We start from the raw sequence: 54,145 nt of genomic DNA on the forward strand, positions 1-54,145 counted from the left end.
CCCTCCCCGATCCGCGTCGCCCTGGTCGACGACCACTCCCTGGTCCGCGACGGCATCAAGGCCCTGCTGTCCGTCATGGCCAACCTGGAAGTCGTCGGTGAAGCCGAAAACGGCGCAGACGCCATCGACATGATCGGACGCTGCCAACCCGACCTGGTACTGGTCGACATCGGCCTCAAGGACATGAACGGCCTGGAACTCACCCGGCTGCTGCGCAACCGCTACCCGGCGCTCAAAGTGCTGGTGCTGAGCATGTACGACAATCACGAATACGTCAGCGAATCCGTGCGCGCAGGGGCCAGCGGCTACGTCCTGAAAAACTCACCCTCCCGGGAAATCATCGCCGCCATCGACGCCATCACCAACGGCGGCTCCTTCTACAGCGCCGAAATCGCCCAGCGCCTGATCACCGACAAAAACACCGACAACGAACTGACGCCCCGGGAAAGCCAGGTGCTGTACAAAATGGCCCAAGGGCTGAACAACAAGGAAATGGCGCGGGAACTGGATATCAGCGTGCGGACTGTTGAGACGCATCGATTGAGTATTCGTCGCAAGTTGAATATCGATAAGCCGGCGGCGTTGGTGAAGTACGCGATTGATCATGGGATTATTTCGCGGTAGGCGTTCCGACGGACGAGGGCATCGCCCACCGTTCGTGGTGCAACGCAAAACGTGTCTGTAGAGCGAACATCCGCCGCCTCAAGTACCGAGCTGTACAACAGCACCTCTTTACGCGGCAGTGGGCAGCGAGCCCCGCGCTATTCCACCTCCGAGATGGCGCCGTCGAAGCCAACCGAAGTATTTGTCAATAAATTTGCCCCTGCTACAGAATTGAGCGGCGCGATCCAGCGCACCGGCGAAGCATTCCAGTACCTGCCCCTAGCCGTGCCGAATGGGGACATTCCCGGACGCTACCTGTTCACCGAAGAAGGTTTGCAGCAGTACGCCGCACTGGAGCATGCCTTTGCCGAGTTTAAAATCGAATTGACCGGCGGCGAATCGCCGACACTGCGGCGACTCAAGGAACAGATGGGAGAGCAGAAGAAAAGCGATTTGAAGCCTGACTGATATCAGTGCGAGCACCGGCGGCCTCGGATTCTGAAACGAGGCTGCGATCTTTTGACTGTGTTTTTTAACGACAAGATCAACAGATCGCAGCCTCGTTTCACTCGACAGCTCCTACGCGGCTCCTCCGCTGCTAACAAAGCTTGCTCGCGATAACGCACGTCCAGTCACGATATCCATCATCTGCCCCCTTCCTGCAATCCCCGCTAATCCCCTCTTTCAAACCATCCGACCAGAAACTCGCTCCCGGGACTTGTGCTTCCAGTATTATGGTATACCATCAGACGCACAGACACTCTCACCCTATTACGGAGCAGCTCATGAGTTTCGAAATCCGCAAGATCGTCAGCTACGTCGAAGAAACTTTCATCGAAGGCGGCAAGGCCACCGACAAACCCGTGACCATGGTCGGCCTGGCCGTCGTCATGAAGAATCCCTGGGTGGGCAATGGCTTCGTCGAGGACCTGAAACCGCAGATCCGAGAGAACTGCTCCGACCTCGGCGCGCTGATGGTCGAGCGCCTGGTGGGCATCATCGGCGGTGCCGACAAGATCGAAGCATACGGCAAGGCCGCTGTAGTCGGCGCCGATGGCGAGATCGAGCACGCCTCCGCCGTCATCCACACCCTGCGCTTCGGCAATCACTACCGCGAAGCCGTGAAAGCCAAGAGCTACCTGAGCTTCACCAACAAGCGCGGTGGCCCGGGCACTTCGATCCAGATTCCGATGATGCACAAGGATGACGAAGGCCTGCGTTCGCACTACATCACCCTGGAAATGCAGATCGAAGATGCACCGCGCGCCGATGAAATCGTCGTGGTCCTGGGCTGCGCCGACGGCGGCCGCCTGCACCCGCGCATTGGTAACCGCTACATCGATCTTGAAGAACTGGCCGCTGAAAACGCCCAGTAATCGCACAGGGCAACTACAACAAAAAGGCATGCAGGAGCGCTCCATGATTCGGCTCACCGCTGAACGCACCCCGGCTGGCACCAGTTACCTGGCGACCGGCCAAGGCCAGCCCGTGGTTTTGATCCACGGCGTGGGCCTGAATAAAGAAATGTGGGGCGGCCAGGTCGTTGGCCTCGCCACCCAATACCGCGTGATTGCCTACGACATGCTCGGCCACGGCGCCAGCCCGCGCCCGGCAAGCGGCACGCCGCTGCTCGGATATGCCGATCAGTTGCTGGAGTTGCTCGACCACCTGCAATTGCCCAAGGCGACGGTGATCGGCTTCTCCATGGGCGGACTGGTAGCGCGGGCGTTTGCCCTGCACTACCCGGAGCGCCTGGAGGGCATGGTGGTGCTCAACAGCGTGTTCAACCGCAGCCCCGAGCAGCGCGCCGGCGTCATTGCCCGCACCGCGCAAGCGGCCGAGCACGGCCCGGATGCCAACGCCGAAGCTGCCCTGTCGCGCTGGTTCAGCCGCGAGTACCAGGCGGCCAACCCGGCGCAGATCGCGGCCTTGCGCCAGACCCTGGCGAACAATGATCCCCAGGGCTACCTGACCACCTATGAACTGTTCGCCACCCAGGACATGTACCGCGCCGACGACCTGGGCAGCATCCAGGTGCCGACGCTGATCGCCACCGGTGAGCTGGACCCCGGTTCCACCCCGGAAATGGCCGAGCAACTGGCGCGGCGAATTCCCGGTGCGACCGTTGCCGTGCTCGCCGAACAACGGCATATGATGCCCGTAGAATCGCCGCGCCTGGTCAACCAGCTGTTGCTGGAGTTTCTCGACACGGCGCACTCCCGACAAAATCAAATAAAGGGGATCGTTGCATGACACTCGCACGCTTCCAGATGTGCATCGGCGGTGAATGGGTCGATGCCCTGTCCGGCAAGACCTTCGAAAGCCTCAACCCGGCGCTGGCCCAGGCCTGGGCCGAATTGCCCGATGCCGACGAAGCCGATGTCGAACGCGCCGTCCAAGCTGCACAGACCGCCTTCGACAGCCCGGCCTGGCGTGGCCTGACCGCCACCGCCCGGGGCAAGTTGCTGCGCCGCCTGGGTGACCTGATCGCCGAGAACAAGGAACAACTGGCGCAGCTGGAGAGCCGCGACAACGGCAAGCTGATCCGCGAAACCCGCGGCCAGGTCAGCTACCTGCCGGAGTTCTTCCACTACACCGCAGGCCTGGCCGACAAGCTCGAAGGCGGCACCCTGCCGCTGGACAAGCCCGACCTGTTTGCCTACACCGTGCACGAAGCCATGGGTGTGGTGGCGGCGATCATTCCGTGGAACAGCCCGCTGTACCTGACCGCCATCAAGCTGGCCCCGGCCCTGGCCGCCGGCAACACGATCGTGATCAAACCGTCGGAACACGCCTCGGCGACCATCCTCGAACTGGCGCGCCTGGCCCTCGAAGCCGGCATTCCACCGGGCGTGGTCAACGTCGTCACCGGCTATGGCCCAAGCACCGGCGCAGCGCTGACCCGCCATCCGCTGGTGCGCAAGATCGCCTTCACCGGCGGCGCGGCCACGGCCCGTCACGTGGTGCGCAGCAGTGCCGAGAACTTCGCCAAACTGTCCCTGGAACTGGGTGGCAAGTCGCCGAACATCATTTTCGCCGACGCCGACCTCGACAGCGCGATCAATGGCGCGATTGCCGGGATCTACGCCGCCTCCGGGCAGAGCTGCGTGTCGGGCTCGCGCCTGCTGGTGCAGGACGACATCTACGACGAGTTCGTCGAGCGCCTGATCGAGCGCGCCAAGCGCATTCGCATCGGTAACCCCCAGGAAGACAGCAGCGAGATGGGCCCGATGGCCACCGCGCAGCAACTGGCGGTGGTCGAAGGCCTGGTGGCTGACGCCATTGCCGAAGGTGCCCGCCTGCGCCTGGGCGGCAAGCGCCCGCAGAACCTGGGCGACGGCTGGTTCTACGAGCCGACCCTGTTCGAATGCGACGCCAACTCGATGAAGATCATGCAGGAAGAAGTCTTCGGCCCGGTGGCTTCGGTCATTCGCTTCAAGGACGAAGCCGAGGCGTTGGCGATAGCCAACGACTCGCAGTTCGGCCTCGCCGCCGGCATCTGGACCCGCGACCTGGGTCGTGCCCATCGTCTCGCCCGGGATGTGCGTTCAGGGATCATCTGGGTTAACACCTACCGCGCAGTGTCGGCTATGGCGCCGATCGGCGGCTTCAAGAACAGCGGCTATGGACGCGAGAGCGGCATCGATTCGGTGCTGGCCTACACCGAGCTGAAAACGGTGTGGATCAACCTCTCCCAGGCTCCGATGCCTGATCCTTTCGTGATGCGCTAAGAGACCACAGACATGATCGAACCCGGCATTTACAAAGACGTCATGAGCTCATTCCCGTCCGGCGTCACGGTGGTCACCACCCTGGACCCGGATGGCGGCATCGTCGGCATCACCGCCAGCGCCTTCAGTGCGCTGTCGATCGACCCGGCCCTGGTGCTGTTCTGCCCCAACTATGCCTCGGACACCTACCCGATCCTGCGTGACAGCAAGCAGTTCGCGATTCACTTGCTGTCCGCCGACCAGACGGCCGAAGCCTATGCCTTTGCCAGCAAGGGCAAGGAAAAGGCCAAGGGTATCGAGTGGCACTTGAGCGAGCTGGGCAACCCCTTGCTGGGCAAGGCGACGGCCATCATCGAGTGCGAGTTGTGGCGCGAGTACGACGGCGGTGATCACGCGATCATCGTCGGCGCGGTGAAGAACCTGATCCTGCCCGAGCAGCCGGTCACGCCGATGATCTACCACAAAGGCAAGCTGGGCCCGCTGCCCACCCTGGCCTGACATTTTTCCCGCACTCAGATCCACCTGTGGGAACGAGCCTGCTCGCTCCCACAGGGCGAAGACTGTTCTCGCTCCTACAGTTGATTTACTCATTTTTTCAGGAGTCGGCATGAGCCCAGCATCCTCCCCCCTGTTCCGCCAACAGGCCTACATCGACGGCCAGTGGCTCGATGCGCCAGATGGCGCCGTTCAGGAAATCTTCAATCCGGCGAACGGCGAATTGATCGGCCAGGTGCCCAACCTCGGCGCCGCCCAGGCTCGCCAGGCGATTGAAGCCGCCCACAAGGCCTGGCCGGCCTGGCGTGCACTGACCGCCAAAGAGCGCAGCAATATTCTCAAGCGCTGGCACGGGCTGATGATCGAAAACGCCGACGCCCTGGCCCACATCCTCACCCTCGAACAGGGCAAACCCCTGGCCGAAGCCAAGGGCGAAATCCTCTACGCCGCCAGTTTCATCGAATGGTTCGCCGAGGAAGCCAAGCGCATCTACGGCGACACTATTCCAAGCCATAAAGGCGACGCACGCATCGTCGTCAGCAAGGAACCGATCGGCGTTGTCGCGGCCATTACCCCGTGGAACTTCCCAGCCGCGATGATCACCCGAAAAGCCGGCCCGGCGCTGGCGGCGGGTTGCCCGTGCATCGTCAAGCCCGCCCCGGAAACCCCATTCTCGGCCCTGGCCATGGCCGCGCTGGCTGAACAGGCGGGCATTCCACCGGGCATCTTCAATGTGATCACTGGCGACGCTGTCGCCATCGGCGCCGAACTCACCGCCAGCCCGCTGGTGCGCAAACTGTCGTTCACCGGCTCCACCGGGATTGGCAAACTGCTGATGGCGCAATGCGCGCCGACCCTGAAAAAAGTCTCGCTGGAACTGGGCGGCAATGCACCGTTCATCGTCTTCGACGATGCCGACCTGGAGCGTGCGGTGGAAGGCGCATTGATCGCCAAGTTCCGCAACGCCGGGCAGACGTGCGTGTGCGTCAACCGCTTCCTGGTGCAGGCCGGCATCCACGAGGCCTTCGTCGCCCGGCTGGCCGAGCGCGTGGCGCAGTTGAAGGTCGGCAGCGGTTTCGACAGCGGCATCACCCAGGGCCCGCTGATCAACGAACGCGCCGTGGCCAAGGTAGAAGACCATGTGCAGGACGCCCTAGCCCACGGTGCACAGTTGCTCTGCGGCGGCGAACGGCATGCCCTCGGCCACGGCTTTTTCCAGCCCACCGTGCTGGCCGGCATCACGGGTACGATGAAAGTCGCCCGGGAAGAAACCTTCGGCCCGCTGGCGGCGGTATTCCGTTTCGATACCGAAGCCGAGGCGATCCACCTCGCCAACGACACCGAGTTCGGCCTGGCCGCCTACTGCTACACCCGCGACCTGGGCCGCGCCTGGCGCATGAGCGAGGCGCTGGAGTACGGCATGGTCGGGATCAATGAAGGACTGATCTCCACCGAGGTTGCACCGTTTGGCGGTATCAAGTCGTCGGGGCTGGGCCGCGAGGGCTCCAAATACGGCATCGAAGATTACCTGGAACTCAAATACACCCTGATGGGCGGCCTTTGAATCAAGCCCTGTAGGAGCTGTCGAGCGAAACGAGGCTGCGATCTTTTGATCTTGCTGTTCAAAAGCAAGATCGCAGCCCGCGGCAGCGCCTGCAGGGGTAACGCTGGAGACAAGTGAAATGAGCAACGTAAAGTACGAAAAAGGCCTGAAAATCCGCACCCAGGTGCTGGGCGAGGCCTATGTGCAGCGTTCCATCGAGAACGCCGACGACTTCACCCGTCCGCTGCAGGAGATGGTCACCGAGTATTGCTGGGGCCACGTCTGGGGGCGTGAGGGCTTGTCGCTTAAAGAACGCAGCATGATAAACTTGGCGATGATTTCGGCGCTCAACCGGCCGCACGAACTCAAGCTGCATGTGCGCGGTGCCTTGCGTAACGGGCTGAGTCGTGAACAAATACGCGAAATTCTGCTTCAGGTCGGTATTTATTGCGGCGTTCCTGCTGCCGTAGACAGTTTCCGGCTCGCCCGTGAAGCCTTCGCCGAAGCCGATGCCGAGGCCTCCAGTTAACCCTTGGCTGTTTGATCTGACCGGAGCACCGATGATCGTCATGATCGCAGTGCTCCTTTTGCATGGACAGCCACACTCAGAGCGGACCCCATGAAACGCCTGCCACTCGACGACAGCTTCAAGGTCAATCGCAACCCCGTTACCCTGCGCGAAATCGTGCTGGATAAACTGCGAAGCGCCATCATGAACTTCCAGCTCCTGCCGGGAGACCGTCTGGTTGAGCGCGACCTGTGCGACCGCCTGGGCGTGAGCCGCACCTCCGTTCGCGAAGCCTTGCGTCACCTCGAATCCGAAGGCCTGGTGGAATTCGCCGATGCCAAGGGCCCGCGGGTTGCCATCATCACCCTGTCCGATGCGGGAGACATCTACGAGCTGCGTTGCGTGCTCGAAGGCCTGATCGTCCAGCTGTTTACCCTGCGCGCCAAGGCCAAGAACATCAAGGCACTGGAAAAAGCCCTGGAGGAAAACCGCAAGGCCCTCAAGGATGGCGAACTGCAACAGGTCATCGATTCAGTGCAAGGGTTCTACGACGTCTTGCTCGAAGGTTCGGGCAACCATGTCGCGGCCACCCAACTGCGCCAGTTGCAGGCACGTATCAGCTACTTGCGGGCGACCTCGGTGTCCCAGCAGAACCGCCGCGGCGCGAGCAACCAGGAAATGGAACGCATGGTCGAGGCGATCAAGAGCGGCGATCCACTGGCCGCGCACCAGGCCTGCGTCGACCACGTTCGCGCAGCCGCCGCCGTGGCGCTCGATTACCTCAAGCGCAAGCAGGAAGAAACCGGTGAAATCCCGGTCATTACCCTGCCGATCGCCCTCAAAGAACCTCGCATAGGTCGCTAATCATGTTCAGCCCGAGCTATTGCCCAAAGTGTGGTGCCAGTGATCTCAAGTCGCAGCTACCGCCGGGTGATACGCACGAGCGCCTGATGTGCTGTGGTTGCGGCTACATCCATTACGTCAATCCGAAGATCATCGCCGGCTGCATTATCGAGCAGGACGGCAAGTACCTGTTGTGCCAGCGCGCCATCCCGCCCCGTCCTGGCACCTGGACACTGCCAGCGGGTTTCATGGAAGGAGGCGAGACCACCGAGCAGGCTGCGTTGCGCGAGGTCTGGGAAGAAAGCGGGGTGCGTGCCGAGATTCTGTCGCCCTACTCGATTTTCAGCGTGCCAAAGATCAGTGAGGTGTACATCATCTTCCGCGCCATTGCCCTGGACATTACCGGGCAGTACGGGCCCGAGACCCTCGACTACAAGTTCTTTGCGCCTGAGGATATTCCTTGGGAGAGCATCTACTATCCGGCGATCCGGCAGATTCTCGAGCGCTATATCGAGGAGCGTCAGGCTGGGGTATACGGAATCTACATCGGTAACGACGATACCGGGAAGATTCACTTCATCCGCTGATAGTTTTTTAACGACCAGACACAAGCCCCCGGCATAACCCGGGTCATGCCGGGGGGATTCCTTCGACGATGATCACATCTGCCTCTGCTACGCCCTCACGATGGGCCCGCGCCTGCTGATATTCCTCTGACCGATAGCACGCCACTGCCTGCTCATACGAATCGAATTCGATGACGACGCTGCGTTGGGGGGTCGGTCGACCTTCCATCGCTTCATTGCGTCCTCCCCGGGCCAATATTCGCCCCCCATACAACGCAAACGCCGCCGGCGCCCGCTGGGTGTATTGGCCGTATTGAGCGGGATCTGTAACGTTTACGTGTGCAATCCAGTACGCCTTCATGGTGACCTCTCAATAGTTATGTATTATGGTATACCACATCCCATTAACCATTGAGAATCCCCCATGGCCTTCAACAGCATCGAAGAAATCATCGAAGACTACCGCCTCGGCAAGATGGTGCTGCTGGTCGACGACGAGGACCGGGAAAACGAAGGTGACCTGTTGCTCGCCGCCGATTGCTGCACCCCCGAAGCTATCAGCTTCATGGCCCGGGAAGCTCGCGGGCTGATCTGCCTGACGCTGACCGACGAGCATTGCCAGCGCCTGGGTCTTGAACAAATGGTGCCCAGTAATGGCAGCGTATTCAGCACCGCGTTCACTGTTTCGATCGAAGCCGCCGTCGGCGTTACCACCGGTATTTCCGCGGCAGACCGGGCCCGTACCGTCGCCGCTGCGGTGGCGAAAAATGCCGTGGCGACGGATGTGGTGCAACCCGGCCACATCTTTCCGCTGCGAGCCAAGGAAGGCGGCGTGCTGACCCGCGCCGGCCATACCGAAGCCGGCTGCGACCTGGCGCGCCTGGCCGGTTTCACGCCCGCATCGGTGATCGTCGAAGTGATGAACGACGACGGCACCATGGCCCGCCGGCCGGACCTTGAAGTGTTCGCCCGCAAGCACGGGATCAAGATCGGCACCATCGCCGACCTGATCCACTACCGCCTGAGCACCGAACACACCGTAGTGCGCATTGGCGAGCGGGAATTGCCCACGGTGCATGGCACCTTCCGCCTGATCACCTTCGAGGACCGTATCGAAGGCGGCGTGCACATGGCCATGGTAATGGGCAAGTTGCAGCGCGATGAGCCCACGCTGGTCCGTGTGCATGTAATCGATCCCCTGCGTGACCTGGTGGGCGCCGAGTACAGCGGCCCTTCCAACTGGACGCTGTGGGCGGCGCTGCAGCGAGTGGCCGAAGAAGGTTGCGGCGTGGTGGTGGTGCTGGCCAATCATGAATCTTCCCAGGCCTTGCTCGAACGCATTCCGCAACTGACCCAGGCACCACGCCAGTTCAACCGATCGCAATCGCGGATCTATTCTGAAGTAGGCACCGGCGCGCAGATCCTGCAGGACCTGGGCGTGGGCAAATTGCGCCACCTGGGGCCGCCGCTGAAGTATGCAGGGTTGACCGGCTACGACCTGGAGGTGGTGGAGAGCATTCCTTATATCGAGTGAGCGCGCTCTGCCTGAATGGCGCTGCGCTCCCGGCAGATAGCCGGTAAGGCAAAGTGCTTGCACAAAGTTTGGAATACCATAATATGATATTCCATAGACCGGACGATCTTACAGGCTCGACGGACCTACTGCTCCCGATAGGCGGGCACTGCAAAGCCCCGCTCATAAACACAACAATGAGGGCGTAAAAATGGTGTTGAACAAACGTGCAACCGCAATTCTTTTTGCGGGACTGCTGAGCGCCACCAGCCAGGCGTTGCTGGCGGCTGAAAGCGTCAACTTCGTCAGCTGGGGCGGTAGCACCCAGGATGCGCAGAAGCAGGCCTGGGCCGATCCGTTCAGCAAGGCCAGCGGCATCACCGTGGTCCAGGACGGCCCGACCGACTATGGCAAACTCAAAGCCATGGTCGAAAGCGGCAACGTGCAATGGGACGTGGTCGATGTCGAAGCCGACTTCGCCCTGCGCGCCGCCGCCGAAGGCCTGCTCGAACCCCTCGACTTCAAGGTCATCCAGCGCGACAAGATCGACCCGCGGTTCGTCTCCGACCACGGCGTCGGCTCGTTCTTCTTCTCCTTCGTGCTCGGCTACAACGAAGGCAAACTGGGAGCCAGCAAGCCCCAGGACTGGTCCGCGCTGTTCGACACCAAGACTTACCCCGGCAAGCGCGCCCTCTACAAATGGCCAAGCCCCGGCGTGCTGGAACTGGCATTGCTCGCTGATGGCGTCGCCGCCGACAAGCTGTACCCGCTGGACCTGGACCGCGCCTTCAAAAAACTCGACACCATCAAGAAAGACATCGTCTGGTGGGGCGGCGGAGCCCAGTCGCAGCAGTTGCTGGCCTCCGGTGAAGCGAGCATGGGGCAGTTCTGGAACGGCCGCATTCATGCCCTGCAGGAAGATGGTGCACCGGTGGGCGTGAGCTGGAAACAGAACCTGGTCATGGCCGACATTCTGGTCATTCCCAAAGGCTCGAAGAACAAGGACGCGGCCATGAAGTTCCTGGCCAACGCCAGCAGTGCCAAAGGCCAGGCCGACTTCTCCAACCTGACGGCCTATGCGCCGGTCAACGTCGACAGCGTGGCGCGCCTGGATTCGGCGCTGGCACCTAATCTGCCGACTGCCTATGCCAAGGATCAGATCACTCTCGACTTCGCGTACTGGGCCAAGAATGGTCCGGCGATCGCGACACGGTGGAACGAATGGCTGGTCAAATGAAAATGACGGCAAGCGCATCCCGCTCGTCTGCGCCAGTCGGCAGCGCCATGAGCGCTGCCGCCAAGGCCGCCGCGATGACGCAAACCCCGACGCTGGCGCAGCGTTGGCGTGGCGCCAGTAACCTGGTGCCCGCCCTGCTGTTCCTCGGTCTGTTCTTCCTGGCTCCGCTGATCGGCCTGTTGCTGCGCGGCGTGCTGGAACCAACCCCGGGCCTGGGCAACTATGAACAACTGTTCGCCAACTCGGCCTATGCCCGAGTGCTGCTCAACACCTTCTCGGTGGCGGGCCTGGTGACCCTGTTCAGCCTGTTGCTGGGCTTCCCGCTGGCTTGGGCGATCACCCTGGTGCCCCGTGGCTGGGGGCGCTGGATTCTCAACATCGTGCTGCTGTCGATGTGGACCAGCCTCCTCGCCCGCACCTACTCCTGGCTGGTGCTGCTGCAAGCATCCGGGGTGATCAACAAGGCGTTGATGGCGATGGGCATCATCGATCAGCCACTGGAAATGGTGCACAACCTGACCGGCGTGGTGATCGGCATGAGCTACATCATGATCCCGTTCATCGTGCTGCCGCTGCAGGCGACCATGCAGGCCATTGATCCGATGATCCTGCAGGCCGGGTCGATCTGCGGTGCCAGTCCGTGGACCAACTTCTTCCGGGTGTTCCTGCCGCTGTGCCGGCCAGGGCTGTTCTCGGGCGGGCTAATGGTGTTCGTGATGTCCCTCGGTTACTACGTCACCCCGGCATTGCTGGGCGGTGCGCAGAACATGATGTTGCCCGAGTTCATCATCCAGCAGGTGCAATCCTTCCTCAACTGGGGCCTGGCGAGCGCCGGCGCCGCGTTGCTGATCGTCATTACGCTGGTGCTGTTCTACTTCTACCTGAAGCTCCAGCCGGAATCCCCGGTTGGCGCCAGCAACGCGAGGTAAGCCGTCATGCTGCTGACTCCCAATGCGATGAGCCGACGCATGCGTTTCGGCCTGTATTTCACCACGGGTGTGATCGCGCTGTTCCTGCTGCTGCCGATTGTGTTCATCGTGCTGCTGTCGTTCGGCTCCTCCCAGTGGCTGGTGTTCCCGCCACCGGGCTGGACGCTGAAATGGTACGGCCAGTTCTTCTCCAACCCCGATTGGATGAACGCGGCGCTGGCCAGCCTCAAGGTCGCGGTGCTCACCACCTTCTTCGCCGTGGCGCTGGGCCTGCCCACTGCTTTTGCCCTGGTGCGCGGACGCTTCCCGGGCCGGGAAATGCTCTATGGCCTGTTCACCCTGCCGATGATCGTGCCGCTGGTGATCATCGCGGTGGCGGTGTACGCGCTGTTTCTCAAGCTGGGCTACACCGGGACGATGTTCGCGTTCGTGGTCAGCCATGTGATCGTGGCGCTGCCGTTCACCATCATCTCGATCATCAACTCGCTGAAGCTGTTCGACCAGTCGATCGAAGACGCGGCGGTGATCTGTGGTGCCTCACGCCTGCAGGCGGTATTCAAAGTGACGTTCCCGGCGATCCGTCCGGGCATGGTCGCCGGCGCCCTGTTTGCGTTCCTGGTGTCCTGGGATGAAGTGGTGCTGAGCGTGATGATGGCCAGCCCGACCCTGCAAACCCTTCCCGTGAAAATGTGGACCACCCTGCGCCAGGACCTGACGCCCGTGATCGCCGTCGCCTCGACGCTGCTGATCGGCCTCTCGGTGCTGGTCATGGTGATCGCCGCCGCCGTTCGCCGGCGTAATGAAATCAGCGCCTGAGCGCGAGGAGTACGACATGAGTGCCGTGATCAAAGACAGCGCCCAGCACACCGACAAGACCTTGGTGAGCCTGCGTAACCTGAACAAATACTACGGTGATTTTGCCGCCGTTGACGACATTTCGCTGGACATCAAGGACGGCGAATTCCTCACCTTCCTGGGCTCCAGCGGCTCTGGCAAAAGCACCACGCTGTCTATGCTCGCCGGCTTCGAAACGCCGAGCAGCGGGGAAATCCTGGTGGAAGGCCAATCGCTGGTCAATGTGCCGCCGCACAAGCGTGACATCGGCATGGTGTTCCAGCGTTACTCGCTGTTCCCGCATCTGTCGGTGCGCGACAACATTGCCTTCCCCCTGGCCATTCGCAAGCTGGCCAGCGCCGAACGCGAGCGTCGGGTCGATGCCATGCTCAAGCTGGTGCAGCTGGAACAATTCGCCCATCGCCGCCCTTCGCAACTGTCTGGCGGTCAGCAGCAGCGCGTCGCCATCGCCCGGGCGCTGGTCTACGAGCCACGAATTCTGTTGATGGACGAGCCGTTGGGGGCCCTGGACAAGAAGCTGCGTGAAGACTTGCAGGATGAACTGCGTCAGCTGCATCGGCGCTTGGGCATCACAATCGTTTACGTGACGCACGATCAGGAAGAGGCGATGCGGCTGTCCCAGCGCATTGCGATTTTCAGTCATGGCAAGATTGTCGGGCTGGGCAGTGGTTACGATCTTTATCAGAATCCGCCGAATGCGTTTGTGGCGTCGTTTCTGGGTAATTCGAATTTCCTCAAGCTCAAGGCGCAGGGTAACGCGGTCGCCACGTTTGAGGGCCAGGCGCTGTCGATTCGGCTGACGGCCGGGTTGCAGACGGATCAGGATGTGTTGTTGATGGTCCGTCCGGAGAAGGCACTGGCATTGAGTGTCGATGAGGCTATCCGCGAGCCGTTGGCGGCGGGTTGGAATGAGGTGTCGGCGAAGGTGGTTGAGGTGTTGTTCCTGGGTGAGAGCCAGACTTGCAGTGTGGTGACCGCTGGCGGGACTTCGATGACTGTGAAGGCGCTGTCGGCTGCGGGCATGCCCCTCAAGGCCGGTGATCCGGTGCAGGTGCGCTGGGCTACTGCGGATGCTTGTGTTTATACGGAGTGGGCTGAGAGTGATTTGAACAAGGCCGCTGGGGCACATTGATGGTTTTTTGATGTTGGTTGGGTGTGTGTATTTGGTAATCAAGGTCACCCTCGGGGTCGCCGCAACGTCGGGTTGCGGCGGCCCTTTTTTTGGGTTCTGTTTTCTGGATCTGGACTGTGAAAACGGACGCCCCGTTAACCACGCTGGCCGAACGCAGGCGTTGCGCAGCGGGGAAACCGGCAAGGATGCCGGAGTGAGGGCACACCGAGCCTGGGCGAGGTGCCGAGTGGTGGGGCAAGAGCGCTTTGGTTACTTTTCGCCGGGCCGCGCAGGCTCTTCGAAAGTGACCCGCCGTAAGGGCGGAAGCATAAGAAGCCGTGACCGCAGCAATGGATATGTACACAAAGCGAGGCAGCGCCTACGGGATAATCGATCATGTCCGATCGCGCCGGCCAAAAAAATGCCCGGCAACAACCAGGCATTTCCAGACAAACTTCTAACCAGAAATCAATCGGTAAAGCCCAAACGCCCCGCCTTCACCGCCTGAGCCTGCCCCCGAGTCGCCAGGCAGTAATACAGCGGACAAGTCACCACCAACCCCACCAGCCAAGACAAATCCGCACCCTCCACCAGATTGGCATAAGGCCCGACATACAACGACGTATTGGCGAACGGCAACTGCACGATAATCCCGATGAAATAAGCCACGATCGCATGCACATTAAACTTCCCATACACCCCGCCATCGGCCCGGAATATGGAAGCAATGTCGTAGCACCCCCGCTTGATCAGGTAGAAATCAATCAGGTTGATCGAAGCCCAGGGCACCAACACCAGCAACAGCGCCAGAATCAGCCCGATAAACTGCGAAATGAAATCCGCCGAAGCCCCCAGCGCCACCATGCAGCAACCCGCCAGCACCACGCTCGACAACACCACTCGCACCTTGATACTCGGCGTCCACTGACTGGCGAAGGTCTGGATCGAAGTAATGATCGAAAGCACTGCGCCATACAGGTTCAACGCATTGTGGCTGATGATATTGAGCAGGAAGAGCACCATCAGGATCGGCCCCAACCACCCGGTTGACTGCTTCACCGCCGTCATCGCTTCAGTGCCTTCCGGGGTGGCCAGTACTGCCACGGCGCCGAAGGAGAAGGACAGGATAGTGCCCAGCGTCGCCCCCAGGTAGGTCGCCAGGAAAGGCCGGGCGATGCCGATGTCTGCTGGCAGATAGCGGGAGTAGTCCGACACATAGGGCGAGAAGCTGATCTGCCAGATGATCCCCAACGATACCGTCGCCAACCAGCCGGACAGGTTGAAACTGCCGCGAGTGAAGAAATCCGCCGGCAGGTCATGGGCGAAGATGTAGAGGAAACCGGCGAGCAAGGCGCCGCCCATGACCCAAGTGCCGATGCGGTTGAGGGTGTGAATGAATCGGTAGCCGATAACCCCGATAGCCGTGGCACCCAACGCCCCGATCAGGATGCTGAGCGGTGCCGGAACCGCCGGCGCAATGCCGACGATCGACTTGCCTGCCAGCACGATGTTGGAGATGAAAAAGCCGATATAGATGATCGCCGCAAAGAACACGATCAGCAGCGCGCCGTAGCGGCCGAACTGGCCGCGGCTCTGGACCATCTGCGGGATGCCCATGCGCGGCCCTTGGGCCGAGGCCAGGGCAATCACCAGGCCGCCGATCATGTGCCCCAGGGCAATGGCCAGCAGCCCCCAGAATAGGTCGAGATGGAATACCTGGACCACCATGGCGCCGGTGACAATGGGCAGTGGCGCAATGTTGGTGCTGAACCACAGGGTGAACAGGTCGCGGGCCTTCCCGTGGCGTTCCGCGAGTGGGACATAGTCGACCGTGTGATTCTCGATCAGGGGGTCTTGCCGGGACATCTGGGACATATTCATGAACTCGAGTTTGTCTGATCTTATATTTGTATGAAGCCAAACCGGGGGCACTCGGTGGCAGCCCCTCAGATGCAGGCCATATTATGGTATTCCAACATTTACACAAGACTGATCCGCTGTTTAAAAGCCTGTCTGATGCGGTCCAATGCGCCCCTCGCACTGGTTTAAAATGCCTGGTAACCCAGTATTTGCTGGGTTAAACGGTACAGATGTACGTTTATCGGGTGATGCAAAAAGCGCTTGCAAAGGATGTATTACGGTATACCATCAGACCTATAAACCCATAAAATCCAGCTCCACCGCCAGAGGACCGTCCCATGATCGATGCCGCCATCTACAAACAAGTGATGGGTTCGTTTCCGTCCGGGGTCACTGTGATCACCACCCTGGATGACGACGGGCAAATCGTCGGCCTGACCGCCAGCGCATTCAGCTCGCTGTCCATCGACCCGGCCCTGGTGCTGTTCTGCCCCAACTACAGTTCCGACTCCTACCCGGTACTGATCAAGAACAAACGCTTTGCCATTCACGTCCTGTCGGGCGGTCAGCAAAGCGAAGCCTACGCGTTCGCCCGCAAAGGCAAGGACAAGGCGCAGGGTATCGAGTGGACGTTGAGCGAGTTGGGTAATCCGATCCTGGCGAACGCCACGGCGGTCATCGAATGCGAGTTGTGGCGCGAATATGAAGGGGGCGACCACGCCATCATGGTTGGCGCAGTGAAGAACCTGATCGTGCCTCAGCCAAACGCCGGTCCGCTGGTGTATTGCCACGGCAAGATGGGTGCACTGCCGGTTCTCGCGTAAATCGACAGAAAAAATGATCAAAAGATCGCAGCCTGCGACAGCTCCTACGGCGTGGTTTAAAAAAACTGAACCACTACACCGCAGGCTGCGATCTTTGCGTCTGGAACCCTAAATATTTTGCACTAACTACGTATTATGGTATACCAATAATCATCAGGCCCGCAGTCGACAGGCCGACAACAATAGATCCGAGGTAAGCGTCATGAAGTTTTCCCTTTTCGTGCACATGGAACGTTGGGACGAAAGTGTCAGCCACCGCCAATTGTTCGAAGACTTGACCGAACTGACCCTGATGGCCGAGGCCGGGGGCTTCAGCACCGTGTGGATCGGCGAACACCACGCAATGGAATACACCATCTCGCCCAGCCCGATGCCGCTGCTGGCCTACCTGGCCGCCAAAACCACGACCATCCATCTCGGCGCCGGCACTATCATCGCGCCGTTCTGGCACCCGTTGCGGGTGGCTGGCGAATGCGCCTTGCTCGACGTGATCAGTAACGGGCGCATGGAAGTCGGCCTGGCGCGCGGCGCTTACCAGGTCGAGTTCGACCGCATGGCCGGCGGCATGCCGGCCTCCTCCGGTGGCCAGGCCCTGCGGGAAATGGTGCCGGTGGTGCGCGCCCTGTGGCAAGGCGACTACGCCCACGATGGCGACATCTGGAAATTCCCCACGTCCACCAGCGTACCGAAGCCGATCCAGAAGCCGAACCCACCGATGTGGATCGCCGCCCGCGACCCCGATTCGCACAACTTTGCCGTGGCCAACGGCTGCAACGTCATGGTCACCCCGCTGATGAAAGGCGACGAGGAAGTCCTGGACCTGAAAAACAAGTTCCAGGCGGCCCTGGACAACAACCCGGACGTGCCGCGCCCACAACTGATGGTGCTGCGTCATACCCACGTACACGCCGCCGACGACCCGGATGGCTGGAAAGTCGGTGCCAAGGCGATCTCGCGTTTCTACCGAACGTTCGACGCCTGGTTCGGCAACAAGACCGTGCCGGTCAACGGCTTCCTCGAGCCGAGCCCTGAAGAAAAATTCATCGGCCGCCCGGAGTTCGAACTGGAAAGCCTGCACAAGACCGCGATGATCGGCACCGCCGAAGAGATCATTCCGCGCATCAAGTATTACCAGGAACTGGGCGTCGACGAGTTCAGTTTCTGGTGCGATAACAGCCTGCCCCACGCGGAAAAGAAAAAGTCCCTGGAGTTGTTCATCAAACAGGTCGTGCCGGCGTTTCGCTGAGTTCGCCACCCTGCCCCTCGGACGCGAAGCCCAGGGGCATTCCTGATGCGCAGGTCGATTTTGATGATCACTGATCGCCTCCCGTTTGCTTCCCCCACCTCCGGCGCCGAGCAGGCTTACCTGCGCGGCGAATGGACGGCTTCGCATATCCGCATCAAACGCCTGCGCGCCAGCGTCTCGGCCAAGCAGAATGGCTTCTGGCAAATAGTTCACTGAGCTCACCCGAACAGCCCTTCACCACCCACTGCCTTGCTTAAGCCAGGCGCGTGCGGTGCATTGTGATTTGCCCATGATCAGGTTTGCCCAATGAACAATAACAACGCGCTGTTGATCATCGACATGCAGCAAGAGGACGGTTTTGTCCTGGAACACTTCGACTCGACGGTGAATAACATCGCCGCCCTGCTCGACACCGCCCGCCAGCAGCGGGTGCCGGTCATCTACACCCGCCACATTAACCAGGCCGACGGCAGTGACATGCCCCGCGGCGAACCCCGGGCGGCCGATGGCGGGCCGAGCAGTTACCGCGCCGGCACCCGTCAGGTGGAAATCCTTGAACGCCTGGCGCCCCGCGCCGACGAACTGATCGTAGACAAAGGACGCTACAGCGCTTTCCACCGCACCGACCTGGATGCCAGGCTAAAGGCGCTGGGGGTCGAAACCTTGATCGTCAGTGGCGTGCTGACCGATGTCTGCGTGCTCAGCAGCGTGCTGGACGCTTTCGCCCTGGGCTATCACGTCCGGCTGGTCAGCGACGCCTGTACCACGACCACCCTGGCGGGGCATTATTCGTCGCTGCTGATCATGGCCAACTGGGTGTATGCGCTGGAAATCCTCACCTGCGCCCAATGCCTGCGCGCCCTGTGCGACCGCGCTTACGTGAGCCTGGTGCCACAGCAGCCGGACCAGTTCGCGCACCAGCCCCATGAGCTGGAAAACACCATCGCCCGCCTCCACAGCCACCTCGTCCGGACCCAGGAGTGATCGCCATGCAAGTCGAAAAAAGAAGCATCGATTTCATCCCGCCGTCCGAGCGCCACGGTCAACCGGGCTCGCTGTTTTTCATTTGGTTCGGCGCCAACATGAACATCACTACCATAGCCTCCGGCGTGTTGCCGGTGGTGCTGGGTTTGAACCTGTTCTGGAGTGCCGTGGCGATCATCGTCGGCTCACTCCTGGGGGCGATATTCATGGCTTCGCATTCCGCCCAGGGCCCGAAGCTGGGCATCCCTCAGATGATCCAGAGCAGGGCGCAATTCGGTGTGCTGGGCGCAGTGCTGCCGCTGCTGTTCGTGATGCTGATCTACCTGGGGTTCTTCGTCAGCAATACCCTGCTCGCGGCCCAGGCCGTGGAGTCGGTCAGCCCACTGCCGGCGACCGGTAATATCTACCTGATCGGCGCGTTGTGCTTCGTCGTCGCGCTGTATGGCTACCGGCTGATCCATCGCCTGCAGAAGCTGTTGTCGTTGCTCTCGCTGCTGATATTTGCGGCCGCCACCCTGTTCGCGCTGCAACTGCCGATCCCCGGCGAGCAATGGCTGCCGACGGGCTTTGTCCTGTCGAAGTTCCTGGTGGCGGTGAGCATTGCGGTGACCTGGCAACTGTCCTATGCGCCTTACGTCGCCGACTACTCACGCTACCTGCCGCAGGAAACCTGCAGCGCGAAAGTATTCTGGTACAGCTATGCGGGCACGGTCACTGGCGGCGCGTGGATGATGATTCTCGGCGCGATCCTGTGCGTCGGTATCGACGACTTTTCCAGCAACGTCGGCGGGCATGTGGCCGGATTGTTCGGCAGCGGTGCGGTGTTGCTGTTCATCTTCATACTTTACGGCCAGGTAGCGATCAACGTCTTCAACCTGTACGGAGCGTTCATGTCGACCATCACCGTGATCGAACCCTTCGCCCGGTTCAAGGTGACGCCGCGGGTACGGGGGCTGTTCTTGCTGGTTATCAGCCTGGTGGCCACGGCGTTATGCACCATCAGCCAGGACGACTTCATCACCTTCTTCCTGAATTTCATCTTCTTCATGAGCTACTTCCTGATCCCGTGGACCGCAATCAATCTGGTGGACTACTACTGCCTGCGCAAAGGTCAGTACCGGATCGATGACATCTTCGACATGAACGGCATTTACGGGCGCATCAACTGGATCGCCTGTGGCAGTTTCCTGCTGGCCATCGCCGTGGAAATTCCGTTCATGAACACCACGTTCTATGTCGGCCCTATCGCCTCGGCGCTGGATGGCGTGGACCTGGCCTGGATCGTCGGGTTGCTGGTTCCGGCGCTGAGTTACTTCAGCCTGATGAAGCTGGGCAACAGGCATCAACCGGCGCTGGAGCAGATTTCGCGCTAGGCCCTCGGGGCGCATCGGAAAAGAAAAGGAACTGGCGATAAGCCATTAGAGTCGTAATGGCTTCGCCTGGAGAATCGGATGCGCCCCCTGCATTTTCAAATCACTTACCGCTTGAACGACGCTCGACAGGTCTTTGTCCAGCCCGATTCACACATGAACGATGCCGATGCCTGGTATTACGCCTGCCTGCACGCGGGTGTCGGCTTGGCCTATGGCGAGGATCCGGCGCAACAGGGTCTGGCTGAACTGCGGGCGCAGGCGCAAAAATGCGGGCTGACCGACGTCAGGTGGGAGGCGCTGCCGTGACAGTGACAGCGGCGCGGCTAAATCCCGGGCAAAAAAAATCCCAGGCAGCTGATGGACGCCTGGGACTTAAAAATGCATAAACCGTGGTGGTGAACGCGGGGCGAATATTACTTAATATTTCCCACTGTAACAAGATGTTTTAATTAACCATAAAGTTACTAAGGTTTCTAAGCCCTTATATATCCACATGTTTTTTAAGGATGCGTTACATGAACCAGCGATATTCCCGCGCGCTGATTTCGTTCATGAATGCCAAATGATCCTGCCGTTTGTTCTCGCAATACACATCGACAAACTCCGCCCCCAAGCCTTCGCGAACTGAGGTGTGGCCTTGCATGGCCTGCACGGCTTCGAGCATTTGCGTGGGGAAATCAATGCCGCTGGTGCGATCTTCGTTTAACGCAGGTATCGGTTCGCGGCCGGCTTCCAGACCTTGTTCCAGACCGATCAGAATCGCCGCCAGCACCAGGTACGGGTTGGCATCTGCGCCGGCCAGGCGATGTTCGACCCGCAGGTTCCTCGCATCCGAATCCGGCACCCGCAGGCAGGCGTCGCGGTCTTCATAGCCCCAGCTGGCGTGGGTGGCGGTGTTCACCGTGCCACTGAGGCGGCGCATGGCGTTGTGGTTCGGGGCGAAGATCGGCATGCAGTGCGGCAGCACTTCCAGGCACCCGGCGACGGCATGGCGCAAGGGTTGCTGGTTGTTGGCTGCCAGCAGGTTGTTGCCGGCCTCGTCGTAGAGGCTGACGTGCACGTGCATGCCGCTGCCGGGGTGCTGCACGTAGGGTTTGGCCATGAAGCTGGCGCGGTAGTTGTGCTTGAGGGCCACGCCCCGGGTGCTGCGACAGAACAGGGCCGCCCAGTCCGCGGCGCGCAATCCATCATCAAGGTGACCGAAGTTGATCTCGAACTGACCGGGGCCCAACTCGGCCGTGATCACAGTGGTTTCGATACCCTGCTCCCGCGCTGTTTCGACCATGTCATCCAGCACCGTGGAGAAACGCGACAAGCGCTCGATGTGCATGTTCGGCTGGTCATCCGCATCGTCGCTGAGCGGGTCCCGGGCGAACTGCGGCAGGCCGTCGCGCAGTTGACGATCAAACAGATAGAATTCCAGTTCGAAGGCAACCACCGGAAAAATGCCTTTGCCCTTGAGCCGTTGCAGCACCTGCGCCAGGACCTCGCGAGGCTCGAATTCGATCGGCTTGGCGGTGCCATCGGAGGTAATCAGCATCTGCCCCAAAGGTTGCTTTTCCCAGTTCACCAGCTTCAGCGTACCGGGCACGAGGCGGCGGGTGGCATCCGGGTCACCGTCGTTGAAACAGTAGTCACCGATCTTGAACAGGCCGCCCTGGGTGCCCAGCAACACGCAGTTCTGCGGCAGTTTGAGAACGCTTCCGGCCGCGACCTTTTCGAGCATCTCGATCGGGTAGCGCTTGCCATAGAAGTGCCCGGGGATATCCAGGGCGATCAGGTCGACATAGCGAACGTCCGGAAAGCGCTGACGAAACGCACGTACTTCAGCAACCAGATCAGAGCAGACAGCATCCATCATTGTGTTCCTTGTTGTTTTATCAGGTGTAGACCCAGAGCACGCGGGTAAGCCGGTCACCAAGATTGCCGTAGCGACAATGGGTGTGACTGGCCAGTTGAAAGCTGTCGCCGGTTCGCAGCGTGACGGGCTGGGCGTCATCGAGCCACAACGTCAGCTCGCCTTCGAGCACGTAGCCGCCCTGCTCCGAGCTGTCGTTCATATGCCGGTCGCCACTGCTTGCCCCTGGTTCCAGGCGGCTTTCGAGCATCGAGAACGAGGCGCGCATTTTTGGCGAGACCAGGATGTCGGTGATGCCATCGGCGTAGTACAGGGTGCGGCGCTCGTCCGGGCGGGTGACCCACGGCAGCGCCATGGGTTTGGGCAGGCTGTAGAAGTAGGTGGTGGGCACGCCGAGGGTTTCGCTGATGGCCGTCAGGTCTGCCACTGTCGGCCGGGACAACCCACGCTCGACCTGGGAGAGAAAACCCACCGAGCGGCCGATTTTGTCCGCCAGCTCCTTGAGCGTGTACTTTTTGTGTTTGCGCAGGTCCTGGATCAGGATCGCCAGCGCCGATATTTCTTCTTGCATGTCCATCAGAAGGCTCCGGAAATTGTGCGGTTCACAGACTGTCGCGCAGTCGATACCAGGCCTTGCCCACGGCTTCGAGCGGCGCGGCCAGGTACTTGCCGCCGGGAAAACGCTCGTTGACCAGCCCTTGGTACAGCGCAAGGTCATCCGGCTGGCCGAGTATCGCGTCGGACACCGCGCGGGCCCCGGCCAGTGTCGGCAGCACGCCGTGGCCGGAGTAGCCCTGCAGCCAGTAAAGGTCACCCCGACGACCAATGTCGGGCGTGCGCTTGAGGGTCAGATCGATGTGCCCGCCCCAGGCGTACTCCAGGTCCACGCCCTTGAGTTGGGGAAACACCCGCTCCAGAAACGGCCGGGTCGCGGCGCCGATGTCCTTGGGCATGCCCCCCAGGTAAGTGCAGCCGCCGCCGAACAGCAGGCGGTGATCCGGCGTGCGCCGAAAGTAATCGAGCACGAATTGATTGTCGGTCACGCACACATTGCGCGGCAGCAGTGCAATCGCCTGCTGCTCTGCCAGCGGTGCGGTTGCGACCTGATAGGTGCCGACCGGCAGTACGCAACTCGACAGTTGCGGGTCCAGTTGATCCAGGTACGCATTGCACGCCAGCACCAGTACATCGGCGCGAATGCGCCCACGCTCGGTGGTGACCACATACCCGCCGCGTTCCTGGCGATAATCCAGCGCCTTGCTCTGTTCATGGATACGGCCGCCGGCTCGCTCGATGGCGGCGGCCAGGCCGAGTGCCAGTTTCAGCGGGTTGAGGTGCCCGCCTTCGGGGTCGAACAGCCCGGCCTGGTAACGGTCACTCGCCACCCAGTTCGGCAACTCCGCCCGGGGAATGAACTGCAAGGCGTCGTGGCCCCACTTGTGGCTGGCCTCGTGTTGCCACTGCGTGAGCAGGCTGACCCGTCGCGGCATCACTGAGGTCCAGAGATGGCCGGGGCGGTAATCGCAGTCGAAATAATGCCGCCCGGGCAGGTCCCGCAGTTCCCTCGCCGCCCAGCGCATGCTGTCCCACAGACGCCGCGCGCGCTCGTACCCCAAAGCGGCCTCCAGCGGCGGCATGTCGCAAGACCAGCCAAGAATGGCCTGCCCGCCATTGCGCCCGGACGCCGCCCACGCCACCCGACTGGCTTCCAGCAACGTCACGCGTTTGCCGGCGAGCGCCAGGCGCAAGGCCGTGTGCAACCCGCTGAACCCCGCCCCGATGATCAGCACCTCGGTGTCCTGCTCGCCCACCAGCGGGTCGCGCTCTACCAGCCGATCGGCGCAGGTGTGGGCGTAATAGCTGGGGACATGCTGGGAGGATTGGTGAAACATGCGGGCCTCATGAAATTTTATTATTTAAATTTCATGAAAATTTACACAGATTATTTCACATAGGCAAGTGTTCATCCCTGGGGCCGACGTGCGCCTACGTCGTGCCGTGAGCCGTCGTGCGCCGTCATGCGCCGTCATGCGCCGTCGGGTAGGAGCTGCCGAGTGCAACGAGGCTGCGATCTTTTGATCTTGCTCTTGAAAGGGCACGGCCAAAAGATCGCAGCCTCGTTGCACTCGACAGCTCCTACGGGGCAATCAGGCAATCAGGCAATCGGGATCAGCGGATCGGCAGCGGCCCACGCGGATTCACGATTGGCTGCAGGCGGATAGATCCATTGGGTGTTGATCTGGGTCTTCAACGCCTTGCCTTCCTGACGGACCAGCTTGACCTGGCGATCCCACCCTTCGGTGTACACCGCACCCCAGGCCCCGAGGTCCAGGCAGGTCACGTACTTGGGCTGGCTGTAGGGCGTCGGGGCGACCCCGAGCAATTGGGCGGCGACGTTGTTGCCGGTGTGGCGACCGAGGACGATGGCATGCTGGCAGGTCATCAGAGCATGGTTGCCGATGTCATCGGACGCCGCGTAGGCCACATCGCCGGTGGCAAAGATGTCGTCCTGGCCAATCACTTTCAGGTGGCTGTCCACATGCAGGCGGCCCAAGGCATCGCGCTCGCCGGGGATCTGTTCGGTGAGCGAGCTGGCACGTACGCCGGTGGTCCAGATCACGGTACTGGCTTCAATGCGCTGCCCATCGGCCAAGGTCACTCCGTCGGCATCGACGCCGGCCACCGACGATTTCAAGCGCCACTCTACGCCCACTTCGGCGCTGGCTTGAGCGATGGAAACGCTGATGTCGGCGCCCATCGATGCGCCAATTTTCTCGCCGCGATCAACGATGATCACCTTGATATCCGCCGCTTCGCCAAGAATGGCGCGCAGCCGGGCCGGCATCTCAGTCGCTGTTTCAATCCCGGTGAAGCCACCGCCCGCCACCACCACGGTGTTACGCGCGGCGCTGTCCGGCTGGTCGGCGAGGGATTTGAGGTGTTGCTCCAGGCGCACGGCCTGTTCGATCTGGTCAACGTCAAAAGCGTGTTCGTTCACCCCCGCAGTGCCCGACCGTGCCAGGCGGCTGCCGGTGGCCAGAACGAGTTTGTCGTAGCTGCACAGCTGTTGGGCGCCCGCCGCATCCAGGTAACCCACCTGCTTGTTGTGGACGTCGATGGTTTCAGCCCGGCCCTTGATGAACCGTACGCCGACCGCATCGAACAGCTCGCCGATGGGCGCAGCCAGTTGGTGGGCATTGGGCTCGTAGAAGCGCGGTCGCACTCGCAGCTCGGCCTGCGGAGCCAGGACGGTGACCTCGACCGAATCGTGACCATGAAGATCGAACAGGCGTGTGGCGCTCAATGCTGTCCACATGCCACCGAAACCTGCGCCGATTACCAGAATGTGCTGTTTCATCTTTGACTCCAGGGGAAGACCCGATATTGGAATTGTTTGAGGTCACGCTGAATGATCACCGTGCCACCTCGAATAACGGCGACTGTATTAGTCCTAGTTAGCCGAAGCAATCGATTTTTTTTGATGGTTGCCATCGACGTCATTGATGGCCGAACGGGAAAGGGTTTTGCAGTTAAGCAGGCCTGAGCGCAGAGATGCGGGGCTTTGGGCCCGACGTTGCCCTGCCCGCAGCCGGCTGTTAATATTGGCGACAAATTTAGTCGGAGATAAAACATGTCTCTTTACAGCGCGGGCGTCGAGTACGGCATTCATTGCCTGCTTTTTCTGGTGGGCAACCGTGGCGAGACCCGGGAGGCGAGCGTGCGCGACCTTGCCGAGCTGCAAGGAGTACCGCTGGATTACCTGGCCAAGATCTTTACCCGGCTGGCCAAGGCCAAGCTGGTGAGTGCCACCGAGGGCGTGCGCGGCGGGTTCAAGCTGGCCCGCCCTGCTGACGAAATCAGCCTGCTCGACATCGTCAATGCGATCGATGGCCAGAAGCTGATTTTCGACTGCAAGGAAATACGCGGGCGGTGTGCGTTATTCGAGGGAACTACGCCCGAGTGGGCTCTGGATGGCCCCTGTTCAGTGCACGGCGCCATGATGGTGGCGCAAAAACGCATGGAAGAAGCACTGGCCCAGCAGACCATTCTTGATCTGGCGAGGAAGGTCGGGCGCAAGGCCCCGGCAGAATTCTCCGAGCAGGTGGACACCTGGATCACTGATCGGCGCGACAGGAAAAGCGCCAGCGCCCAAGGCATCCCATTGACCGACATCAGCGACTGAACACCAGCGCGGCTGAAGCCTACAGGCAGTCGCGCACGGCCTGACGCAGCGCGCCGGATTTGGCCCAGGGCGGCCCCTGGTACAGGGACACGCGGCTGCCATTCTTGTTCTTCACGATATCGAGGATCTCGTCTGCGGTGATCATGCCGGGGGCATTGATCCGGTAGCCGTTGGAGATCGAGGTCTGGCGCGTGGCCGAGACTTGCTTCTGCCATAACGGCAAGACGCACGCGGCGTACTCCTTGGGCGGCTTCTCGCTGTACTTGCTGACGTTCGGTTCACCGGGCACGACGGAAGCGGGCAATGAACAACCCGCCAGTGTCGCCAGCATGATTCCTGCGATGAGCATCCGCATGAAGGTTTCCTTCGCTTAAAAAGGAAAATGTAGCGCGTGCCGGCGCAGACATCCATCTGATACACAAAAGCTCATCATTGCCCGTTGTTATCGGGCGTCTCGTAAGTTCGCGCATTCAGGTAATTCATCCAGCGCTCATAGGCCTCGTGTTGCCATTGAGTGACCCGCTCCCACTCCGGGCCGCTGAGCTGATGGGCGGATATCAGCTTCATCATTTCCGTGGTGGCCGCATCCAGATCAACGATCAGCTCATGGGCGTGAAACCTGAAATCATCGGTGGTCGTCATTTGAAAGTGACCTCTGACACAGCGCGAAATCGCTACTCCACTACGACAGCGCCGCTGCGGGCTCGCTTAATCTTCCCGACCAAAGGCAAACGCCTGCGCGCAGCGACACAACTTCCGTCACGGTGAAAAGGGTCTAGTATTCCGAGACGGAGAATCATTGCAGGAGGTCAGCATGTGGCTTAACGAATCGGAACAGCAACTTCGGCGGGACTTGCAGGGCGTTGCCTCGGACCTGCGCTGGTCGGCGGTAGAGCTTTTGCGCATTGCCGAGCAATTCCAGCAGGCGGGCAACGAGGTGGACGCCAAAGCCGCCAAGCGCCTGTGTGAAGTGCTTCAAGGGGATGAAGAGCGCCTGGCGCAGTATGCCGGGGAAGTGAAGGCCAGGGCGATCACGCGCAACCAGGCGCACTGAGCGAACGGGTGGCGAGGGAGCATGCTCCCCCGCCACCGCACATTTAACGCAAGCCGCTACTGTTTAGTGGCAGGTCTGGGCGATCTGTCGCGGTAGCCGGGCAAGGACGCCGCAAAGGCCAGCGCCTCCTCGCGGCTGGCAAACGCGCCCAGACGGTCGCCTTTGGTGCAGACACGCCAAGGGCCATTGTTCACGCTGAGCACGTCGTAACCGTTCATATGCATCTTATTTAGCATCGGTACACTCATGACAACCTCCGTTGCGCCATCATCTCCAGGATTGACCTCCCTACCTTACACCTGCTCCTGGCGAACGTACTGACCAGACGTCGTGACGACAGCGATTGCACTTTCACCCTCCTCCCAGGCTCCAATCATCTGAAACCCTAGGCTGCACGGTCTGAATATTGCAGTTTCATGACATTATTGTGACAGCCAATATCTGGATAGAGCATGAAAGTACGCGCCACCGTTATCTGCGAGCAGGATCGCCACATACTTCTGGTACGCAAGCATAGATGCCGCTGGACCCTGCCCGGAGGCAAGGTCGAGCGCGGCGAAACCGTTGCGGACGCGGCCAGGCGTGAGCTTCAGGAGGAAACCAGCCTGGGGGTCGACGAGCTTCTGTACCTGATGGCACTGGAATCCGGCGACACCTGTCACCACGTGTACGAAGCGTCGGTGGTGGATTACGAGGTCGCGCGGCCGACCAATGAAATCGTCGACTGCATCTGGCACCCGCTCGATTCGGTGCACAATCTGAGCACCAGCGATGCCACGCTGCGCATCGTCAGGGCGTTCCAGCGTCGGCTCTAGGGTTGCTCATGCCTGGGCCAGTCAGCCCTGGTCGCCGCCACCCACGGGCATGACCATGCCGGTGATGTAGGAGGCGTCGTCGCTGGCCAGAAACAGAATTGCACCTGCCTGCTCATCAAGCGTGCCATAGCGTCTCATCAGGCTGCTATCGAGCGTCTGGTCGACGATCTGCTGGTACCACACCTTCTCTTCGGCACTCTGTTCGGCGCTATTGCGCGGGATGACCCGTGGCGGCGCATCGGTGCCGCCGGGCGCCGTGGCATTGACGCGAACGCCACGCCCGGCCGTTTCGAACGCCAGGCACGCGGTCAGTGCGTTGACCCCGCCTTTCGCCGCACCGTAGGGCACACGGTTGATGCTGCGAGTGGCAATGGAGGAGACGTTGACGATCGCCCCGCTGCCCTGCTCCAGCATGAACGGCAGTGCGGCATGGCAGCACCACAGGGTCGGGAACAGCGAGCGACGCACTTCGGCTTCGATCTGCGACGCTTCGTAGTGCTCGAAAGGCTTGGCCCAGATCGTCCCGCCGACGTTGTTGATCAGGATGTCCAGGCGACCAAAACGTTCAACGGTGGCCTGCATCACGCGCTCGCATTCGCTGTATTGCTCGAGATCGGCGGTCAGCGCGAAGCTGCCCTGGCCCAGTTGCTCTTGCAGCTCGAACACCAGCTCGGAGCGGTCGACCAGGATCAGCCGCGCACCTTCGGCCGCCATGCGTTCGGCGACCCGCCGGCCGATGCCTTGCGCGGCGCCGGTGATCAGGGCGACTTTTTCGTGGAATCTGTTCATGTGTACCTCGATGGCTCAGGTGCAGCAGTTCTTTTACGGGCTCACGCCGCGCTGGCGGCGAATTTCTCGTAGTAGAAATTGGCCGGGGCGATGCCCTGTTCGCGAATGTACTGGCTGACCGCCTCGACCATCGGCGGCGGGCCGCACAGGTAGACGTCTACGTCACCATCGTTCAGATGCCGTGGCTCGATGTGCTGGGTCACGTAGCCCTTGAGCGGGTGCTGGCTGTCAGGGCTGGCCACGCAGGCGCTGAAGCTGAAGTTGGGGATGCGGGCGGCGAAGGCTTCGAGGCGATCGAGTTCCACCAGGTCGAAATCATGGGTCACGCCATAAATCAGGTGCAACGGATGTTCACTGCCCTGCTCGGCGATCTTCTCCAGCATCGCTGTAAATGGCGCCAGCCCGGTGCCGCCGGCCAGCAGCAACAACGGACGACGGATGTCGCGCAGGTAGAAGCTGCCCAATGGCCCGGCCAGGCTCATGCTGTCGCCGGCCTTGGCCATGCCGGTGAGAAAACTGCTCATCAGCCCCCCAGGCACGTTGCGAATCAGGAAGCTCACTTCGCCGTCATGCTGCAGCGAGCTGAAGGAGTAGGCGCGGGTCTGGGTACTGCCCGGGACCCCAAGGTTCACATATTGCCCCGGCAGGAACGCCAGTTTGTTCAGGGCCTCGCCCTTGACCGACAGCGCAATGGTGCTGTCGGACAGCTGGCGCACGGCGCTGATGGTTGCTTCAAAGCTGGCCTGCCGGGTGCGGCAGACATCCGAGGAAGCCGGCACCCGCACCACGCAGTCGCTCTGGGCGCGCATCTGGCAGGTGAGGACAAAACCCTGTTCGGCTTCGTCGGCAGTCAGGGCGTCATCAATGTATTCCTCGCCCAGGTCATAACGACCGGCTTCGGCAAAACACTTGCAGGTACCGCAGGCGCCGTCGCGGCAGTCCAGCGGGATGTTGATGCCCTGGCGGTACGCGGCATCGGCCACGGTTTCACCTGGATTGGCGTCGATGAACCGGGTGACGCCGTCTTCGAAATTGAATGCGATGGAATGAGTCATGGCGACGGCCTCACAAATGGTAGACATCAATGACCTGACGAACATAGTCGTTCTTCAGGATCACTTTCTTGGCCTTGATCAGCGGGTTGTCACCGCGCATGTCCAGGGTGTAGAAACTGCTGCCGAAGTAGCTGTCGACGGTCTTGTAGCGAAAGCTCAGGGTGTGCCAGTTGAAGCGCACCTTGCAGATGCCGTCGGCCTGTTCCAGCAGTTCGATGTTGCTCAGGTTATGCGAGGTGCGGGTGTCCGGCACGCTGGCGCTGGAGCGTTCGGTCTTGATGCGGAACACGCGGTCTTCAAGGCCGGTGCGATTGCCGTACCAGATCAGCGAGATTTCCCGCTGCGGGTCCTCGGTCAGCTCGTCGTTGTCGTCCCAGGACGGCATCCAGAAGGTCGCGTCCGGCGCGTACAGTTCCAGCCATTCATCCCACTGGCGATCGTCGAGGTAGCGCGCTTCGCGGTAGAGGAAATCGCGCACGGATTCGTAGGTAATGGTCATCACACGGTCTCCACGTCGATCAGCTTCGCCTGCTCGGCGGCCAGCGCCTTGAGCATGGTCTGCTGCCAGTACTTGTGCTGCAGCACGAACAGACCTTCGTCTTCGGTGCGCACGCCGCTGAGCAACGGCTGCAGGTCGATTTCCCTGGCTGCCTCATCGGCGCCTTCGACCCAGTGCTCGGCACCGCGGGACATGTCGTTCCAGGCGGTGACGCTGCCCTGGTAACCGGTCTGGCAGGAACGAAACTCTTCGAGATCGTCCGGCGTCGCCATACCGCTGACGTTGAAGAAGTCCTCGTACTGGCGAATGCGGCTGGAGCGCGCGTGATCGCTTTCGCCTTTAGGCGCGATGCAGTAGATGGTGATTTCCGTGCGGTTGACCGAGATCGGCCGGGCAATGCGGATCTGCGAGCTGAACTGGTCCATTAGGTACACGTTGGGGTACAGGCACAGGTTGCGCGAGTTCTCGATCATCCAGTCGGCGCGAGCCTTGCCGAAGTCCTGGGCGAGCTCGTCGCGGCGCTCGTACAGCGGGCGGTCTTCCGGGTTGGCCCAGCGGGTCCAGAGCAGCATGTGCCCCTTGTCGAAGGAATAGAAACCACCGCCCTGCTTGGCCCAGCTGCCGGCGCTCATGGTCGGGTTGGTATCGCCGGCCTCGCGCTGCTTGCGCTGGTTCTGGGTGGCCGCATAGTTCCAGTGCACGGAGCTGACGTGGTAACCGTCGGCACCGTTTTCCGCGGTGAGTTTCCAGTTGCCTTCGTAGATGTAGCTGGAGGAACCGCGCAGCACTTCCAGGCCATCGGCGGATTGATCGACGATCATGTCGATGATCTTGGCCGATTCGCCAAGGTGTTCCACCAGCGGGACTACGTCGGCCTTGAGACTGCCAAACAGGAAGCCGCGATAGGATTCGAAACGGGCGACCCGGGTCAGGTCGTGGGAGCCTTCGCAGTTGAAGCTCGCCGGGTAACCGGCCGCCGCCGGGTCTTTGACCTTGAGCAGCTTGCCGGAATTGTTGAAGGTCCAGCCGTGGAACGGGCAGGTATAGGAGCTCTTGTTGCCGGATTTGTGCCGGCACAGCATCGCGCCGCGGTGACTGCAGGCGTTGATGAAGGCGTTGAGTTCACCGTCCTTGTTGCGCGCGATGAAGATCGACTGGCGCCCCATGGTGGTGGTGTAGAAATCGTTTTTGTTGGGGATCTGGCTTTCGTGGGCGAGGTACAGCCAGTTGCCTTCGAAGATGTGTTCCATCTCGAGGTCGAACAGCCGCGGGTCGGTGAACATCTCGCGTTTGCAGCGATAGATGCCCTGCTCTGGATCGTCTTCAAGCAGGGATTGCAGGTATTCGGGTCGCAGGGTCATGGCCGCCGCCTCCATTGTTTTTATTTCAGGCAGGGCCATGCTAGGACGGGGGGACGGGACGGACTATCCGCTGGGTGCAGACCTGTATCCGTTTAGTGCAGCTCTGTGTGGCCGATGCGTAGGAGCTGCGTAGGAGGCAATGGGGTCTGCGGGCTCAATGCCGGCGCTTGAGGGTGTCCGAGGGCAGTTCGCCGAATTGTTTGCGGTAGCTGTCGGAGAACCGTCCCAGGTGCAGGAAGCCGTAATCCATCGCCACTTCGGTGACGTTGCGCACGATGCAGGTCGGGTCGCTGAGGCAAGCGTTGACTCGTTCCAGGCGCTTCTGGCGGATGTAGTTTTTCGGCGTGGTGCAGGCGTTGCGTTCAAACAGGCCATATAACGAACGCAGGCTCATGCTGGCCTGGCGCGCGAGTTCCTCGCTGTCGATGTCGTGCTTGAGGTTGCGGGCGATGTAATCGGCAATCGCTTCGAACGTCGCAGCCTGCGAACCGAGTTCCAGGCGGCTGACGTTGGTCTTCATCAGGCTGAGCATCTTGCTGACGATGATCTGCGTGTAGTGCTCCTGCACCCGGGGAATCTGCTCGGTGGCCTCGGCCTCCTGGCAAATCATCGCCAGCAGGTTGACGAAACCTTCCAGTTCATTGAGCTGGTAGCGGTTTTCCAAAAACCGTACGCCCTGCCCCGGATAACGCCAGCGCTGCTCGTCGCAGACCGACTCCAGCAACGAGGCAGGGACTTTGAGGATGAATTTTTCGCAATCGTCGGAATAGGTCAGATCCACCGGATCGTCGGGGTTGATCAGCAGCAATTCGCCGGGGGCGAAGTAATGCTCCTGGGCGTGACCACGCCACAGGCAATTGCCGCGCAATAACACTTGCAGGTGATAGATGGTTTCCAGCGCGCCCGAGGTGACGCGAACGCTGCCGCCGTAGCTGATACGGCACAGGTCGAGGCTGGCGAATTTGCGATGATTGAGACTGGCCAGGGGTTGCCCGGCACGGGGCATCAGGATGCAATGGTTGCCAACATGCTGATTGACGTAGCCCGACACGGCGTAGGGGTCGGCATGGTCGAATACCGTGCTGCGCTGACTCAACAGTTGCGCGTGCATCATCGGGTCACTCTCGTTGTTGTTATAGATGTTCTGGTCATTCTAGAGCAGTACCGGCACCGATGTACGAGTTGACCGACACGTGGGAGCGGGCAAATCTTGCAGGAGCCTTATACATCGCCATCGCCGGCAAGCCTGGCTCCTGCAGATTTGTGGCGAGCCAAAATCCCGCGGACACCCGGGCCCCTGTGGGAGCCTGGCTTGCCAGCGATGGCGGCATCACATTCACCATCGCCATCGGGGGCAAGCCGGGCTCCTGCAGGTTGTACGGGGATCAGTCTTCGAGTGCGCGAACCCGCTCCATGCGTTGCTGCTCTTGCGGCTGGGCCGAGGACTGCAAGGTGAAGTCGAAGACGATTTCAGCAAAGCGGCCGCTGACACCGTAGGCCGCAGCGCGGGCCTGGTCTTCGCTGAAGGTGATTTTGGCGATCAGCTCGTCACGGGTGGCGTAGGCGAAGTCATCGTGCAGGTACTCATCGCCGTCCAGGTTGATCTGGGTGGTGAGGTGGCGATGGTCTGCGGCCGAGATGAAGAAATGGATATGCGCCGGGCGCTGGCCGTGACGGCCCAGTTGATCGAGCAGTTGCTGGGTCGGGCCATCCGGTGGGCAGCCGTAGCCTGACGGCACGATGCTGCGGAAGCGATAACGACCCTCGGCGTCGGTCACAATGCGCCGGCGCAGGTTGAATTCCGATTGGCTGCTGTCGAAGTAGGAGTAAGTCCCACCGGTATTGGCCTGCCAGACGTCCACCACCGCACCTGCCAGAGGTTCGCCAGCGGTATTGAGCACCTGGCCCTGCATGAACAGCGGCACGCCCGGATCAATGCCATCGTCGAGTCGAGCCTCGAAGTTGGACAAGGGGGCACCGGCCACGTACAGCGGGCCTTCGATGGTGCGCGGGGTGCCGCCAGCCTTGCCGGCCTGCTCGTCTTCGGCATCCATCAACAGATCCAGATAGTGCTCCAGCCCCAGGCCCGCGACCACCAGCCCGGCCTCCTGGCGCGAACCCAGCACGTTGAGGTAGTTGACGGCTTTCCAGAACTCTTCCGGCGTTACCGCCAGGTCTTCGATGATGTTCACCGAGTCACGCAGGATGCGGTAGATCAGCGCCTTGACCCGGGGGCTGCCAGCATCGTTGGGCAGGCCGCTGGCTTCTTCGAGAAATTGCTGGGCAGCAGCAGTATGGGAAATCTTGACGTTCATGGTGGTTCCTCATCTTGTAATTATTAGCGTAGCGAACTGAACTGGCTGGGCTCAGCGGTCATCCTCGCGAATCGACGAAGGATGCCGGCACATCGCGGTGACTTCGATCGCCATGTACGGGTAGAGCGGCAATTGCATCAGCAGGTCGTGCAGTTCCTGGACACTGTCGACGTCGAACACGCTGTAGTTGGCATACAGCCCGGCAATGCGCCAAATGTGGCGCCACTTGCCCTGGTCTTGCAGGCGCTGGGAGAAGGCCTTTTCGTCGGCCTTGAGTCTGGTGGCCAACTCGGTATTCATGTCGACCGGCAGGTTCACGGTCATCTTTACGTGGAACAGCATGATGCACTCCTCAGACTTGATGAAGAACAGTGGAAGACTTGTCGCGGCGGAAAAACGCCAGGCGCTCTTCGTCCAGTTTCAGGCCCAGGCCCGGGGTGGTCGGTACATGCAACTCGAAATCGCGATACTCCAGCGGTTCGCTGAGGATGTCTTCAGTCAGCAGCAACGGGCCGAACAATTCGGTGTCCCAGGCCAGTTTGTTCAGGGTGATGAACGCCTGGGCCGAGGCCATGGTGCCGATGCCGCCTTCGAGCATGGTGCCGCCGTACAGCGCAATACCTGCCGCTTCAGCGATTGCCGCGGTCTTGAGCACTGCGCGCGGGCCGCCGTTCTTGGCGATCTTCAGGGCGAAGATCGACGCGGCGCCCTCACGGGCCAGGTTGAAGGCGTCTTCCACACATTCGATGGATTCATCGGCCATGATCGGCGCCGGGCTCATGGCGTTCAGGCGCGCCATGCCGGCGCGGTTGTTGCGCGAGATCGGCTGTTCGATCAGGTCGATGCCGTTGGTGCCGAGGATTCGGCAGGCACGGATGGCCACCGCTTCGTCCCAGGCCTGGTTGACGTCCACCCTGACGCTGGCGCGATCACCCAGGGCTTTCTTGATGGCGATCACATGCGCCAGGTCGCGATTGACTTCACCGGCGCCGATTTTCAACTTGAAGATGCGATGGCGGCGCAGGTCGAGCATCTGCTCCGCTTCGGCGATGTCCTTGGCGGTATCGCCACTGGCCAGGGTCCAGGCCACCGGCAGCGCATTGCGCACCCGGCCACCGAGCAATTCGCTGACCGCCAGGCCCAGGCGCTTGCCCTGGGCGTCGAGCAAGGCGGTTTCGATACCTGACTTGGCGAAAGTGTTGCCACGGATGCTGCGCTCCAGGCGCAACATTGCAGCATTCACATTGGCGCTGTCCTGGCCCAGCAGCAGCGGTGCGAAGTGGCGGTCGATGTTGGTCTTGATGCTGTCCGGGCTCTCGTTGCCATACGCCAGGCCACCGATGGTGGTGGCTTCGCCGATGCCTTCGATGCCGTCGGCGCAACGCACGCGAATGATCACCAGCGTCTGGTTCTGCATGGTGTGCATGGCCAGCTTGTGCGGGCGAATGGTCGGCAGATCGACGATGATCGTCTCGATCGATTCAATGGCTGTTGCAAGCATTTCGATACCCGTCAGGTTCTTGGAGTTCTGGACCCGATTCTGGTACGGCTTTTTTCTGGAAGCCAATATAGAATTGGTCTGACTTGATACCTTAAAGGTATGCAGCCGATCAGCTTTTGGAGGTTCCATGGAACTGCGTCACCTGCGCTATTTTCAGGTGCTGGCGAAAACCCTCAACTTCACCCGCGCCGCCGAGCTGCTGCACATCGCGCAACCGCCCCTCAGCCGGCAGATTCAACAGCTGGAGGATGAGCTGGGCGTGATGTTGCTGGAGCGCGGCCGGCCGTTGAAGTTGACCGATGCCGGCCGGTTCTTCCATGAACATTCCAGTGCGCTTCTGGAACAGCTGGGCAAGGTGTGCGACAACACCCGGCGCATAGGCCAGGGGGAAAAGACCTGGCTGGGCATCGGTTTTGCGCCATCGACGCTTTATGGGGTGCTGCCGGAATTGATCCGGCGCTTGCGCAGCGGCGAGCCACTGGAGCTGGAACTTGGGCTGTCGGAATTGACCACGCTCCAGCAGGTCCATGCCCTCAAGGCTGGCAGGATCGATATCGGCTTTGGACGAATCCGCATCGACGACCCGGCCATTATCCAGACCGTGCTCACCGAAGACCGGCTGGTCGCCGCCCTCCCCGCCGGCCACCCACTGCTGGGCGCGCCGATCAGCCTGCGGGAGCTGGCCAGGGAACCGTTCGTACTGTACCCGGGCAATCCGCGGCCAAGTTATGCCGACCATGTGATCGCCCTGTTCGAGTCTTATGGTGTGAGCATCCAGGTGGCGCAATGGACCAATGAGTTGCAGACCGCGATCGGCCTGGTCGGGGCTGGCATCGGCGTCACCCTGGTGCCGGCGTCTGTGCAGTTGTTGCACCGTGACGACATTGGGTTTACGGCACTGCTGGAGGACAACGCGACTTCACCGATCATCCTCAGCCGGCGGGCGGGCGATGTGTCGCCGGGGTTGAAGCACTGCCTGCAGATGATCGATGAGTTGTTGCCGCGCGCGCTGGAATCCACTCAGGACACCTGAGCTGCAGCCTGGGGCAGGAAGCGCGCTCAACCGGCGAACGCGCGGCGCCCGGCGTTCATTTCCGTGCGCAGTTCGGCAATGAGGTTGTTGATGTCGCGGATGGTGGCCAGGTCCGCTGTGGAGACATTGCGGACCAGCAGCACAACCTCGTGGGTATCAGGATCGAATACGGTGATTTCCAGCAATCCCAGGCTCTCCGTGCATTCACAGGACAGAGGCTCGAAACCGGATTCCACAATACTGGAAAGGACTGCAATGGGGACCATGGCTGACGACTCTGGCGGCAGTTAATGGAAAAGATCCCATTGACGATAGATGCACTTCGCCCATTGCGCGCACGCCAAATGTTATCCAGCTCTCACTTTGAGCGTTTTTCAGCGTGAATCCCCAGACCAGATCCAGTTCCACAGGCCCGGCAGTTGCTCCGGCTGCGAACTGTCGCGCACGGTGCGCGCCAGAGCGGCCCGTTGCAGAGCAGCGGTGTCATCATAAAAAGGTTTTTGCGCAACCGGCACCCCTGTCTCCCGGGCGCTGTCGAGGAGAATCTGCAGATACTCGCGCGCATGCCTTGCGGTGTAGCGGTTGAGATCATGAAAGGTCACCACCACGGGAATCACCCCGTCCACCACCGGCAATTGACCTTGCGCGATACGCTCGCGAACTTCGGACATCGAACGCAGCATATGCGATCGCCGCCGCGGGCTGGCGTTAAACCCCCAGATCTTGCCGTCGTTGGCACTGAGGTCCGTCAGCAGCATGTGCAGGCCGTGCCGCTGATAGGCGGCGAAGGTGCGCTTGTCGTAACTCCAGAACGGCGGCCGCAGCAGGACAGGCGCCGCGCCGGTGATCGCGGCGATATCGGCGCTGCCATTGGCGAGCGATTGCTCCAGCGCCTGATCGTCCAGGGATCGATGGTTGCTGTGTCCGGGGGTGGCGGTGTGAAAGCCGATGACATGACCTTCAGCCTGTTCCCGACGCATGACCTCGCGCCCAATCTCACTGCCCCCGGCCCTGGAAGCCCGGGTCTGCACGAAAAACACCGCCTTGATGTGCGGTTGCAGCGGATTTTGCGCGAGGCTGTCGAGAACAGTCAGCGTCGGGTTCCAGAAACTTGAAGCACTGGGGCCGTCGTCGAAGGTCAGTAAAAAGCGGATGGGAGGTTGCGCCGTTAAACGTTGTTCGGTTTGCGGGGTCATTGCTATAGGCGCAGCAATGCAGCCGACCAGCCCGGTGGCTAGAACCAGTGGAGCGAGGAGTTTGTACAGCTGTTTCATGGTTTGCCTTGGCCAGGCGATGCGGTGGATCAGTCTACATTGATGGTGAATGATAAGCCGCCATCGCGAGCAAGCTTTGCTCCCACAGGAGGTCATATGCAGACATATAAGCGCAGCGCGCCGGCTTGACGCCTTGGTCGGCCCGAAGGCCGCCACGGCGAGCTGTAGATTGCAGGCGCCCCGTTAACCACGCTGGCCGAACGGAGGGATTGCGCAGCGGGGAAACCGGCAAGGATGCCGGTTTAGCCGCGCTGGGCCAGGGATGGCCCATCGCGGCGACCCGCGGAGTAATGCCGGAGTGAGGGCACACCGAGCCTGAGCGAGGTGCCGAGTGGTGGGGCAGAAAGCGTTTGGTTACTTTGCGCTGTTCAAAGTGACCCGCCGTAAGGGCGGAACCCTAAGCAGCCGTTACCGCATCAATGGATATGTACACAAAGCAAGATCAAAAGATCGCAGCCTCGTTTCTCTCGACAGCTCCTACAGAAGAACGGTGTAGCGCGCCGTAAGGGCGGAACCAGCTATTACTGCAGCAGCGGATATGTACCCGACCACCGGAGGACCAACCCATGTGCGGACGCCTGACCCAATACCGCGGCATCCACGATTTTGTCGCAGCACTGAGCATCCCCGACGCACTGATCAACCATATCGGCGATGAACCCCTGGCCCGCTACAACGCCGCCCCGACCACCCGTCTTGCCCTGCTCCACCTGGAAAACGACGGCCTGCACGCCGACCTGGTGCGCTGGGGTTGGCGACCGCACTGGGCCAAAGACCGCGCACCACCCATCAACGCCCGAGTGGAAAAGGTCGCCCACGGCCCCTACTTCCGACCCATCTGGCCGCACCGGGCCATCGTACCGGTAGACAACTGGTTCGAATGGGTCGACAGCGGCGACGGTAGCAAACAACCCTGGTTGATCCGCCGCAAGGACCGGGCGCCGGTCTACTGCGCCGCCATTGGGCAGTTTCCCGCAGCGGCCGCCGAACCCACCCCCGAGGACGGCTTTGTCATCCTGACCGCCGACAGCGCCGGCGGCATGCTCGACATCCACGACCGCCGCCCCATCGTGTTATCGCCGGAACTGGCCGAGGAATGGCTCGACCCCTCCACACCCAGGGAACGCGCCGAACAGATGGCATTATTTGAAGGTGAAGCCAGCGAAGTGTTCGAGTGGTTCCGGGTCAGCAAGGCAGTCGGCAATGTGCGCAACCAGGGCCCCGAATTGATCGAACCGCTAGCCTGACAGGAACCGTTAAATCTGCAGGCCCTCGCAACGTTACACATAGTGTTTCACCCATGTAACAGTCCAATGAAATATGGCCATTTGCCGCGCCAACCGCCTGTCTGACAATTTAATTGTCATACATACATTCAGGGGCAGTGCCGCTAGCATGCGCGCCGCATTTCCACGGACGGAAAACCCAGAAACTCCAGCCTTGCAGAGAACCCAGTTGCGCGACGATTCCTACATCCAGCAAGTCAGCAGTGTCGAGTGTGTCCACCTCTCGACTACGGAACGTTATCAACTCGATTGTTTCATCGGGCAATACATCAAGACCCGAGACCTGGCCTCAGTGCCCAATATCGATACCACGCTGCGCGCAACCTTGCAGCGCTACCCGGGCAAGCCGCCGGTGATGGTCAATGAACTGAATGCCTGGATCGACAGGAAGTTGGGCTATCGGGCAACGCACCCCGATTTCTGCGAGCAGGAAGATGTCTGAGCGTCCCTCTGAATCGCGGCAGCGCCTGCACACAAGCTTGCAGGCGCCGCCGCGAGCGAAAGATACGCTTCAAGGTTTCAGCGGACGCTCCTGATCACGGTCCGAGAGTTCTCGACTGTCGTCATGTTTCCAGTCTTGGGTCGAACGCTTTTTCTGCTCTTCTATTTCCTCTTGCGTAGGCTCATCCGGGTCCGGCTGCTTGGGTTCATTCGCCATGTTCGCCTCTCTTCCTGAAGGGATCGTTAATCGGTTTAAGCGTAGAACAGATTCACAGCCACCAACGCAGCACGAAGAACACCGCCATGCTCAACAGCATGCTGAGCAAGGTGCTGCGGGTGTACAGCACAAGCCCCACCGCCACCAATGAACTGAGCAAGTACGGGTTGTCCCATTGCAGGTTCAGTTGTTTGTCCGGCATGAACACAATTGGCCCGCAGATGGCGGTGAGCATGCCCGGTACGGCAAAGCCGAGGAATTGCCGGGCGTTGCTGCTCAGGCGCACCGGCAGGCGCGGCTCCAGAAACACGTAGCGGTTGAGGAACACCAGCGCACCCATCCCGAATATCACCGCCCAGACCATCATGCTGTTTGCCTCAGATAAAGTTTGTTGCACATAAATCCCGCCGTCATACCTGCCAGCCCCGCCAGCACCAGCGCCGAGCCCCACTGCCAGTAGCTGAACAGTACCGAACAGAACAGCGCCACCGCGACGCACACCACCGTGGGCACGTTACGCACCACCGGGGTGATCAGGGCAATGAAGGTTGCGGCAATCGAGAAGTCCAGGCCCAGGTGCTCCAGCCCCGGGATGCTGCTGCCGAGCACGATGCCGGCCAGGGTGAAAAGATTCCAGGCCACGTAGAACGTCAACCCGACGCCAAGGGCGTACCAGCGATTGAACTGCTGCTTGTCATGCTGGCTGGTCAGGGCGAACAGTTCGTCGGTCAGCAAAAAGCCCAGACCCACGCGCCAGCGTCCCGGCAGCGGTGAGATCACCGAGCGCAGGCTCATGCCGTAGAGCAGATGCTGGGAGGTCAGCAGCAGCGTGGTCAGCAGTATCGAGAAAATCCCGGCACCGCCCTTGAGCATGCCGATGGCCACCAGCTGTGCCGCGCCGGCAAACACGATGCTCGACAGGCCCTGGCCTTGCAGGGGCGTGAGGTTGGCTTCGATGGCCATGGAACCGGCCAGCAGGCCCCAGGGCGCAGTCGCCAGGGACAAGGGAAGGATCGCCACGGCGCCGCGCAGGAATGCGCTGCGGGGCATATGAGCGTTGGACATGACGTTCTGCGACCGGAAAAAAGACCTGCAACTTTGCCAGTACTTACCCGCGAAGGCATGCACAATTTCGAGTTATTTGCCGGCCATCGACCGGGTAACATGGTGCGGTCCATCCGGCACACCCAGGGAAGCACACATGCTGTACCGAATCGCCGCCGACGGGCTGGTGCTGTTTCATCTGCTGTTCATTGTGTTCGTGCTGTTCGGCGGGCTGCTGGTGCTCAAATGGCGCCACCTGGCGGTGCTGCACCTGCCTGCGGTCGCGTGGGGTATCTCGGTGGAAGTCTTTCACCTGATGTGCCCGCTGACCGACTGGGAGAACCGCATGCGCGATGCCGCCGGCCAGAGCGGCTACGGCGGTGGTTTTGTCGAGCATTACATCTGGCCGGCAATCTATCCCGCCGGCCTGACCCCGGGCATCCAGGTGGGCCTGGGCGCCGTGGTGCTGGCGCTGAACCTGTGGGTCTACCTGCGGCTGGTCAGGCGTTTGCGGCGAGATGGGCGCCACTGAATCTACTTGTCGATCACGCTCATGTTGCGCCCACTGGCCTTGGCCACGTACAGCGCCCTGTCAGCGGCACGCACCAGGTCGTCGGGCTGCTCATGCGCGGCCGGGTCCCAGGCGCAGACCCCGACGCTGACGGTGACCACCCCTTCGACGCCCTCGCTGTGTTCGATCGCCGCCAGCTGCACCGCCCGACGAATTTTTTCCGCCACCAGGAAGGCGCCCACATAGTCGGTGCCCGGCAGCACCACCGTGAACTCTTCGCCACCGTATCGGGCCGCCAGATCACCTGGGCGCTTGATGTGCGAGTTGATGATCGAGCTGATCTTGCGCAAGGATGCGTCGCCCGCCACGTGGCCGTACAGATCGTTGAAACGCTTGAAATGATCGACATCAATCAACAGCAGCGCGAGGTGAGTCTGGGTGCGCCGGGCGCGGCGCATCTCGGTCAGGATGAACAGATCGAACTGGCGTCGGTTGGACAGGCCGGTCAGGGCATCTTCCAGCGCGAGCAGCTCCAGGCCGCGATTGACCTCGAGCAGTTTTTCCTGGGCGTCGAGCCGCACACTCTGAATGCGATTCTGCTGCTGCATCAGCCGGATCAGCCGGTAACCGAGGGCACCCAGAAGCCCCAGGAACAGGGCCACGATGCCGGCACTGAGCAGCGATGCCTCGCGCCAGCTGGCTAACACTTCGTCCTGATTCAGTGCGGCGAATACAATCAGCGGGTAACCTTCGACCCGGCGAAAGCCCACCACCCGTTCCACGCCATCGACCACCGACCGGACCCTGGCCGTCCCGGCGTTCCCCAACGGCAGCAACTGGGTAAACAGCGGGCCATTGGCCACACTGCTGCCGACTTCCGATTCCTTGAACGGACGGCGCACGACAATCGTGGCGTCATCGGCGATCAGGTTGATCACGCCGTTCTGGCCCATGTCGATGCTGTCATAGAGCGCGAGGAAATGGCTCAGGTGGATGGTCGCCAGCGCCACGCCGGCAAAACTGCCGTCCGGATGATTGACCCGGCGCGACACCGTCATGATCCATTCGCCACTGGAGCGGCTCTTGATCGACGGGCCGATGTGCGGTCCACGATCAGGATGATCGCGGTGGAAGATGAAGTATTCCCGGTCCGAGTTATTGGCGTTGGGCAGGCCGGCGCCGTTGGAGTTGGCGATCCACTGCCCGCTCTGGTCGTAGACAAACAGGCCGTGCAACTGGCTCAGCTCCCGGCGCTGCACCCCAAGCAGGCGTTGCATCCTGGGCAGGCGCGCCGATTCGATGCCTTCGTTTTCCAGGCGCTCGACCAGCGTCAGCAGCAGCGTGTCAGCCTGCTTGATTGACGCCTGTGCCTGCCAGGCCAGGGCCTGCGCAAGGTTGGACATCGCCACTTCCTTGTCGCGCAGGTGGTACTGGCGCGAGTTCCAGACTTCCCAGCCGGCGACGGTGGCCATCGACACGCACACGGCGATCAGGAAAAACACCAGTGAGCGGATTTTCAGCCTGGACACCGCCTGGCTGCCGTTCAACAACATGGCCGGTTGGGTGTTATCGAGTCGATCGTTAATGGACAGCTGTCCCATGTCATTCCCTGACCTCTTATGGTGTCGGCGTCTGCTTGAGGGCGTCGATCCAGGCGGGATCCAGTCGTGTCTGCCCGGTTTCGATACCCAGCGCTTCCATTCGCGCCTTGTGCTGGTCAATCTCGCGGTTCAATTGCCCGTGGTCGCTGGAGTTGCCGTCCAGCTCATGCATCTGGGTCAGCCCCAGATGATAGAAGCGTAGCAACTTCATCGCGTGGGGATCATCGCGATCCACCGCCGCCGTCACCTGATGCATGACATTGGTAATGCTCATCAGGCTGCGCTTTAGCTGCCAGCCATACACGGCGGCCGCCATCCACGGCTGGCTCCAGAACAGCCCGCGCATCAACGCGATCATCAGCAACACCGCCACGAACACCCCGCCGACGTTAAAGCGCATGTTGTCGCCGCCCGGCTCGCCGAATACGGCCACCGCCACGCTCGACAACAGCATCGCCAGCACCAGGAACACCAAGGCGATAATCACCGTGCTGCGCCGCGTCTGTTGTCGATAGGTCTGGGCGTTCATTGGCTGGATTTCAAACATTACGACAGGGTTCCTTGCATCAGGTCATAGATTGAGGGGCAAAAGACTGCGGGGCATTATCGCCTCATCGACAGATTTAGCTATGCTGGAGCTCCTTTTCATCTTTTCATCGTCAAAGGGCAACGTGGCGATACCGCGCAGTTCGTGCCATCTTCTTTCATGGATACACACTATTCGGATGCCATTTACCGGCCCTTCGTGTGAATGACATCGTTTTAAGGATCATTGAATGACCCAACGACATGTAATCAACGCCTCTGTCAGCCCTAAAGGCAGCCTGGAAACCCTTTCCCAACGTGAAGTCCAGCAACTGAGCGAAGCCGGTTCCGGCAGCACTTACACCCTTTTCCGCCAATGCGCCCTGGCCATCCTCAATACCGGCGCGCACGTTGATAACGCCAAGACCATTCTCGAAGCGTACAAGGATTTCGAAATCCGCATTCACCAGCAGGACCGTGGCGTGCGCCTCGAATTACTGAACGCCCCTGCCAACGCGTTCGTCGACGGCGAAATGATCGCCAGCACCCGGGAAATGCTGTTCAGCGCCTTGCGCGATATCGTCTATACCGAAAACGAGCTGGACAGCCAACGCATCGACCTGAGCAATTCCCAGGGCATCAGCGACTACGTCTTCCACCTGCTGCGCAACGCCCGCACCCTGCGTCCCGGCATCGAACCGAAGATCGTGGTGTGCTGGGGTGGCCATTCGATCAACACCGAGGAATACAAGTACACCAAGGAAGTCGGCCATGAACTGGGGCTGCGCAGCCTGGACATCTGCACCGGCTGCGGCCCCGGCGTGATGAAAGGCCCAATGAAGGGTGCGACCATCGCCCACGCCAAGCAACGCATCCATGGTGGCCGCTACCTGGGCCTGACCGAACCGGGAATCATCGCCGCCGAGGCGCCGAACCCGATCGTCAACGAACTGGTGATCCTGCCGGACATCGAAAAACGCCTGGAAGCCTTCGTGCGAGTGGGCCACGGCATCATCATTTTCCCGGGCGGCGCCGGCACGGCCGAAGAGTTCCTGTACCTGCTCGGCATCCTGATGCACCCGGACAACGAAGGCCTGCCCTTCCCGGTGATCCTCACCGGGCCCAAGCATGCAGCGCCTTACCTGGAGCAGCTGGACGCGTTCGTCGGCGCAACACTGGGCGATGCGGCGAAACAGCACTATGAGATCATCATCGACGACCCGGCCGAAGTCGCCAGGCAGATGACCCAGGGCCTCAAGGCGGTCAAGCAATTCCGCCGCGAGCGTAACGATGCGTTCCACTTCAACTGGCTGTTGAAGATCGACGAAAGCCTGCAACGCCCGTTCGATCCGACCCACGAAAACATGGCCAACCTGAACCTGAGCCGCGACCTGCCCGCCCACGAACTGGCCGCCAACCTGCGCCGGGCGTTTTCCGGCATCGTCGCCGGCAACGTCAAGGACAAGGGCATCCGCCTGATCGAGGAACACGGTCCGTATCAGATCCGTGGCGATGCCGCGGTCATGCAGCCGCTGGATCAACTGCTCAAGGCCTTCGTCGCCCAGCACCGGATGAAACTGCCGGGTGGCGCGGCGTATGTGCCGTGTTATCGAGTGGTGGCCTAGCACCAGCATTTGTTTACGGCCGATACCACTGTGGGAGCCAGCCTGCTGGCGATGGCATCTGCACATTCGACATTGATGTGGCAGGGAGATTGCTATCGCGGGCAAGTCGAATCGTCGCACCGCCGCTCACACAGGGTATTGGTGGTGGACGCAGCATTTGTGTCCGGCGCATATCACTGTGGGAGCAAGCCTGCTCGCTATGGCGGTGTACCTGATGCAGCGATGCTGGCCGCTGCCACAGGTTAGCGCTCGTTCAGCCGGTCATAATTTATCGGCATCAATCACTGCTTTGGCAAAGGCCTTCGGGTCTTCCTGGGGTAGGTTGTGGCCGATACCGCCCTTGATCAAGCGGAACTCATACTTGCCGGTGAAGCGTTTCGCATAGTCCTCGGGAGCTGGATGCGGCGCGCCATTGGCGTCGCCTTCCAAGGCGATGGTCGGCACGCTGATGGTGGGCGCCTTGGCCAGCTGCTGTTCCAGGGCCTCGTAACGGCTTTCCCCTTGTACCAACCCCAGGCGCCAGCGGTAGTTGAAGACGGTGATCGCTACATGGTCGGGGTTGTCCAGGGCTGCAGCGCTGCGCTCGAACGTGGCATCGTCGAAGGCCCACTTCGGTGAGGCGAGTTCCCAGATCAACCTGGCGAAGTCATGACGATTTTTCTCATAACCGACCTGGCCGCGATCGGTCGCGAAATAGAACTGGTACCACCACTGCAACTCGGCCTTGGGCGGTAATGGGTTCTTGCCTGCCGCCTGGTTGCCGATCAGATAACCGCTGACCGCCACCAACGCTTCGACTCGCTCCGGCCAGAGCGCCGCAACGATGTCTGCCGAACGTGCGCCCCAATCATAGCCACCCAATACGGCCCGCTTGATCTGCAGCGCGTCCATGAAGTCGATGACATCACTGGCCAGTGCGGCAGGCTGGCCGTTGCGCAGCGTCTTGTCGGAGAGAAAGTGTGTATCGCCATACCCCCGCGCATAAGGCATGAGCACGCGATAACCCTGCGCGGCCAACAAAGGTGCCACCTCGGAGTAACTGTGAATATCATAAGGCCAGCCGTGCAGCAGAATGACCACGGGGCCCTCGGCCGGACCCACCTCGGCGTAAGCTACATTCAGCAGACCGGCCTGGACGTGCTTCAACGGGCCGAACACGGCAGATGGATCGACTTTGGTGCTGACCGTAGCCGCCGCGGTTGCGGTTGCGGTGGTGCTGGCCTGCACGTTGGCCGTAACCAGGAGGCCCAACTGCAGCAACACCGCAGCAAGGATCGAAGGCCCCACCAGGCGCCGGTGCTTAGCGGTTGTAATGGTCGACAAGGCGTTGTTCACGTCGGGTGACTCCTGCAGGTGGCGGATGAGCAGTCTGCTCTCGATGAAGCCTATTTGGCCGGCCCGAGGTATCCACGTTGTGTCGTAAAACCTGTGCTATCGCGACATAACGTGTCCCACCGTGCGACGGATACAGTCCGATACAAAACCCAGAGTTCAATAACAAGAGAATCGAGCGATGGAACACGTCAACCACATCCTGATTGTCGACGACGATCGGGAGATCCGCGAGCTGGTCGGTAATTACCTGAAGAAGAACGGCTTGCGCACCACAGTCGTGGCCGATGGACGGCAGATGCGCAGCTTTCTGGAGGCCAACCAGGTGGACCTGATCGTGCTGGACATCATGCTGCCCGGCGACGACGGCCTGCAGCTGTGTCGCGAACTGCGCTCGGGCAAGCACAAGGCGACGCCGATCCTGATGCTCACGGCGCGCAACGATGAAACCGACCGAATTCTCGGGCTGGAAATGGGCGCCGATGACTACCTGACCAAACCCTTCTCCGCCCGCGAACTGCTTGCCCGCATCAACGCCGTGCTACGGCGCACGCGGATGCTGCCGCCTAACCTGCTGGTCAGCGAAAGCGGCCGCTTGCTGGGCTTCGGTCGCTGGCGCCTGGACACCACCGCCCGTCATCTGCTGGACGAAGATGACACCATGGTCGCCCTGAGTGGTGCCGAATATCGGCTGTTGCGGGTGTTCCTCGACCATCCCCAGCGCGTGCTCAGCCGCGATCAATTGCTGAACCTGACCCAGGGTCGCGACGCCGACCTGTTCGACCGCTCCATCGACCTGCTGGTCAGCCGGTTGCGCCAACGCTTGATGGATGACTCGCGCGAGCCGACCTACATCAAGACCGTGCGCAGTGAAGGGTATGTATTTTCCTACCCGGTGCAGATGCTCGGCGCACAGGACTGAATCAGCACAGGCCGATCAACATCCTTGATAAAGACTATGCCCATGGGTGTTTTTTCATCGACGGGCTGCAGCTCTACAGTGGCCACATCTTCTTCCCACGCTCTGGAGCTGCTCATGAAAATCATCATTGGTCTTGGATTTGCCCTGTCGGTCCTGGGTGCCACTTCGGCCATCGCTGCCCCCCACGCAACCGCACAAGTGGTTAGCGCTGCACAGGTCAGCCAACCGGCTACCTTGAACGTCAATACGGTGGGCGTCGATCACAAGGACGATCAGGCAAGCAAACTGTATGTTGCGGAGAACCGGCCGGAGTTTGGTTCGAAATATCAGCGTTATTGATCCGCCCATTGCCCTTGTAGGAGCGAGCTTGCTCGCGATCACGGATCCTCATTCAGCGTTGCCGTGTGCTGACTGACGATATCGTGAGCAAGCTTTGCTCCCACACTTTATGTCCTGCAGGCGCGTCCGACAGGCCATGCCCTACAGGGGTTGGGTCAATCTGCGGGCAAGCGCTTTGGCCTGCAATGCAACGTCCGTCACCGCCGTACTCTCCCACCACATTCCACGCAACGGCGGCCCCATGGCGAACAGCCGACTGGCGACTTGCCCATCGGCACCGATCACCGCGCCGTCCGCAGTGGCGGCGATTCCCAATGCCAGCGGTCCGGGCTGAACCAGGCCCCGCGCCAGCAACTGCCGGGGCAGAGGTCGGGCAACCCGTCTCCAGTCATATTCGATGCCACTGGAATTGATCAACGCCACGCCATGTACCACGCACTCACAAGGCTCGCCACGCCGACGGATGCGAATTCCCAACTCATCCCCCGACGAAGGTTCAAGCCCCTTGAAGGACGCCGCCTGAATCCGCAGCCGCCCTTCCCCGTGCAACCGCGCGACCAGCTCGGCACTCAAGGGTGGCGAGCGGTGGTGATGGCTCTCCCACCACGGCCGTACGTGCCGCACGAACTGCCGACGCTGCAAGTCCGTCGCCTGGCTCCACAGCCGTGGAATGTGCACACGCACAGTGTCCAGGGGCGCTTGCCAGTCGATCCCCCGGGCAATGGCATTGCGGCAATGGCGGCGCAGCTCGCGTACCAGCTGCCGTGGCGTACGAATGCTCGGGTCATCGCCGAGGAAGTCGGCCCAGGCCGGCGGCTGGCGGCGCACGTGGGGCAGCAGGCCGTGGCGGGAAAACACTTCGATCGGCCCGCGGTGCCCAGCCTGCTCCAGCGAGACCACAGCATCGACCATGGTCAGGCCGGAACCGATGATCAAAACCGTCGACTGCGGATCAAGCTGGCGCATCGCAGCCACGTCCCAAGGGTCCAGTGCCGCTGCATTCAGGCCACTGGAGTGGGCCTGTGGCGTGCGTGCGGCGGGAAACATTCCAGTGGCCAGCACCGCATAAGCCCCCTGCAGGCATTGCCCGTCGCTCAAAGTCAACCGCACGCCATCGGCCAGGTTCTCGAGGTCGACGACCTCAGCGCGCACGTGTTCCACGCTCGAACCGTTCGCGGCGCCAGCCACCTGGGCTTCGGCCAGGCGCTGTTGCACATACTCGCCAAATAGCCCGCGCGGGGGGAACAGCTCACTGACCGGCACAGACTGCTGATCGGACTCGGGCCAGCCGCCCGCCGCTATATGTGCCGTCAGCCACTGCGTCAGGTCATCGGCATTGTCCGGGTCGACGCTCATCCGCGCCGCGTTACCGTTGAGCGTGTGACCGAGTTCCACCGCACTGTAGGCCTCGCCGCGACCCAGCTCGGCACGGGGCTCAATCACCAGCACCGAGCGCCGGCCCCGCAGGCGCAGCAGCTGCACGGCCAGCATCGCGCCACTCAGGCCGCCGCCGATGATCAGGATGTCCGCTTGCCGGATGGCGTCATTCGCCTGCTCGCGGGGGATTTCACTCATGGCGTTCTCACAGGTCAGTGTTTTCCTGGACGATCATAAGCGCCAAACCCGGGCCAGCGTCATAGAGCAGTACCAAAGTAGCGATAGCAGCCTTGGCGATCGGCGCTGCTGGCCGTTCAGATCACCACGTTACGCACGAAACGCGCGGCAACTTCGCCTTCATTGCGATAGGAGTGCGGCTGGTTACTGGCGAACATGTAGAACTCCCCGGCCGCAATAGTGTGGGGAACGTCACCGAGCATCAGCGTCAGGCAACCTTCGAAGACGTAAAGCTGTTCGCTCCAGCCATCAGCATCGGGTTCGGAGGGATAGTGTTCGCCTGGCTCCAGGCGCCATTCCCAGAGCTCCACCTCCCGGGTGGCGCTGGCTTTGGACAGCAACACCGCCTTGCTGCCGGGAATGGTGCCGGCCCAGGCCAGTTCGTTGATGCGACTGGGATCGCGGGCATCGGGGGCCTGGATCAGGTCGCTGAAGGCCACGTCGAGTGCTTCGGCAACGCGGTCGAGGGTGGTCAGGCTGACATTCTTTTCACCGGCTTCGATTGCCACCAGCATCCGCCGGCTGACCCCGGATTTTTCCGCGAGGGCGGTCTGGCTCATATCGGCGGCGTGGCGCAGTCGCCGGACATTAAGGCTGACGTGTTGCAGGACCGAAGCCCGTTGCGTGGAATCTTTGTGCACTATATTGCTCACTCGGTAGGGTTGGGCAGTATACTGCGCAACATACGGCGCATTGTGCGTCCCCCTCCGGTAGCGCGCAAGGACATGACGTCGGTGAACTCCTCCCCCAATACTTCTCCCCGCTTCTCGCGGTTCAGCAAAGCCGAATGCGTACTGGTGGTAATCACCATGGTCTGGGGCGGGACTTTCCTGCTGGTGCAGCATGCGATGACCGTCAGCGGCCCGATGTTTTTCGTCGGCCTGCGCTTCGCCGCAGCGGCGCTCATCGTCGCGTTGTTTTCCTGGCGGCACCTGCGCGAGCTGACACTCTTCGAGCTCCGGGCCGGGTCGTTTATCGGTGTGGCGATCATGCTGGGCTACGGCTTGCAGACGGTCGGGTTGCAGAGCATTCCAAGCAGCCAGTCGGCGTTCATCACGGCGCTGTACGTGCCCTTCGTGCCGTTGCTGCAATGGCTGGTGCTGGGACGGCGTCCAGGGCTGATGCCGAGTATTGGCATCATGCTGGCGTTTACCGGCTTGATGCTGCTGTCGGGGCCGGCGGGGGCCTCATTGAATTTCAGCCCGGGTGAAATCGCCACCCTGATCAGTGCCGTGGCGATTGCTGCAGAAATCATCCTGATCAGTCGCTTTGCCGGTCAGGTCGATGTGCGCCGGGTGACGGTGGTGCAACTGGCGGTCACCTCGGTGCTGTCGTTCCTGCTGGTGGTGCCAACCCAGGAGCACATTCCGGACTTTTCCTGGCTGCTGCTGTGCAGCGCCCTGGGCCTGGGTGCGGCGAGCGCGGCGATCCAGGTGGCGATGAACTGGGCGCAGAAAAGCGTCTCGCCGACCCGCGCTACCCTGATCTATGCCGGCGAGCCGGTCTGGGCCGGAATTGTCGGGCGGATGGCCGGGGAGCGGTTGCCGGCGATTGCGTTGGTCGGCGCGGGGTTGATTGTGGCAGCGGTGATTGTCAGTGAGTTGAAGACCAAGGGTAAGGCGGTGGTGGCGCAGGAGGACCTGGAGAGCGAAACCCAACGCTGACCGGCAATAGGTGCGGCGTTTGATCGAGAGTCTTCGCGAACAAGCCCGCTCCCACTGTGGATCTGTGCCAAACGCATGCCCTGCATTCACCGATGATCTAATGTGAGAGCAGGCTTGCTCGCGATGAGGCCAGACCTGCATGTCACCGCATGCCAAACCCCCAGACAGCATGACTTTTGCGCACGCCATGTAGGATTCTGCCACAGGTTCGCGTTTGGTAATCCGGGGACTGGCACGTATGATGCTTCATAAACCTCCGCAGATTAGAAGCCTATGTCCCTGATAGTTCTACTGCTTCTGCCCTTTATTGGCAGCTGTGTGGCCGCCGTTCTGCCGCATAACGCGCGTAATGCCGAATCATTGTTGGCTGGCCTGGTCGCCCTCATCGGCACCGTCCAGGTCGCTTTGCTGTACCCGCAAATTGTCGATGGCGGGGTCATTCGCCAGGAATTCTTCTGGCTGCCCAGCCTGGGCCTGAACTTCGTCCTGCGCATGGACGGTTTTGCCTGGCTGTTCTCCATGCTGGTGCTGGGCATCGGCACACTGGTCTCGTTATACGCTCGTTACTACATGTCGCCGGACGACCCGGTGCCGCGCTTCTTCGCGTTTTTCCTGGCGTTCATGGGCGCCATGCTCGGGCTCGTCATCTCCGGCAACCTGATCCAGATCGTATTCTTCTGGGAGCTGACCAGCCTTTTTTCCTTCCTGCTGATCGGCTATTGGCATCACCGCGCCGACGCCCGACGCGGCGCCTACATGGCGCTGATGGTCACGGGTGCCGGCGGTTTATGCCTGCTGGCGGGGGTCATGCTGCTTGGCCATGTGGTCGGCAGCTATGACCTCGACAAGGTCCTGGCCGCCGGCGAGCTGATTCGCGCACATGCCCTCTACCCTGTCCTGCTTCCTCTTATCCTGATCGGCGCCCTAAGCAAAAGCGCGCAATTCCCCTTTCATTTCTGGCTGCCCCACGCCATGGCGGCGCCGACGCCGGTCTCCGCCTATCTGCACTCGGCAACCATGGTCAAAGCCGGGGTGTTCCTGTTGGCGCGGCTCTGGCCGTCGTTGTCCGGCAGTGAAGAATGGTTCTACATCGTCAGCGGCGCCGGTGCCTGCACCCTGTTGCTGGGCGCCTACTGCGCAATGTTCCAGAACGACCTCAAGGGGCTGCTGGCCTATTCGACCATCAGCCATCTGGGCCTGATCACCCTGCTGCTGGGCCTGAACAGCCCCCTTGCAGCAGTCGCGGCGGTATTTCATATTCTCAACCACGCCACCTTCAAGGCTTCGCTGTTCATGGCCGCCGGGATCATCGACCACGAAAGTGGCACCCGGGACATTCGCAAGCTCAGTGGCCTGATCCGGCTGATCCCCTACACTGCCACCCTGGCCATGGTCGCCAGCGCCTCCATGGCCGGCGTACCGCTGCTCAACGGTTTCCTGTCCAAAGAGATGTTCTTCGCCGAAACCGTGTTCATCAATGCCACGGCCTGGGTCGAAATGGCCCTGCCAATTGTCGCGACCATCGCCGGCACCTTCAGCGTCGCCTACTCGCTACGGTTTACCGCTGACGTGTTCTTCGGCCCGACCGCTACCGACCTGCCCCACACGCCCCACGAGCCGCCACGGTGGATGCGTGCACCGGTCGAGTTGCTGGTGTTCGCCTGCCTGATAGTGGGGATTTTCCCGGCACAGGTGGTGGGCCCGCTGCTGGCTGCCGCTGCGCTTCCCGTTGTCGGTGGCCAATTGCCGGAGTACAGCCTGGCCATCTGGCACGGCTGGAATGCGCCGATGATCATGAGCCTGATAGCCATGAGCGGCGGCATCGTCCTTTACCTGCTGCTGCGCAATCAGCTCAAGCGTGGACGCTTCAAGTACCCGCCGCTGATTGGCCGCTTCAACGGCAAGCGCCAGTTCGAACGCAGCCTGGTGGTGATGATGCGCCTGGCTCGGCGCCTGGAGCGGCGGATCAGCACCAAGCGCCTGCAAACCCAGCTGTTTCTGGTGGTACTGGCCGCCGTACTGGTCGGGCTGATCCCGATGCTGCACGGCAGCCTGACCTGGGGCGACCGACCGAAAATCCCGGGCTCGGCCGTGTTCGTGACCCTGTGGCTGCTGGCGATCGCCTGTGCCCTGGGCGCCGCCTGGCAGGCCAAGTATCACCGCCTGGCAGCCCTGACCATGGTCAGCGTCTGTGGCCTGATGACCTGCATCACCTTCGTCTGGTTCTCCGCGCCGGACCTGGCCTTGACGCAACTGGTAGTCGAAGTGGTCACCACGGTATTGATCCTGCTTGGTCTGCGCTGGTTGCCGCGGCGGATCGAAGAGGTGGCGCCGTTGCCGAGCACCTTGCGCAAGGCGCGCATCCGGCGCTTGCGCGACTTGCTGTTGTCGACGGCTGTCGGTGGCGGCATGGCGCTGTTGTCCTACGCCATGTTGACCCGCCAGACCCCCAACGACATTTCCTCGTTCTACCTCAGCCGCGCCTTGCCCGAAGGCGGTGGCAGTAACGTGGTCAACGTGATGCTGGTGGATTTCCGCGGCTTTGACACCCTGGGTGAAATCACCGTGCTCGCCGCCGTGGCGCTGACCGTGTTCGCCCTGCTGCGACGCTTCCGCCCCCCCAAGGAGAGCCTGCAATTGCCGGCCCAGCAACGCCTGCTGGCGCCCGACGTGGTGACCGACCTGGTCAACCCGCGCCAGGCCAGCGATACCGCCCTGGGCTTCATGATGGTGCCGGCGGTACTGGTGCGCCTGCTGCTGCCGATCGCCTTCGTGGTGTCGATCTACCTGTTCATGCGCGGTCACAACCAGCCCGGTGGCGGGTTCGTTGCAGGGCTGGTGATGTCGGTCGCGTTCATCCTGCAGTACATGGTGGCCGGGACCCAGTGGGTCGAGGCGCAAATGAGCCTGCGGCCGCTGCGCTGGATGGGCACCGGGTTGTTGTTCGCCACGATCACCGGGCTTGGGGCCATGGCGGTCGGTTATCCGTTCCTGACCACCCACACCTGGCATTTCGACCTGCCTGTGTTCGGCGCCATCCACATCGCCAGCGCCCTGTTTTTCGAC

The 54,145-nt window shown here is 61.3% G+C and carries 60 protein-coding genes (2 of these 60 only partly in view); 33 read left to right on the top strand and 27 right to left on the bottom strand.

Annotation, left to right across the window (positions count from 1 at the left end; all coding sequences use genetic code 11):
- The 10 genes from AAEZ09_RS16725 to AAEZ09_RS16770 all read left to right on the top strand — a co-directional run.
- Window positions 1–624: the 3' portion of a response regulator gene (locus tag AAEZ09_RS16725; protein ID WP_350600097.1), read on the top strand. The gene continues 9 nt to the left of window position 1, outside the view; only the last 624 of its 633 coding nucleotides appear in the window; the start codon falls outside the window, past its left edge; its stop codon occupies window positions 622–624.
- A gap of 51 nt (window positions 625–675) precedes the next feature.
- A complete protein-coding gene (locus AAEZ09_RS16730) occupies window positions 676–1,071 on the top strand; it encodes a hypothetical protein (protein WP_350600098.1) in 396 nt (131 codons plus the stop codon).
- Between the two features lie 317 nt (window positions 1,072–1,388).
- Window positions 1,389–1,979 carry an amino acid synthesis family protein gene (locus AAEZ09_RS16735; protein ID WP_045062786.1) on the top strand — a complete coding sequence of 197 codons (591 nt, stop codon included), beginning with the start codon at window positions 1,389–1,391 and terminating at the stop codon, window positions 1,977–1,979.
- Window positions 1,980–2,022: 43 nt separating this feature from the next.
- On the top strand, window positions 2,023–2,856 hold the full coding sequence (locus AAEZ09_RS16740) for an alpha/beta fold hydrolase (protein WP_045062787.1): 834 nt from the start codon (window positions 2,023–2,025) through the stop codon (window positions 2,854–2,856).
- Complete coding sequence (locus AAEZ09_RS16745) at window positions 2,853–4,334, top strand: aldehyde dehydrogenase (RefSeq protein ID WP_045062788.1); 1,482 nt, start codon at window positions 2,853–2,855, stop codon at window positions 4,332–4,334. Before AAEZ09_RS16740 ends, AAEZ09_RS16745 begins: the two co-directional genes overlap by 4 nt.
- A gap of 12 nt (window positions 4,335–4,346) precedes the next feature.
- Window positions 4,347–4,832 carry a flavin reductase family protein gene (locus tag AAEZ09_RS16750; protein ID WP_045062789.1) on the top strand — a complete coding sequence of 162 codons (486 nt, stop codon included), beginning with the start codon at window positions 4,347–4,349 and terminating at the stop codon, window positions 4,830–4,832.
- A 109-nt stretch (window positions 4,833–4,941) separates the two neighbouring features.
- The gene (locus tag AAEZ09_RS16755; protein ID WP_350600100.1) at window positions 4,942–6,393 is read left to right on the top strand and encodes an NAD-dependent succinate-semialdehyde dehydrogenase; all 1,452 of its coding nucleotides are present in this window, start codon (window positions 4,942–4,944) and stop codon (window positions 6,391–6,393) included.
- Between the two features lie 118 nt (window positions 6,394–6,511).
- Complete coding sequence (locus AAEZ09_RS16760; RefSeq protein WP_045062791.1) at window positions 6,512–6,901, top strand: carboxymuconolactone decarboxylase family protein; 390 nt, start codon at window positions 6,512–6,514, stop codon at window positions 6,899–6,901.
- Between the two features lie 90 nt (window positions 6,902–6,991).
- Window positions 6,992–7,744: a GntR family transcriptional regulator gene (locus AAEZ09_RS16765; protein ID WP_350600102.1), complete on the top strand. Its 753-nt coding sequence runs from the start codon at window positions 6,992–6,994 to the stop codon at window positions 7,742–7,744.
- 2 nt (window positions 7,745–7,746) lie between these two features.
- A complete protein-coding gene (locus AAEZ09_RS16770) occupies window positions 7,747–8,310 on the top strand; it encodes an NUDIX hydrolase (protein WP_045062796.1) in 564 nt (187 codons plus the stop codon).
- A gap of 43 nt (window positions 8,311–8,353) precedes the next feature.
- Here the strand turns inward: AAEZ09_RS16770 and AAEZ09_RS16775 are convergent, their stop codons facing one another.
- Window positions 8,354–8,650: a DUF1330 domain-containing protein gene (locus AAEZ09_RS16775; protein WP_045062798.1), complete on the bottom strand. Its 297-nt coding sequence runs from the start codon at window positions 8,648–8,650 to the stop codon at window positions 8,354–8,356.
- A 63-nt stretch (window positions 8,651–8,713) separates the two neighbouring features.
- On the opposite strand from AAEZ09_RS16775, the gene ribBA reads away from it, so the two are divergent.
- From ribBA to AAEZ09_RS16800, 5 genes are all read left to right on the top strand, one after another.
- Entirely contained in the window at window positions 8,714–9,823 is a 1,110-nt protein-coding gene (gene ribBA, locus AAEZ09_RS16780; protein ID WP_045062800.1) for a bifunctional 3,4-dihydroxy-2-butanone-4-phosphate synthase/GTP cyclohydrolase II, read from the top strand.
- Between the two features lie 190 nt (window positions 9,824–10,013).
- Window positions 10,014–11,039 (top strand): ABC transporter substrate-binding protein, encoded by a 1,026-nt coding sequence (locus AAEZ09_RS16785; protein WP_045062801.1) that lies wholly within the window; start codon window positions 10,014–10,016, stop codon window positions 11,037–11,039.
- Window positions 11,036–11,968 (top strand): ABC transporter permease, encoded by a 933-nt coding sequence (locus tag AAEZ09_RS16790; RefSeq protein ID WP_350600103.1) that lies wholly within the window; start codon window positions 11,036–11,038, stop codon window positions 11,966–11,968. Before AAEZ09_RS16785 ends, AAEZ09_RS16790 begins: the two co-directional genes overlap by 4 nt.
- A gap of 6 nt (window positions 11,969–11,974) precedes the next feature.
- A complete protein-coding gene (locus AAEZ09_RS16795; RefSeq protein ID WP_045062806.1) occupies window positions 11,975–12,784 on the top strand; it encodes an ABC transporter permease in 810 nt (269 codons plus the stop codon).
- A 16-nt stretch (window positions 12,785–12,800) separates the two neighbouring features.
- On the top strand, window positions 12,801–13,955 hold the full coding sequence (locus AAEZ09_RS16800; RefSeq protein ID WP_350600105.1) for an ABC transporter ATP-binding protein: 1,155 nt from the start codon (window positions 12,801–12,803) through the stop codon (window positions 13,953–13,955).
- Window positions 13,956–14,402: 447 nt separating this feature from the next.
- On the opposite strand, the gene AAEZ09_RS16805 is transcribed toward AAEZ09_RS16800, so the two are convergent.
- A complete protein-coding gene (locus AAEZ09_RS16805; protein ID WP_350600106.1) occupies window positions 14,403–15,809 on the bottom strand; it encodes a purine-cytosine permease family protein in 1,407 nt (468 codons plus the stop codon).
- 323 nt (window positions 15,810–16,132) lie between these two features.
- Here AAEZ09_RS16805 and AAEZ09_RS16810 point away from each other — a divergent pair, with 323 nt between their 5' ends.
- The 6 genes from AAEZ09_RS16810 to AAEZ09_RS16835 all read left to right on the top strand — a co-directional run bounded on the left by AAEZ09_RS16810 (window position 16,133) and on the right by AAEZ09_RS16835 (window position 20,527).
- Entirely contained in the window at window positions 16,133–16,618 is a 486-nt protein-coding gene (locus AAEZ09_RS16810) for a flavin reductase family protein (protein WP_045062812.1), read from the top strand.
- 202 nt (window positions 16,619–16,820) lie between these two features.
- Window positions 16,821–17,864 (top strand): LLM class flavin-dependent oxidoreductase, encoded by a 1,044-nt coding sequence (locus AAEZ09_RS16815; protein WP_350600108.1) that lies wholly within the window; start codon window positions 16,821–16,823, stop codon window positions 17,862–17,864.
- A 63-nt stretch (window positions 17,865–17,927) separates the two neighbouring features.
- Entirely contained in the window at window positions 17,928–18,080 is a 153-nt protein-coding gene (locus AAEZ09_RS16820; protein WP_163024304.1) for a hypothetical protein, read from the top strand.
- Window positions 18,081–18,170: 90 nt separating this feature from the next.
- Window positions 18,171–18,848 carry a cysteine hydrolase family protein gene (locus tag AAEZ09_RS16825; protein WP_045062816.1) on the top strand — a complete coding sequence of 226 codons (678 nt, stop codon included), beginning with the start codon at window positions 18,171–18,173 and terminating at the stop codon, window positions 18,846–18,848.
- 5 nt (window positions 18,849–18,853) lie between these two features.
- Window positions 18,854–20,221, top strand: coding sequence for a purine-cytosine permease family protein (locus tag AAEZ09_RS16830; RefSeq protein WP_045062818.1), 1,368 nt, complete (start codon window positions 18,854–18,856; stop codon window positions 20,219–20,221).
- 78 nt (window positions 20,222–20,299) lie between these two features.
- Window positions 20,300–20,527 carry a DUF6555 family protein gene (locus AAEZ09_RS16835; protein ID WP_350600109.1) on the top strand — a complete coding sequence of 76 codons (228 nt, stop codon included), beginning with the start codon at window positions 20,300–20,302 and terminating at the stop codon, window positions 20,525–20,527.
- A 205-nt stretch (window positions 20,528–20,732) separates the two neighbouring features.
- Here AAEZ09_RS16835 and AAEZ09_RS16840 read toward each other — a convergent pair whose 3' ends face one another.
- The 4 genes from AAEZ09_RS16840 to AAEZ09_RS16855 form a co-directional block, all read right to left on the bottom strand.
- Window positions 20,733–22,079 (bottom strand): glutamine synthetase family protein, encoded by a 1,347-nt coding sequence (locus tag AAEZ09_RS16840; protein WP_350600111.1) that lies wholly within the window; start codon window positions 22,077–22,079, stop codon window positions 20,733–20,735.
- A 22-nt stretch (window positions 22,080–22,101) separates the two neighbouring features.
- Window positions 22,102–22,656, bottom strand: a complete 555-nt coding sequence (locus AAEZ09_RS16845; protein ID WP_045062824.1) for a helix-turn-helix domain-containing protein — start codon at window positions 22,654–22,656, stop codon at window positions 22,102–22,104.
- Between the two features lie 25 nt (window positions 22,657–22,681).
- Window positions 22,682–23,971, bottom strand: a complete 1,290-nt coding sequence (locus AAEZ09_RS16850; protein WP_350600112.1) for an NAD(P)/FAD-dependent oxidoreductase — start codon at window positions 23,969–23,971, stop codon at window positions 22,682–22,684.
- A 263-nt stretch (window positions 23,972–24,234) separates the two neighbouring features.
- On the bottom strand, window positions 24,235–25,437 hold the full coding sequence (locus AAEZ09_RS16855; RefSeq protein ID WP_350600114.1) for an NAD(P)/FAD-dependent oxidoreductase: 1,203 nt from the start codon (window positions 25,435–25,437) through the stop codon (window positions 24,235–24,237).
- A gap of 273 nt (window positions 25,438–25,710) precedes the next feature.
- On the opposite strand from AAEZ09_RS16855, the gene AAEZ09_RS16860 reads away from it, so the two are divergent.
- Window positions 25,711–26,262, top strand: coding sequence for an RrF2 family transcriptional regulator (locus AAEZ09_RS16860; RefSeq protein ID WP_205893330.1), 552 nt, complete (start codon window positions 25,711–25,713; stop codon window positions 26,260–26,262).
- 19 nt (window positions 26,263–26,281) lie between these two features.
- On the opposite strand, the gene AAEZ09_RS16865 is transcribed toward AAEZ09_RS16860, so the two are convergent.
- Window positions 26,282–26,617, bottom strand: a complete 336-nt coding sequence (locus tag AAEZ09_RS16865) for a hypothetical protein (RefSeq protein ID WP_045062833.1) — start codon at window positions 26,615–26,617, stop codon at window positions 26,282–26,284.
- A gap of 74 nt (window positions 26,618–26,691) precedes the next feature.
- Complete coding sequence (locus AAEZ09_RS16870; protein WP_205893331.1) at window positions 26,692–26,904, bottom strand: hypothetical protein; 213 nt, start codon at window positions 26,902–26,904, stop codon at window positions 26,692–26,694.
- A gap of 172 nt (window positions 26,905–27,076) precedes the next feature.
- Between AAEZ09_RS16870 and AAEZ09_RS16875 the strand changes: the two genes are divergently transcribed.
- A complete protein-coding gene (locus AAEZ09_RS16875; protein ID WP_205893332.1) occupies window positions 27,077–27,316 on the top strand; it encodes a hypothetical protein in 240 nt (79 codons plus the stop codon).
- 56 nt (window positions 27,317–27,372) lie between these two features.
- Here AAEZ09_RS16875 and AAEZ09_RS16880 read toward each other — a convergent pair whose 3' ends face one another.
- Window positions 27,373–27,564, bottom strand: a complete 192-nt coding sequence (locus AAEZ09_RS16880; RefSeq protein ID WP_045062838.1) for an SPOR domain-containing protein — start codon at window positions 27,562–27,564, stop codon at window positions 27,373–27,375.
- A gap of 204 nt (window positions 27,565–27,768) precedes the next feature.
- Here AAEZ09_RS16880 and AAEZ09_RS16885 point away from each other — a divergent pair, with 204 nt between their 5' ends.
- Window positions 27,769–28,131 (top strand): NUDIX hydrolase, encoded by a 363-nt coding sequence (locus tag AAEZ09_RS16885; protein WP_350600116.1) that lies wholly within the window; start codon window positions 27,769–27,771, stop codon window positions 28,129–28,131.
- 21 nt (window positions 28,132–28,152) lie between these two features.
- Here the strand turns inward: AAEZ09_RS16885 and AAEZ09_RS16890 are convergent, their stop codons facing one another.
- The 8 genes from AAEZ09_RS16890 to AAEZ09_RS16925 form a co-directional block, all read right to left on the bottom strand.
- Window positions 28,153–28,920 (bottom strand): 1,6-dihydroxycyclohexa-2,4-diene-1-carboxylate dehydrogenase, encoded by a 768-nt coding sequence (locus AAEZ09_RS16890; protein WP_350600117.1) that lies wholly within the window; start codon window positions 28,918–28,920, stop codon window positions 28,153–28,155.
- Between the two features lie 41 nt (window positions 28,921–28,961).
- Window positions 28,962–29,975 carry a benzoate 1,2-dioxygenase electron transfer component BenC gene (gene benC / locus AAEZ09_RS16895; protein ID WP_350600118.1) on the bottom strand — a complete coding sequence of 338 codons (1,014 nt, stop codon included), beginning with the start codon at window positions 29,973–29,975 and terminating at the stop codon, window positions 28,962–28,964.
- A 10-nt stretch (window positions 29,976–29,985) separates the two neighbouring features.
- Complete coding sequence (gene benB, locus AAEZ09_RS16900; protein WP_045062847.1) at window positions 29,986–30,474, bottom strand: benzoate 1,2-dioxygenase small subunit; 489 nt, start codon at window positions 30,472–30,474, stop codon at window positions 29,986–29,988.
- A complete protein-coding gene (gene benA / locus AAEZ09_RS16905; RefSeq protein ID WP_045062848.1) occupies window positions 30,474–31,835 on the bottom strand; it encodes a benzoate 1,2-dioxygenase large subunit in 1,362 nt (453 codons plus the stop codon). The genes benB and benA overlap by 1 nt, the downstream gene beginning before the upstream one ends.
- Before the next feature lie 154 nt (window positions 31,836–31,989).
- A complete protein-coding gene (locus tag AAEZ09_RS16910) occupies window positions 31,990–32,949 on the bottom strand; it encodes an AraC family transcriptional regulator (protein WP_045062850.1) in 960 nt (319 codons plus the stop codon).
- A 271-nt stretch (window positions 32,950–33,220) separates the two neighbouring features.
- On the bottom strand, window positions 33,221–34,150 hold the full coding sequence (gene catA / locus AAEZ09_RS16915) for a catechol 1,2-dioxygenase (protein WP_350600120.1): 930 nt from the start codon (window positions 34,148–34,150) through the stop codon (window positions 33,221–33,223).
- 51 nt (window positions 34,151–34,201) lie between these two features.
- On the bottom strand, window positions 34,202–34,492 hold the full coding sequence (catC, locus tag AAEZ09_RS16920; protein WP_045062858.1) for a muconolactone Delta-isomerase: 291 nt from the start codon (window positions 34,490–34,492) through the stop codon (window positions 34,202–34,204).
- 10 nt (window positions 34,493–34,502) lie between these two features.
- Entirely contained in the window at window positions 34,503–35,651 is a 1,149-nt protein-coding gene (locus tag AAEZ09_RS16925) for a muconate cycloisomerase family protein (RefSeq protein WP_177328605.1), read from the bottom strand.
- A gap of 127 nt (window positions 35,652–35,778) precedes the next feature.
- Here AAEZ09_RS16925 and AAEZ09_RS16930 point away from each other — a divergent pair, with 127 nt between their 5' ends.
- Window positions 35,779–36,684 (top strand): LysR family transcriptional regulator, encoded by a 906-nt coding sequence (locus AAEZ09_RS16930; protein WP_045062861.1) that lies wholly within the window; start codon window positions 35,779–35,781, stop codon window positions 36,682–36,684.
- Between the two features lie 26 nt (window positions 36,685–36,710).
- On the opposite strand, the gene AAEZ09_RS16935 is transcribed toward AAEZ09_RS16930, so the two are convergent.
- Together AAEZ09_RS16935 and AAEZ09_RS16940 are read right to left on the bottom strand one after the other, a co-directional pair.
- Window positions 36,711–36,950, bottom strand: a complete 240-nt coding sequence (locus tag AAEZ09_RS16935; RefSeq protein ID WP_045062862.1) for a DUF1652 domain-containing protein — start codon at window positions 36,948–36,950, stop codon at window positions 36,711–36,713.
- 108 nt (window positions 36,951–37,058) lie between these two features.
- Complete coding sequence (locus tag AAEZ09_RS16940) at window positions 37,059–37,958, bottom strand: polysaccharide deacetylase family protein (protein WP_350600121.1); 900 nt, start codon at window positions 37,956–37,958, stop codon at window positions 37,059–37,061.
- 566 nt (window positions 37,959–38,524) lie between these two features.
- Here AAEZ09_RS16940 and AAEZ09_RS16945 point away from each other — a divergent pair.
- Entirely contained in the window at window positions 38,525–39,205 is a 681-nt protein-coding gene (locus AAEZ09_RS16945) for an SOS response-associated peptidase (RefSeq protein WP_350600123.1), read from the top strand.
- Window positions 39,206–39,413: 208 nt separating this feature from the next.
- Complete coding sequence (locus AAEZ09_RS16950) at window positions 39,414–39,686, top strand: hypothetical protein (protein WP_205893360.1); 273 nt, start codon at window positions 39,414–39,416, stop codon at window positions 39,684–39,686.
- A gap of 69 nt (window positions 39,687–39,755) precedes the next feature.
- Here AAEZ09_RS16950 and AAEZ09_RS16955 read toward each other — a convergent pair whose 3' ends face one another.
- Genes AAEZ09_RS16955 through AAEZ09_RS16965 form a run of 3 tightly spaced genes read right to left on the bottom strand, consistent with a single transcriptional unit; the run spans window position 39,756 to window position 40,967 of the window.
- Window positions 39,756–39,902: a hypothetical protein gene (locus AAEZ09_RS16955; RefSeq protein ID WP_177328566.1), complete on the bottom strand. Its 147-nt coding sequence runs from the start codon at window positions 39,900–39,902 to the stop codon at window positions 39,756–39,758.
- Window positions 39,903–39,954: 52 nt separating this feature from the next.
- Window positions 39,955–40,266 carry an AzlD domain-containing protein gene (locus AAEZ09_RS16960; protein WP_205893361.1) on the bottom strand — a complete coding sequence of 104 codons (312 nt, stop codon included), beginning with the start codon at window positions 40,264–40,266 and terminating at the stop codon, window positions 39,955–39,957.
- A complete protein-coding gene (locus tag AAEZ09_RS16965; RefSeq protein WP_045060423.1) occupies window positions 40,266–40,967 on the bottom strand; it encodes an AzlC family ABC transporter permease in 702 nt (233 codons plus the stop codon). Before AAEZ09_RS16965 ends, AAEZ09_RS16960 begins: the two co-directional genes overlap by 1 nt.
- 136 nt (window positions 40,968–41,103) lie before the next feature.
- On the opposite strand from AAEZ09_RS16965, the gene AAEZ09_RS16970 reads away from it, so the two are divergent.
- Complete coding sequence (locus tag AAEZ09_RS16970; RefSeq protein WP_045060422.1) at window positions 41,104–41,478, top strand: DUF2784 domain-containing protein; 375 nt, start codon at window positions 41,104–41,106, stop codon at window positions 41,476–41,478.
- Window positions 41,479–41,480: 2 nt separating this feature from the next.
- On the opposite strand, the gene AAEZ09_RS16975 is transcribed toward AAEZ09_RS16970, so the two are convergent.
- Both AAEZ09_RS16975 and AAEZ09_RS16980 read right to left on the bottom strand, forming a co-directional pair.
- The gene (locus AAEZ09_RS16975) at window positions 41,481–43,058 is read right to left on the bottom strand and encodes a GGDEF domain-containing protein (RefSeq protein WP_045060421.1); all 1,578 of its coding nucleotides are present in this window, start codon (window positions 43,056–43,058) and stop codon (window positions 41,481–41,483) included.
- Window positions 43,059–43,074: 16 nt separating this feature from the next.
- The gene (locus AAEZ09_RS16980) at window positions 43,075–43,605 is read right to left on the bottom strand and encodes a DUF3087 domain-containing protein (RefSeq protein WP_350600125.1); all 531 of its coding nucleotides are present in this window, start codon (window positions 43,603–43,605) and stop codon (window positions 43,075–43,077) included.
- A 229-nt stretch (window positions 43,606–43,834) separates the two neighbouring features.
- On the opposite strand from AAEZ09_RS16980, the gene ppnN reads away from it, so the two are divergent.
- Window positions 43,835–45,208 (top strand): nucleotide 5'-monophosphate nucleosidase PpnN, encoded by a 1,374-nt coding sequence (gene ppnN / locus AAEZ09_RS16985; RefSeq protein WP_045060419.1) that lies wholly within the window; start codon window positions 43,835–43,837, stop codon window positions 45,206–45,208.
- 261 nt (window positions 45,209–45,469) lie between these two features.
- Here ppnN and AAEZ09_RS16990 read toward each other — a convergent pair whose 3' ends face one another.
- A complete protein-coding gene (locus tag AAEZ09_RS16990) occupies window positions 45,470–46,543 on the bottom strand; it encodes an alpha/beta fold hydrolase (RefSeq protein ID WP_350600126.1) in 1,074 nt (357 codons plus the stop codon).
- A gap of 178 nt (window positions 46,544–46,721) precedes the next feature.
- On the opposite strand from AAEZ09_RS16990, the gene AAEZ09_RS16995 reads away from it, so the two are divergent.
- Both AAEZ09_RS16995 and AAEZ09_RS17000 read left to right on the top strand, forming a co-directional pair.
- Window positions 46,722–47,462, top strand: coding sequence for a response regulator (locus AAEZ09_RS16995; protein ID WP_205893343.1), 741 nt, complete (start codon window positions 46,722–46,724; stop codon window positions 47,460–47,462).
- A gap of 114 nt (window positions 47,463–47,576) precedes the next feature.
- Window positions 47,577–47,801 carry a hypothetical protein gene (locus tag AAEZ09_RS17000; protein ID WP_045060416.1) on the top strand — a complete coding sequence of 75 codons (225 nt, stop codon included), beginning with the start codon at window positions 47,577–47,579 and terminating at the stop codon, window positions 47,799–47,801.
- A 141-nt stretch (window positions 47,802–47,942) separates the two neighbouring features.
- Here AAEZ09_RS17000 and AAEZ09_RS17005 read toward each other — a convergent pair whose 3' ends face one another.
- Both AAEZ09_RS17005 and AAEZ09_RS17010 read right to left on the bottom strand, forming a co-directional pair.
- Window positions 47,943–49,376, bottom strand: a complete 1,434-nt coding sequence (locus tag AAEZ09_RS17005) for an FAD/NAD(P)-binding protein (RefSeq protein WP_350600128.1) — start codon at window positions 49,374–49,376, stop codon at window positions 47,943–47,945.
- Between the two features lie 116 nt (window positions 49,377–49,492).
- Entirely contained in the window at window positions 49,493–50,056 is a 564-nt protein-coding gene (locus AAEZ09_RS17010; RefSeq protein ID WP_045060414.1) for a helix-turn-helix domain-containing protein, read from the bottom strand.
- Here AAEZ09_RS17010 and AAEZ09_RS17015 point away from each other — a divergent pair.
- Window positions 50,051–51,079, top strand: a complete 1,029-nt coding sequence (locus AAEZ09_RS17015; RefSeq protein WP_350600130.1) for a DMT family transporter — start codon at window positions 50,051–50,053, stop codon at window positions 51,077–51,079. The two genes, AAEZ09_RS17010 and AAEZ09_RS17015, sit on opposite strands and share 6 nt — an antisense overlap.
- A 273-nt stretch (window positions 51,080–51,352) precedes the next feature.
- A protein-coding gene (locus AAEZ09_RS17020) for a monovalent cation/H+ antiporter subunit A (RefSeq protein WP_350600131.1) crosses the window boundary here: on the top strand, window positions 51,353–54,145 show its 5' portion. The gene runs 126 nt beyond the window's last position; 2,793 of the gene's 2,919 nt are visible here — the first part of the coding sequence; the start codon lies at window positions 51,353–51,355; its stop codon lies beyond the right edge, outside the window.

Origin of the sequence: Pseudomonas sp. 65/3-MNA-CIBAN-0223 (assembly GCF_040310425.1) — a bacterium.
GTDB classification, from domain to species: Bacteria; Pseudomonadota; Gammaproteobacteria; order Pseudomonadales; family Pseudomonadaceae; genus Aquipseudomonas; species Aquipseudomonas gregormendelii.

Bases quoted from the DNA above. Each gene is read 5' to 3' on its own strand.
- AAEZ09_RS16955 (WP_177328566.1), bottom strand. From the start codon at position 39,902: ATGGCGAATGAACCCAAGCAGCCGGACCCGGATGAGCCTACGCAAGAG.
- AAEZ09_RS16825 (WP_045062816.1), top strand. From the start codon at position 18,171: ATGAACAATAACAACGCGCTGTTGATCATCGACATGCAGCAAGAGGAC.
- AAEZ09_RS16860 (WP_205893330.1), top strand. From the start codon at position 25,711: ATGTCTCTTTACAGCGCGGGCGTCGAGTACGGCATTCATTGCCTGCTT.
- AAEZ09_RS16760 (WP_045062791.1), top strand. From the start codon at position 6,512: ATGAGCAACGTAAAGTACGAAAAAGGCCTGAAAATCCGCACCCAGGTG.
- AAEZ09_RS16790 (WP_350600103.1), top strand. From the start codon at position 11,036: ATGAAAATGACGGCAAGCGCATCCCGCTCGTCTGCGCCAGTCGGCAGC.
- AAEZ09_RS16930 (WP_045062861.1), top strand. From the start codon at position 35,779: ATGGAACTGCGTCACCTGCGCTATTTTCAGGTGCTGGCGAAAACCCTC.
- AAEZ09_RS16880 (WP_045062838.1), bottom strand. From the start codon at position 27,564: ATGAGTGTACCGATGCTAAATAAGATGCATATGAACGGTTACGACGTG.
- AAEZ09_RS16975 (WP_045060421.1), bottom strand. From the start codon at position 43,058: ATGGGACAGCTGTCCATTAACGATCGACTCGATAACACCCAACCGGCC.
- AAEZ09_RS16960 (WP_205893361.1), bottom strand. From the start codon at position 40,266: ATGGTCTGGGCGGTGATATTCGGGATGGGTGCGCTGGTGTTCCTCAAC.
- AAEZ09_RS16795 (WP_045062806.1), top strand. From the start codon at position 11,975: ATGCTGCTGACTCCCAATGCGATGAGCCGACGCATGCGTTTCGGCCTG.
- AAEZ09_RS16970 (WP_045060422.1), top strand. From the start codon at position 41,104: ATGCTGTACCGAATCGCCGCCGACGGGCTGGTGCTGTTTCATCTGCTG.
- AAEZ09_RS17005 (WP_350600128.1), bottom strand. From the start codon at position 49,376: ATGAGTGAAATCCCCCGCGAGCAGGCGAATGACGCCATCCGGCAAGCG.
- catC (WP_045062858.1), bottom strand. From the start codon at position 34,492: ATGCTGTTCCACGTAAAGATGACCGTGAACCTGCCGGTCGACATGAAT.
- AAEZ09_RS16965 (WP_045060423.1), bottom strand. From the start codon at position 40,967: ATGTCCAACGCTCATATGCCCCGCAGCGCATTCCTGCGCGGCGCCGTG.
- AAEZ09_RS16735 (WP_045062786.1), top strand. From the start codon at position 1,389: ATGAGTTTCGAAATCCGCAAGATCGTCAGCTACGTCGAAGAAACTTTC.
- AAEZ09_RS16850 (WP_350600112.1), bottom strand. From the start codon at position 23,971: ATGTTTCACCAATCCTCCCAGCATGTCCCCAGCTATTACGCCCACACC.
- AAEZ09_RS16755 (WP_350600100.1), top strand. From the start codon at position 4,942: ATGAGCCCAGCATCCTCCCCCCTGTTCCGCCAACAGGCCTACATCGAC.
- AAEZ09_RS16770 (WP_045062796.1), top strand. From the start codon at position 7,747: ATGTTCAGCCCGAGCTATTGCCCAAAGTGTGGTGCCAGTGATCTCAAG.
- AAEZ09_RS16775 (WP_045062798.1), bottom strand. From the start codon at position 8,650: ATGAAGGCGTACTGGATTGCACACGTAAACGTTACAGATCCCGCTCAA.
- AAEZ09_RS16835 (WP_350600109.1), top strand. From the start codon at position 20,300: ATGCGCCCCCTGCATTTTCAAATCACTTACCGCTTGAACGACGCTCGA.
- AAEZ09_RS16845 (WP_045062824.1), bottom strand. From the start codon at position 22,656: ATGGACATGCAAGAAGAAATATCGGCGCTGGCGATCCTGATCCAGGAC.
- AAEZ09_RS16980 (WP_350600125.1), bottom strand. From the start codon at position 43,605: ATGTTTGAAATCCAGCCAATGAACGCCCAGACCTATCGACAACAGACG.
- AAEZ09_RS16855 (WP_350600114.1), bottom strand. From the start codon at position 25,437: ATGAAACAGCACATTCTGGTAATCGGCGCAGGTTTCGGTGGCATGTGG.
- ppnN (WP_045060419.1), top strand. From the start codon at position 43,835: ATGACCCAACGACATGTAATCAACGCCTCTGTCAGCCCTAAAGGCAGC.
- AAEZ09_RS16945 (WP_350600123.1), top strand. From the start codon at position 38,525: ATGTGCGGACGCCTGACCCAATACCGCGGCATCCACGATTTTGTCGCA.
- AAEZ09_RS16875 (WP_205893332.1), top strand. From the start codon at position 27,077: ATGTGGCTTAACGAATCGGAACAGCAACTTCGGCGGGACTTGCAGGGC.
- benA (WP_045062848.1), bottom strand. From the start codon at position 31,835: ATGACCCTGCGACCCGAATACCTGCAATCCCTGCTTGAAGACGATCCA.
- ribBA (WP_045062800.1), top strand. From the start codon at position 8,714: ATGGCCTTCAACAGCATCGAAGAAATCATCGAAGACTACCGCCTCGGC.
- AAEZ09_RS16820 (WP_163024304.1), top strand. From the start codon at position 17,928: ATGATCACTGATCGCCTCCCGTTTGCTTCCCCCACCTCCGGCGCCGAG.
- AAEZ09_RS16810 (WP_045062812.1), top strand. From the start codon at position 16,133: ATGATCGATGCCGCCATCTACAAACAAGTGATGGGTTCGTTTCCGTCC.
- AAEZ09_RS16995 (WP_205893343.1), top strand. From the start codon at position 46,722: ATGGAACACGTCAACCACATCCTGATTGTCGACGACGATCGGGAGATC.
- benC (WP_350600118.1), bottom strand. From the start codon at position 29,975: ATGACTCATTCCATCGCATTCAATTTCGAAGACGGCGTCACCCGGTTC.
- AAEZ09_RS16765 (WP_350600102.1), top strand. From the start codon at position 6,992: ATGAAACGCCTGCCACTCGACGACAGCTTCAAGGTCAATCGCAACCCC.
- AAEZ09_RS16815 (WP_350600108.1), top strand. From the start codon at position 16,821: ATGAAGTTTTCCCTTTTCGTGCACATGGAACGTTGGGACGAAAGTGTC.
- AAEZ09_RS16745 (WP_045062788.1), top strand. From the start codon at position 2,853: ATGACACTCGCACGCTTCCAGATGTGCATCGGCGGTGAATGGGTCGAT.
- AAEZ09_RS16940 (WP_350600121.1), bottom strand. From the start codon at position 37,958: ATGAAACAGCTGTACAAACTCCTCGCTCCACTGGTTCTAGCCACCGGG.
- AAEZ09_RS16740 (WP_045062787.1), top strand. From the start codon at position 2,023: ATGATTCGGCTCACCGCTGAACGCACCCCGGCTGGCACCAGTTACCTG.
- AAEZ09_RS16935 (WP_045062862.1), bottom strand. From the start codon at position 36,950: ATGGTCCCCATTGCAGTCCTTTCCAGTATTGTGGAATCCGGTTTCGAG.
- AAEZ09_RS16830 (WP_045062818.1), top strand. From the start codon at position 18,854: ATGCAAGTCGAAAAAAGAAGCATCGATTTCATCCCGCCGTCCGAGCGC.
- AAEZ09_RS16890 (WP_350600117.1), bottom strand. From the start codon at position 28,920: ATGAACAGATTCCACGAAAAAGTCGCCCTGATCACCGGCGCCGCGCAA.
- AAEZ09_RS16870 (WP_205893331.1), bottom strand. From the start codon at position 26,904: ATGACGACCACCGATGATTTCAGGTTTCACGCCCATGAGCTGATCGTT.
- AAEZ09_RS16750 (WP_045062789.1), top strand. From the start codon at position 4,347: ATGATCGAACCCGGCATTTACAAAGACGTCATGAGCTCATTCCCGTCC.
- benB (WP_045062847.1), bottom strand. From the start codon at position 30,474: ATGACCATTACCTACGAATCCGTGCGCGATTTCCTCTACCGCGAAGCG.
- catA (WP_350600120.1), bottom strand. From the start codon at position 34,150: ATGAACGTCAAGATTTCCCATACTGCTGCTGCCCAGCAATTTCTCGAA.
- AAEZ09_RS16785 (WP_045062801.1), top strand. From the start codon at position 10,014: ATGGTGTTGAACAAACGTGCAACCGCAATTCTTTTTGCGGGACTGCTG.
- AAEZ09_RS16910 (WP_045062850.1), bottom strand. From the start codon at position 32,949: ATGATGCACGCGCAACTGTTGAGTCAGCGCAGCACGGTATTCGACCAT.
- AAEZ09_RS16865 (WP_045062833.1), bottom strand. From the start codon at position 26,617: ATGCGGATGCTCATCGCAGGAATCATGCTGGCGACACTGGCGGGTTGT.
- AAEZ09_RS16925 (WP_177328605.1), bottom strand. From the start codon at position 35,651: ATGCTTGCAACAGCCATTGAATCGATCGAGACGATCATCGTCGATCTG.
- AAEZ09_RS16805 (WP_350600106.1), bottom strand. From the start codon at position 15,809: ATGTCCCAGATGTCCCGGCAAGACCCCCTGATCGAGAATCACACGGTC.
- AAEZ09_RS17000 (WP_045060416.1), top strand. From the start codon at position 47,577: ATGAAAATCATCATTGGTCTTGGATTTGCCCTGTCGGTCCTGGGTGCC.
- AAEZ09_RS16840 (WP_350600111.1), bottom strand. From the start codon at position 22,079: ATGGATGCTGTCTGCTCTGATCTGGTTGCTGAAGTACGTGCGTTTCGT.
- AAEZ09_RS16800 (WP_350600105.1), top strand. From the start codon at position 12,801: ATGAGTGCCGTGATCAAAGACAGCGCCCAGCACACCGACAAGACCTTG.
- AAEZ09_RS16885 (WP_350600116.1), top strand. From the start codon at position 27,769: ATGAAAGTACGCGCCACCGTTATCTGCGAGCAGGATCGCCACATACTT.